Below are 57,671 nucleotides of genomic sequence, written 5' to 3'. Positions count from 1 at the left end.
TAAAACCTCAAACGGGGAATCACTTATGATATCACCAGATGCAAAGATCAAGATACAAAATTTTGGTCGTTTTTTATCAAACATGGTAATGCCTAACATTGGTGCGTTTATCGCATGGGGCTTTATCACTGCTTTATTTATCCCAACAGGTTGGATCCCTAACGAAGCGTTAGCGAAACTTGTTGGCCCTATGATTACGTATCTACTTCCACTGCTAATCGGTTATACCGGTGGTAAATTAGTGGGCGGCGAACGTGGGGCTATCGTTGGTGCAATTACAACAATGGGTGTTATTGCTGGTACTGATATACCAATGTTCATGGGCGCAATGATGGTTGGTCCTATGGGTGGCCTAGCGATTAAGCTGTTCGACCAAAAAGTCGATGGTAAAATCAAAAGTGGCTTTGAAATGCTAGTAAACAACTTCTCTGCCGGCATTATTGGTATGCTGTGTGCGATTGTTGCTTTCTACTTTATTGGTCCTTTTGTTAAAGTATTATCAGCCGGTCTTGCCGGTGGTGTTAATTTCTTAGTCGAGGCTGGTCTTCTTCCTTTAACGTCTATTTTTGTTGAACCCGCAAAAATTCTCTTCTTAAATAACGCGATTAACCACGGTATTTTCTCTCCTCTTGGTATCCAACAAGCAAACGATACTGGTCAATCTATTTTCTTCTTAATAGAGGCAAACCCAGGTCCAGGTCTAGGTATTCTTCTTGCTTACATGTTCTTTGGTAAAGGCTCTGCAAAACAAACGGCTGGTGGGGCATCAATAATCCATTTCTTTGGTGGTATCCACGAAATTTACTTCCCATACATTTTGATGAATCCACGTTTAATCCTTGCTGCTATTGCTGGTGGTATGACGGGTGTTTTCGTTCTCACTCTATTTAATGCTGGCATAGTTGCTCCTGCATCTCCTGGTTCTATCTTTGCCATTTTATTATTAACACCAAAGGCATCGGCTGTCGGCGTTATCTGTTCAATTTTATCAGCAACAGCGGTTTCATTTACTGTGGCGGCACTGCTAATGAAAATGCAAGCAACCTCTGATGAAGATGACGGAACTTCATTAGATGATGCAACATCAAAAATGCATGACATGAAGTCAGGTTCAAAAGGCAGCCCTTCAGGTATCACAGCAGAAAAAAGCAATTCACCTAAATTAACCAATATCCAAAAAATCATCGTAGCGTGTGACGCTGGCATGGGTTCAAGTGCCATGGGAGCCGGACTTCTTCGTAAAAAAGTCCAAGCTGCAGGCCTAAATATTAGCGTAACAAACTGTGCTATCAATAACTTACCTACGGATGTCGATATTGTGATTACTCATAAAGATTTAACGGACCGTGCACGTAAGCACGCAGAAAACGCAGAGCATATTTCATTAACCAACTTCTTAGATAGCCATATCTACAACGATTTAGTCGCACGCATTATGGCATCAACTTACCCAGAAGCCGCGAACGATGATGAAATGCCACAAATATCTCCAGTAGCAGCGAATGATGAGTTTTTTGAACCACAAAAAGCACAACCATTTCAAATTGAAGAAAAAAATATCCACCTTGGATTAACCTTCAAAACAAAAGAAGAAGCGATTCAATACGCCGGTGAGCAACTTGTCTCTCTTGGCTACGCAGAACCAGAATATGTAGCAGCGATGTTTGATCGTGAAAAACTAGTACCAACCTACCTTGGTGAATCTATTGCCGTACCACATGGAACAATAGAAGCCAAAGACCGAGTAATTAAAACAGGTATCGTAATCTGTCAGTACCCATCGGGAGTTCAATTCACTGAAGACGAAGATGACGTTGCTAAATTGGTTATCGGTATCGCAGCTAAAAATGATGAGCATATTCAAGTAATTACATCAATTACCAATGCGCTTGATGAGCCTGGTGCCATTGAAAAATTAACATCGACTAACAGCGTTAGTGAGATGTTAGCAATTCTTTCAGGCGAACAAGCAGCATAACAATCATATAGAAAATATAGAACAACTCTCCCCCTATAGGGTTGTTCTATCTCCTAATATCAAATTGAAGGTAATTATTATGAAAGCAGTACATTTTGGCGCAGGCAATATCGGTCGTGGTTTTATTGGTAAAGTTCTTTCTGATTCAAACGTCGCTGTTACATTTGCAGACGTTGATGCTCCATTAGTTGATCAACTTTGTCATGACCAGTCATACAAGGTGAAAGTCGTTGGTTCTGAATGCCAAATAGACACCGTTACACACGTAACTGCGGTAAACTCGACAAGTGACGATGTGATTGAGCGCATTGTACATACCGATTTGCTAACAACTGCGGTAGGTCCTAACGTATTAAATATTATTGCGAAAACCATCGCAAAAGGCTTAACCAAGCGTTTTGAAGCAAATAATAGTTCACCACTAAATATCATTGCTTGTGAAAATATGGTTCGAGGTACTACTCACCTTAAAAACGAAGTCTACTCTCATCTTGATGAATCTTTTCATGCTCGTTGTGATGAGTTAGTTGGTTTTGTTGATTCCGCGGTTGACCGTATTGTTCCACCGTCAGAAGCGGCGAATGACGACTTACTTGAAGTGACTGTGGAAAGCTTCAGTGAATGGATTGTTGATGAACAACAATTCAAAGGTGGCGTACCTAATATTGCTGGAATGGAAAAAACAGACAACTTAATGGCGTTTGTTGAACGCAAGCTTTTCACCCTAAATACCGGTCACTGCATCACCGCTTACCTTGGTGCGTTGAAAGGCCATGAAACAGTACGCGATGCCATTCAAGACCCTGAAATTAGAGCGGAAGTAAAAACAGCAATGGAGGAAAGTGGCGAAGTACTTATTCGTCGTTACGGTTTTGATAAAGAATTACACGCCGCTTATATCGAGAAAATTTTAGGCCGCTTTGCCAATCCATACTTACGAGATGAGATTGATCGCGTTGCACGTCAACCAATCCGTAAATTAGGTGAAAATGATCGCTTAATCAAGCCCTTATTAGGTACAATAGAGTATGGGACAGAGAATAAAACGCTATTAAAAGGTATCGCTGCCGCATTTAAATACGTGAATAATACCGACCCTCAAGCTGTTGAACTGCAAGCTCGCTTACATGAGTTTGGTTTAAAATCAACATTAGCTCATTATACTGGGTTAACAGAAGACAGTTCAGAAGCAGAAAAGATTGAAGAAATCTTTAATACATTAAATTAATAAGAAACAATTAGAGAGGCGTAATGCCTCTCTCTTTTATGGCTATTTTATGACAGAAGTAATAAACGAATCACACATCATTGAGCGACTAGACGATGCACCTTCTGTGCGTGGTTTTTTTATCATTGCTGTCGATATTCTTAATGAATCTATCGACGGTTTAATTCAACGTATTTTTCGTAAAGATGATTTCGCAGTTCAATCCGTGATCGGTCCATTGCTTCAAGACTCTGGTCCTCTAGGCGATTTAAGTGTTAGGTTAAAACTGCTTTTTGGCTTAGGTGTATTACCAAATAATACCTATCATGATATTGAAGGTTTAATACAATTACGTAATAAGTTGAATGCTGAAATGAACGAACTTCAGTTCACTGACCCACACGTTATTACACCTATAAATTCACTTCATTTAGTGAAAAGAATGGGGATGAATCAACTAGACATCACCCCACAAAATGATGATGATGATCTGATGTTCTATCAAATGCAAATAGACCGACAAAAACAAATGATCCGTTCAGGTTTATCATTAGCGATTGTCGATATTTGCTCTGAACTCCAAAAAGAAAGCCCATTTTAATGACTTTCTTTTTTCCATCTTACCCCGCAACTCTTTTAGGTAATTTAACCGAGATGAGTGTCGTTAGTAACAAGAATCCAAATGATACCCACAAGCACGCAGCAAATCCTGCCATTTGAAAAACAACCCCTGATAAAATAGTCCCAATTAAGCGTCCCATCGCATTTGCCATATAATAAAAACCAACATCCATCGACACCCCATCACCTTTGGCATAGCTGACAATTAAATACGAATGCAGCGATGAGTTAACCGCAAAGACCGCACCAAAAATCAATAAGCCAATCACTATAACGTATTGAACTTGCCATTCAATTTGTACTAAGTAAGCAATCACTCCAGTAACAACCGACAGTATCGCAACCCAATACAACGCGGCCCAGCCATCTGGCGTACGTCCTTGTGCTTTACCTGTTATTTTTGGTGCAAAGCCTTGCACAAACCCATAAGCAATAACCCACAATGCTAAAAAACCACCGACTAACGAATGGTCCCAACCAAACACGCTACCTAAATAAATAGGCAATGCCACCACAAACCATACATCTCTCGCGCCAAACAAAAATAAACGTGCCGCTGATAAAATATTAATTTGATCTGATTTTGAAAACAGTTGAGTAAACTTAGGTTTGGATTTTGCTTTTCCCATGTCACCATCAAGCAAAAATACACTGCCGATAAATACAACAAAAAGTACGCTCGCCATTGCTATCACGGCAAGTTGGAATCCAATCGAGGTTAATAACAACCCACCTAAAAAGAACCCCGCACCTTTTAGGGCATTTTTAGACCCCGTTAAAATAGCAACCCACTTATAAAGCGCCCCTTCTTGATCGCTCGGAACTAAGATTTTAATTGCACTTTTGGCACTCATTTTATTAAGATCTTTTGCGATGCCTGACAATGCTTGTGCCGCCATCACCCAAGGGATCGTTAACCAAACACTTGGTAATGCCAGCATCAATAATGCAATCACTTGCATTACCAACCCCACGTTCATGGTTTTATTAAGCCCTAACCGAGCCCCTAACCATCCACCAAGTAAGTTAGTCACAACACCAAAAAATTCATAAAACAAAAAGAGAGAAGCGATCGCTAACGAGCTGTAACCCAAATCATGAAAGTACAACACCACCAACATACGTAATGCACCATCAGTAATGGTGAAATTCCAATAATTGAAGGTCACAATCATGTACTGACGTACGCTATGGCTTAATTGAGAAAACATAAGAAACGTCCAATATAATAAAAAGGTCCCAGAACAAAGTTACATTCTGAGACCCTCTCTAAAGCAAATTATTTCTGTGCTATGGTATTGATGTAATCAATTTGCACTGGTTTAGTAAAAGCACCAGGACGTAAGGATTGAACCTGCAACTTAATCACATCCAGATCCCACCCCAAATCCAATAATAGATGCCCTGCTAATAATCCAGTACGACCAGAACCACCCATGCAATGCATTGCTACTTTGCCATTATTTTCTAATACTTGTTGCAGCTCTGGCGTTGCTGATTTCCATTGTGCTGAAAACTCATCACCAGGAGCGCAATCATCTTCAATTGGCAAATAAAACCATTTCATGCCTAGACGTTGCACTTCTTCACCAAGAGAGCCTACGCCTTTTTCTGTTAACTCATCTTGGTTTAATGCCGTTGCTACCGCTTCAACACCTTGTGCTTTTAATTGCTCTAATGAGGTCGTTAACTCAACCCCTTTTGTTCCCGGACACGGAGTCAAAATTAATGCGCCATTAGTGCCTGTAACCGGTAATTCCCAAATAGGATGTGTCATTTTAAATTCCTTAAACCAATGCCATTAATATTAAGCTAGACCAACGTTACGAACCAACTCAGCAGTACGAGTTGCATAACCCATTTCGTTGTCATACCACGCGTAAATCTTCACCATGCGCTTACCAACAAGCATAGTAGATAGTGCATCAACAATCGTTGAGCGTTGGTCGCCTTTATAATCAATCGATACGAGTGGACGCTCTTCGTAACCTAAAATACCTTTTAGATCACCATAAGCGGCATCCTTTAATAACTGATTTACTTCTTCAACCGTGGTGTCTCTTTTTACTTCAAAAATGATATCTGTCAGTGATGCATTCGCCAAAGGAACACGTACCGCATGGCCATCAATTTTATCTTTTAGCTCAGGGAAGATTTCTACAATCGCTTTAGCAGAGCCCGTTGTTGTTGGGATCAAGCTCATACCACACGCACGAGCACGGCGTAAATCTTTATGCGGTGCATCTAAAATAGTTTGCGTATTGGTTAAATCATGAATGGTTGTAAATGCTGCATTTTCGATACCTAACTCCTTATTGATAACTTTAACAATTGGAGCGAGACAGTTGGTAGTACAAGATGCAGCAGTCACGATTTGGTGAACCGCTGGGTCAAAAATATCGTCGTTAACACCAACCACAATGTTCGCTACCCCTTCTTCTTTCACCGGAGCAGACACAACCACACGCTTAACGCCTTGTGCTAAGTATTTATCTAAAAATACGCGCTTACGGTGCACGCCCGTCGCTTCAATCACAACATCACAACCAGACCAATCAACCGAGTCGATGTCTTTTTCTTGCGTGGTTTTAAGCTTTTGATCACCGATGATCATAATACTTCCATCGGTAGTCACTTCATGGTTCCAACGGCCTTGAATTGAATCAAACTCAAGTAAATGCGCCAATGTATGGGTATCACCCGCCACATCATTAATCTGTACAAATTCCAGTTCAGGCCAATCAAATGCAGCTCTTAATGCCAAGCGTCCAATACGGCCAAAACCGTTAATTCCTACTTTAATTGTCATCGTTTTCTTCTCCCTAAATGAAGTTAGCAACACGCTTTCATTGCGTTTAATTTATCAGTGTCTTTTTGATATTGGGCTTGCAAACAATTCGATTGCTTCAACCCATCAATAATTTTATTTAACCAACCCGGTAGATTTGTACTAACTTGATAATAGACCCACTGTCCTTCACGGGTATCGACCAATACACCAGATTGACGTAGCTGAGCTAAATGACGAGAGATCTTTGGTTGGCTTTCTTCTAACGCTTCAGTCAATTGATTTACACATAAACGACCTTCACGAGCGATAAGTAACAAACAACGAATTCGAGTTTCATCAGAAAGCAGTTTGAAAAATTGATGAGGTAACATAACGAACCTTAAATATGGATATATGCATTTCCATATATCCTATACACTGTAATGCAAAAATCAATAGAAAAAATACCGAGTAACAAAAAGTTCATATAAAAAATAGCGATTCAGCAATCACTTTTCTAAACTAAAAGATAAACAGTGTGCTTTTAAACTTAATACAATGAAATTAACATTTAATAATGATAGTTTTATAACTATACAAAATTTAGATAATAGCCGATTTACATGGATGTGCGTATGACAGCTTTTTTTGCTTCTCGTTTTAATTCACAAGACTGCATAATTGACCTATCAAAATGGCAAGAGCTTGCAGATTTAATTGTTGATATTTTTGGCGCAGATTGTGGCGCTATTATTGAGTTTACAGGTCATTCTTTTCATACTCTTGTAAGCAGTAATAATGAAACAAGCTTCCTTCACCAAGGCTCTCAATGGTCCAGTGACAGTAAAAGTTTTTGCCGTACGATTGTTGAAACAGGCAAAGAGCTATATGTTCCTAATGCATTAAAGAGTGAATATTGGATTAACGCACCTGCCGTTAAAAATGGCCCAGTGCGCTCATATTGCGGAGTTCCCGTCTTTTACCCTGATGGTTCTATTTATGGCACCATTTGTGCCATAGATACAAAGCATACTGATTATAAACATACATTAGTTAAGCTATTACTTCACCTTTCAAAACTAATCACTGCTGACTTAAAAATGGCAGAAGCAGCTGAGCTGCATAAAAAAATGGCTCTTACTGACTCAATGACAGAGTTACTTAATCGTCGTGGATTAGGCATTTTAGGTAAACAAAAACGAAAAGATGCTAAACGATACCAAGACAGTATCGGAATACTTTATCTTGATATTGATAATCTAAAGCAAGTAAATGATAAATTTGGTCACTCCACGGGAGATAAATGCATTCAAATTTTGGCTAGTATTCTAAAAAATGAAGTCAGAGAATCCGATCTTATCGCTCGTACTGGTGGTGATGAATTTATTGTCTTAACGCTAATAAATAAAGAACCAGAAACCGAGCTCAATGCCCTTTCATTACGTATTCGTCACCATTACCAAGAGAAAACACAATACCAATCAGGCTTAAATATCAGTAACATCAGTATTGGTCAGCACCTTGAACCCTATAACTCAACAACCACGCTTAAAGACATGTTCATGAATGCAGATACCGCTATGTATAAAGAAAAAGATAAAAAAAAAGCCATCAATAAATAATCAAATAAAAACGGCAGCCTTATGTGAGGCTGCCGTTTTTTATTTCGTTATCAATGAGTAAAACTTACTCAACCGTTACCGCTTTTGCTAAGTTACGTGGCTGATCGACATCCGTCCCTTTAATTAAGGCAACATGATACGAAAGCAACTGCATTGGAACCGTATAATAGATTGGTGCAGTTATATCGCTAACATGAGGCATGGTAATGATCTTCATGTTTTCATCGCCTTCAAAGCCCGCTTGCTCGTCCGCGAAAACATACAGTAACCCGCCACGAGCACGCACTTCTTCTACGTTTGATTTTAATTTTTCTAATAAATCATTGGTTGGTGCAACCACTACCACTGGCATATCCGCATCAATCAACGCTAATGGACCGTGCTTTAATTCACCGGCGGCATACGCTTCCGCATGAATGTACGAAATCTCTTTTAATTTCAGCGACGCTTCCATAGCGATTGGATAAAACTCTCCACGCCCTAAAAATAGCGTGTGTTGCTTGTCTGCAAAGTCAGGGGCTAACGCTTCGATTTCTTTATCAAATGACAGTGCTTTTTCTATTTGAGCGGGCAAAGCGTGCAAGGCTTCAACGATCTCTTTCTCTTTCTCTTTTGAGATACGATTTTGTTGTTTACCTAATGCCGTCACTAACATCAATAACGCCGCAAGCTGAGTGGTGAAAGCTTTAGTCGACGCCACACCAATCTCTGTTCCTGCTCGCGTCATAAAGGCAAAATCAGATTCACGAACAAGAGATGAACCAGCAACATTACACACCGTCATTGCACCCATGTAACCACGCTCTTTTGCTAGACGAAGGGCCGCTAACGTATCAGCCGTTTCACCCGATTGAGATAACGTAATTAATAAGCTATTTGGACGCGTTACAAATTTACGGTAACGGAACTCAGAGGCAATTTCGACATCACAACTAACACCAGCAAGTGACTCAAACCAATAACGAGCCGTCATTCCCGCGTTGTAAGAAGTACCACATGCGATGATTTGTACGTGTTCTACTTTATTTAGGATCTCAACAGCATTAACGCCAATGCTTTCTGTTACAACAGAGTCATGAGTAATACGACCTTCCATTGTATTGATTAATGCTTTTGGCTGCTCGAACACTTCTTTTTGCATGAAGTGACGATATTGACCTTTATCTCCCGCATCATGCTCGGCGTTCGATTCTGTCACTTCACGCTCAACTTGTTCGCCATGCGCATCAAATACTCGAACATCACGACGAGTAATTTCAGCAACATCCCCTTCTTCAAGGTACATAAAGCGACGAGTTACGTTCAATAACGCCAATTGATCTGACGCTAAAAAGTTTTCACCCACACCACGACCAATAACGATTGGGCTACCAGATCGAGCAACAACTAAACGCTCAGGATCACGACGATCCATTGCAACAGTACCGTACGCACCATCAAGTTGAATCGCTGTTTTTTGTACCGCTTCAATCAAAGAATCCGACGTTCGTAATTCCCACTCAACTAAGTGTGCAATAACCTCGGTATCTGTTTGAGATTCAAACACATAACCGCGCTCTTTTAATAGCGCACGTAATGATTCGTGATTTTCAATAATGCCATTGTGAACAATCGTAATATCACCAGAAACGTGTGGGTGAGCATTAATTTCAGAAGGTTCGCCATGCGTTGCCCAACGAGTATGAGCGATACCAGTACCACCGACCACGTGTGATTCATTGACTGCATCCGCTAATTCTTTAACCTTACCCAAACGACGTAGTCGAGTGTAATTACAGTCCGCATCAACAACCGCAACACCAGCTGAGTCATAACCGCGGTATTCTAAACGGCGTAATCCTTCAACTAATATTTCAGCTACATCTCTTTGTGCAACAGCACCTACGATCCCACACATGGCAATACTCCATTATTCTATTTTTAAATTTAGTGGTACCAATCTTCATAATGCGATTGGTCTAGATAATGAGCGGGCAACAAAAAGCTCATTATTGATATTCTTTATTGAAGAATTAAATCACTGAGCTCTAATGACTCGTACGTTATGTGACTCAATTTTTTGTTGGTGTTCTTGGCTTAAATCATTATTGGTAATCAACACGTCAATGCTGTCCCATGGCAATTCTACATTGGGAATTTTTCGACCAATTTTTTCTGATTCAACCATTAAAATAACTTCACGAGCGACTTCAGACATCACTCGACTTAATCCCACCAGTTCATTGAAGGTCGTGGTTCCACGCTCTAAGTCAATACCATCTGCACCAATGAACAACTGATCAAAATCATAGGATCTTAATACTGACTCGGCCACTTGACCTTGAAATGAGTCAGAATGACTGTCCCATGTTCCCCCTGTCATTAATAACGTGGGTTCGTTTTCAATTTCTTGCAACGCATTGGCGACGGGCAGTGAATTAGTCATGACGACCAATCCATTTTTCTTCGACAGTTGGTTGATCAATGCCGCAGTTGTACTGCCACTATCAATAATAATCCTGTTATGATCTTTAATGAATTCAACCGCTGAAATCGCCAGAGATAACTTTCGATTCGAAACTTCTTCGCAGTTGTCTTCTTGAATAATATTCGAAGGCATTAGCACTGCTCCGCCATACTTACGCATTAGTAAACCATTCTTCTCTAACTCTGTTAGATCTTTACGAATAGTTACTTCTGAGATATCAAAGAGCTCAGAAAGCTCTTCAACTGTAATTTCTCCTTTCTCTATTAATAAAGATAGGATCATATGACGGCGTTGTTTTGTGTTTCTCTTCGACATAAAAAACTCAATAAGTTTCGATTTGAAAGTAGTTTAGTTTCGTTTTAATTAATTGTCTAGAGTTAGAAATTAATTCGTTTTAAATATTAAGATCTCGAGATCTGATCTTATTTAATGAAAACAAGAAATGAGTTAGAGATACAGCGCAGACTTTAGCGTCTAAAAATTGCTCAAAAGGCGGTTAGATGTTAATTTTATTGAACAACTTATAAGGAACATTGTAGCCATGGACGATAACTACACCATTATTATTGCGGATGATCATCCCTTATTTCGCAATGCACTTTTTCAATCCATTCATATGGCGATCAGCGGTGCAAATCTACTTGAAGCTGATTCACTTGAAGCCTTACTTAAGGTATTAGAAAAAGAGCCCGATCCAGATTTACTTCTATTAGATTTAAAAATGCCAGGAAGTAATGGGATGTCAGGATTAATTCATCTTCGCTCTCAATACCCTGATTTACCTATTGTTGTAGTATCAGCAAGTGAAGAAGCCAGTATTGTCTCACAAGTAAAAAGCCATGGTGCCTTTGGTTTCATCCCTAAATCAAGTGATATGCGAACCTTGATCTCTGCACTCAATCAGATTTTAGCCGGAGATTCTTACTTCCCCGCAGGTTCGATTAAAAACTCACAAGCCTGCGACGATTTAGCCACCAAAATTACGAGCCTTACTCCGCAGCAATACAAAGTTCTCGGAATGCTTTCTGATGGGTTGCTTAATAAACAAATTGCTTATGACTTAGATGTATCTGAAGCCACAATAAAAGCGCACATGACAGCCATTTTTAGAAAGTTAGGGGTAAAAAATAGAACCCAAGCCGTTATTCTATTGCAACAAACTGAAAGTTAACTTTGATATAACATACTGGTCTATAAATTAAGGTATATTACCCGTTCATTTTATCCCTCTGTTTAACCTAACTCTGGGAGAGTTCATGATAAGCATCCTCGTTACTCAATTCGTTGTTCTTTGGGCTGTTATTGATCCTATTGGTTCTGTACCCGTCTATCTTTCACAAACTCAACATCTATCGGCTAAGCAACGTAAAGTTGTTGCTTTAAAAGCCGTTGCTATTGCCACCTCTGTCCTGTTATTTTTCCTCGTTATTGGTCAATTACTATTAGAAGCGATGCAGATTCCATTACCCGCGTTTCAAGTTGCAGGGGGATTGGTTCTTCTCATCTTTGCCTTAACAATGATTTTTGGTGAGAGTAAACCCGAACAAGAGCAAAAAATGAGTGAAGAAATTAGTCATTCAGATCTCGCAGATTTAGCGGTTTACCCTTTAGCGATTCCCTCCATTGCTTCTCCAGGCGCAATGATGGCAATTGTGATGCTAACGGATAATTCTCGATATTCCTTTTTAGACCAATCAGTGACTGCAGCGGTCATGATTGTTGTGCTCATCATTACTTTATGCCTTCTACTTGGGGCTACCTTTATTCATAAAATAATAGGAAATGTTGGCGCAGCTATCATTAGCCGTGTAATGGGGCTAATTTTAGCCGCCGTTGCCGTAAATAACCTGCTACTTGGAATTAAAGATTTCTATTTTTAATCACTTATCCAAGATAATACCTCTTAGACCTTGGTATTGATTAACATAAATTTAACACGAAAAATCACAACCCACCTCACATAAAACGCTCATATTTTGGGCGTTTTTCTTTATCTGCTCGACTAAAGTTGCACTGCTTTCTTTCTTTCTCACTGCTAATCTCTTTTTGGTTACATATTATTAACATTAAAAAGGAGCTGGCTATGGCGTTCGAAACAAAAGAACAAGCACAAGCCTATTGGAAGGAAAATCTAAGGATCATGGGTGGATTACTTTTCATCTGGTTCGCAGTCTCATTTGGTGCAGGCATCTTGTTTGTTGAACCACTAAATGCAATTCAAATCGGTGGCTTTAAATTAGGTTTCTGGTTTGCTCAACAAGGCGCTATCTATACCTTTGTTGCCCTAATATTTATTTATGTAGTTCGAATGAACTCATTAGATAAAAAATACAACGTACAAGAAGACTAGAGGAATTAGCATGGATATCCAAACTTGGACGTTTATATTAGTAGGTATTACTTTTACCCTTTATATCGGTATTGCGATATGGGCAAGAGCTGGCTCAACCAGTGAATTTTATGTGGCTGGCGGTGGGGTTCATCCTATTGCCAACGGCATGGCAACCGCAGCAGACTGGATGTCGGCAGCGTCGTTTATCTCTATGGCAGGTATCATTTCTTTTGTTGGTTATGATGGTGCCGTTTATCTTATGGGTTGGACAGGCGGGTATGTTCTTTTAGCCTTATGTCTTGCACCTTATTTACGTAAATTTGGTAAGTTTACTGTGCCAGATTTTATCGGTGAGCGTTATTACTCGCGTACCGCTCGTATGGTTGCTGTTTTCTGTGCCATCTTTGTTTCTTTCACTTATGTGGCAGGACAAATGCGTGGTGTGGGCGTTGTATTCTCTCGATTCTTAGAAGTTGATATTAACGTTGGCATCATCATTGGTATGGGTATCGTATTTTTCTATGCGGTACTCGGTGGCATGAAAGGCATCACTTATACGCAGGTTGCTCAATTCTGTGTCCTCATTTTCGCCTTTCTTGTTCCTGCGGTTTTCACCTCTATCATGATGACAGATAATGTTTTCCCTCAACTTGGCATGGGCTCCACTGTGACAGGATCAGAGGTATATCTACTGGATAAACTCGATGGATTAACAACTGAACTTGGCTTTACGCCATATACCGATGGCTCTAAGAGCATGGTTGATGTCTTCTTTATCTGTGCCGCTCTTATGGTTGGTACTGCGGGTCTACCTCATGTAATTATTCGCTTCTTCACGGTTCCTCGCGTTAAAGATGCACGTATTTCTGCGGGTTGGGCATTACTGTTTATCTCATTCCTATACACCACAGCACCTGCGGTTGCCGCGTTTGCTCGTGTAAATATGATTGAAACCATTAATGGAACCGACAACCAGGGGGTTGCAGCGGCTGATGCTCCGAGTTGGTATAAAAACTGGGAAGACACGGGTCTAGTCGGTTGGGAAGATAAAAATGGCGATGGAAAAATGTTCTATTCTGGTGATGAACGTAATGAAATGGACATCAACCGAGATATCATCGTTCTAGCATCACCTGAACTAGCAAATTTACCAAACTGGGTTGTTGCACTGTTGGCTGCCGGTGGCTTAGCCGCTGCATTATCAACCGCTGCTGGTCTACTACTGGTAATATCGACCTCTATCTCTCATGATTTATTGAAAAAAGGCTTTAAGCCAAATATGACAGATAAGCAGGAATTGCTCGCCGCCCGACTTGCTGCGATTGTTGCCATCGTTGGTGCTGGTTACTTAGGGATTAATCCTCCGGGCTTTGTAGCACAGGTGGTCGCGTTCTCCTTCGGTTTAGCCGCAGCGTCCTTCTTCCCTGCTATTATCTTAGGTATTTTCTATAAGAAGATGAATAAAGAAGGGGCGATTGCAGGTATGGTTTCAGGTGTCGTATTCACTACCGCTTATATTGTTTACTTTAAATTCATTAACCCCGCAGCAAGTACACCTGATAACTGGTGGTTTGGTATCAGCCCTGAAGGGATCGGTACGCTAGGTATGTGTCTGAACTTCATAGTCTCGATTGCAGTAAATAAAGTAACGGCTGAAGTACCACAAGATGTACAAGATTTAGTGGAATCTATTCGTTACCCTAAAGGTGCGGGTGAAGCTCACGACCATTAATCTGATAATGTTCAGTTTAATAGAACCAGAGTAACGTCAGAAAAATAATTTGGCTGATATGAAAAGGGAGTTAGTTATGCTAGCTCCCTTCTTTTATGATGAGTCCTAAACCACTGAGGTAGTGTGGCGATTTAACACAGACCTTAATTTTAACGGTTTGACTGGCTTTGCAATAAAACCAAAACCATTACTTTTAATACTTTCTAGTAAATCCTCAGTTTTATCTGCGCTGATCATCACCCCTTCAAAGTTATTACCTAAACGTAAGCGGCATTGTTGTAATACTTCTAAGCCCGTTCTGTCGTTATCCAATCGGTAATCTGAGAAGATGACATCGGGTACCCAATCGTCTTCTAAACAACGTAAACTTCCCATTAAGTCTGTCGCTGTTTTTACTTCACAACCCCAACGTTCAAGTAGTGATTCCATGCCAATTAAAATGTCTGGTTCATTGTCCACACACAACACGCGAACCGAACTTAATGGTAATTCCGGCTTTTGGGTTATGGTAGGCGTATCGCTTTCAAGCGCCACACCACGCTCCAATGTGACAGAAAACACCGAGCCTTTATTGACCCATGAACGTAAAGAAATGGTATGACCAAGTACATGAGAGATCCCTCTAGCTATCGCTAATCCCAAGCCTAACCCTTGATCAGCTCGTCCCTGATCGACACGAGTAAACTCTTCAAAAATAGCTTGTTGTTTCTCTTCTGCAATACCAATGCCGCTGTCCCATACATCAAGACGAATTTTACCTTCGACTCTTCTGGCACCAAGAACCACTTTTCCTTGAGGGTTATATCGAAAGGCGTTGGTTAAGAAATTCTGTAATACTCGACGTAATAATTTTGGATCGGATTCCACCACCACATCAGAATGAATCACCGAAAAATCAATCCCTTGTTGTTTCGCTAGAGCACCAAATTCAGCCTCTAAATTAGAGAGCATATGGTGGAGCGAAAAGCCGTGAACATTGGTTTCTAACTTACCCGCTTCTAAACGAGAAATATCCAATAAATCACCTATTAACTCTTCTGCCGCCCCTAATGCACTTTCAATATGCCCTGATATTTTCTTTGTCTCACCATCTTTAGCCACTTCACTTAATGAAGAGGCAAACAAACGGGCAGCATTCAAGGGTTGCATTAAATCGTGGCTCACTGCCGCTAATAATCGTGTTTTTGAATGCGAGGCTTTTTCAGCACTTTGGGTAGCACCCACCAATCGCTGATTCAATTTTTCTAATTCTTTGGTTCGTTCATGCACTCGAAACTCTAGACTTTCATTGGTTTCTTTTAATGCTTTTTCTGCCTGTCTAAAAACGGTAATATCGGTAAAACTCATCACAAAACCGCCATTCGGCATCGGATTTCCTTGTACCTCAATCACCTGCCCATCCGCTCTGATCCGTGAAGAAACATGACGCGTTCCTCTTTCTAAATGCTCTACTCGTCGTTGAACGTGTATTTCAGGATCCCCCGGGCCACACAATCCTTGCTCTGCATTATGACGAATTACATCCGCAATCGGTCGACCAACTTGAATAAGTCCTACCGGAAATGTAAATAATTCCAAATAACGTTGGTTCCATGCGACCAACTTCATCTGTTTATCAACCACTGCAATACCTTGGCTTATGTGCTCAATTGCTCCTTGTAATAAGCCTCGACTAAAATCATAAAGCTCCGACGCTTCATCTACGATGGTCGCAACTTCTTCCAATTGCATATTTCTCCCTCGCAATGCAGAGGTTAATACCAACCGAGAAGAGGAAGCACCAAAAACTCCAGCAAGAACACGTTCCGTGTGCCTAATTAATTGAGAGGTGGCTTGTTGCTGTGGCAGTAATTCTTCATCATGCTGTTCTGCAAACTGACGAAACGCTTTTCTTGCTCTTTTTCTACCAACAAAACGAGAAGCCAACATTTCAAGTTCGGCAACCGTCACGCGAGTTTGGTATACGCTTACGTCCTCACTTTCAGGCAATGGAGCACCAACAAAAGCCGCGGCTTGTAAGCGTTCACTTAGCGATGCTCGTGTAACCGAAGAAACAAGAATAAATAACACGGCATTTAAACCTAGACTCAACATCATCCCCCAATCAGACGTTTTTACATCCAATTGTTGTAACCACTCTGGAGGTGTAATTATCCACAATAAAAAGTTATCTTCTGCACTGCCTGCTAGCATTTGAGTTTGACTCATTAAGGTAATTAGCCACACTACAAAGCCAATCGCTAATCCTGCATAGACCCCTTTTTTATTTCCTTGTCTCCAATACAAACCACCAATAAGCGCCGGTGCAAATTGAGCTATCGCTGCAAACGCTAATAATCCAATAACAGAGAGGGAATCTATTGAATCTAACGCTTGATAAAATCCCCACGCACCCGCTAATAATAATACTATCAACAAGCGTCGAATCGTCACTAATAACTTAGAAAAATGCCCAAATGTACGAGCGTTTGTTTTTACCCGGCGTAATAACAAAGGCAATACGAGATCATTTGAAACCATGATAGCAAGCGCAATCGTCGAGACAATAACCATACCACTTGCCGCAGACGTTCCCCCGACAAAAGCCAGCAGCGCCATATGCTCGGCACCAATCGATAATGGCACACTAATAACAAATGCATCGCTCACACCACCAGCAAGTAATGCCTGACCCGCCCATGAAATAGGTAAAACAAATAAACCCATCAAGAATAAATAGAGAGGAAATACCCAACGAGCGGTTCGTAAATCTTGCGCTTGTTCGTTCTCCACCACCGTTGTGTGGAACTGACGAGGCAAACAAATAATTGCCGCCATTGTTAATAAAGTATGGAACAGTAACGTTATTAAATTAGGCGATTGGTAGGTTTCTTTTGCTACGGTAATCAAATCAACATTCGGATCTGAATACGCCAAATATAAAATGAAACCGCCAACCGAAAGAAAGGCAACAAGCTTAACGATGGATTCAAATGCAACAGCCATCATCAAACCTCGATGATGCTCCGTCGTATCTATATGTCGAGTCCCAAATAGGATGGTAAAAATAGCGAGCGCGCCACCAACAAACCAAGAGATATGACCATCTTGATACCCTAAATCTTGCGCTAAATTAGGGGCAACAAGATCAAGCCCCATGGTTATCCCTCGTAATTGCAACGCTATATAAGGAAGAATACCAATCACCGCAATGACCGTAATAACACCGGCCAAGCCTTGAGATTTACCGTAACGAGCCGCAATAAAATCGGCAATGGACGTAATGTGCTCTCGCTTTGCAATCAGAATAATTCGGGCTAAAAAACGCCATGCAAAAACAAAAACAAGAATGGGGGCAAGATAAATAGGAAGGAAAGCCCACGGGTTATTGGTGGCTTGGCCTACGGTGCCATAAAAGGTCCAAGAGGTGCAATAAACGGCAATAGAAAGGCTGTAAATCCATGGCCGATAACGTGCAAGCCACCCTTTTTGGCGATCACCATACCAAGCAATTAAAAATAGTAACCCTAAATAAGCCAGCGAAACTGGCACTACAATCCATCCTTGTGTCATCACTCATCCTTAGTGATACCAAACTAGATTTTTTATTTAAAAAAAACGCTAGAAAGGTACAAATACTCTGTAGCACCATTCTAGCGTTTTATTATTGCTTCGTTTTTAACCAAGCCAACAAATGTGATTAGGGCCTATTTATCTTTTACTTTATCCAGTTTAATCATCAGAGCAAAAATACCCATTGCCGCCATTATCCAGAAAATATTCGCGCCCCACGCTTCATAACCCCAACCACTTAATGTCGTCATTAAGGCAATAAACGCACCCAAAGGAATTGCGTTATACAGGGCTTGCAGTGGGATCATCTTGTTTTGAGGGAATTTTTGAATGTATTGAATCGCCGCTAAATGCGCCATTGCAAAAGTAACACCATGCAATGCTTGAACAAATACTAAGGCAACTAAATCAGTGGTAGCCGCGGTCAGACCCCAACGAACCATTACCCCTACTGCTGCCACTTTAAATAAGGTTGATATTTTCCAGCCCGCAAACAATTGTTTACTGAACGCGAATATCATCACTTCAGCGACCACACCCAAGCTCCATAAGTAGCCAATCGTACTTTCTTGATAGCCTGATTCTTTCCAATAAATAGAGCTGAAACTGTAATACGCAGCATGACTGCCTTGGATTAGTGACACTAAAATAATAAATTTTAAGACTGGCGTTTCACTTAACAGTGAAAGTAATTTTGGTCGAGTTTGATCTTCTTCAGCTACCGAAACCGGCATAGGATTTGGATTTCGCATCACTAAGAATAGTGCCGCTAATATCCCAGCTATCGCAGTATAAACTATCATATCCGTACCAAAGCCAGAGACTAGATAACCAACAACCGTCGATCCCACAATAAAACTCACAGACCCCCATAAACGCGTTCGACCATAATCCAATAAATTATTTTTTGCGTAGTAATTTGTCATCGCATCTGACAATGGAACGGCTGGCCCGCATGACAAATTAAATAATACGGTGACAAATGCCATCCACCAGAAATTACCGCCATTAATTAAAAACAAACCGAGCGCAACTAAGGAGGCGAGCGTCAATACTCGTAATGCAGGGATTAAATATTCCACTTTATGTAAACGAGGGGTAATCACTAAATTCGCAACACAACGCGTCGCAAAACCTAAACCAATTAAAACGCCGATATCTCCAGCAGATACCCCCTGATCTTCAAACCACAACGCCCAAAAAGGTAAATACACGCCGTAGGCAAAAAAGAATCCACCAAAATATTGAGAGATCCAAGCAAAGGGAGATACGCGAAACATGACAATGTCCAAAAGGAAATAAAAAGAGGCGGACATTATGGCATCGTATTGATTTATAAAAAGGGAAAACAGAACAGATGAAAACTGCACCTTTTAAAATGTGACTTCGGCTTCAATTTTTAATCAATAAATAAGAGACCTAGACTAAAGTCGTCTTCATTATTTAGTGATTTATAGTGAAAATAAGCACACTAACCAAGGTAAGGATGGAGCTATGCCAAGTGAACTCAATTTCTCAATTGCTCCATTCAATACTCTAACAACTCAAGAGCAAGAGCAATTAACCCGTCATGTCGATATTGCCTATTTCCGAACGGGAGATACATTACTGCATGAAGGGCAAGAGCCTGAAAATGTCTTCATCATCATAAAGGGAGTTGTTGAAGAGCGTTCAAATAGCAATGGAGAAATCTACGCGCATTATACCCATGATGATCTTTTTGATATTCGATCTCAATTTGAAGGTTCCGCCAAACACACCTATCACGCAATCGAAGATACATTATGTCATCTTCTTCCTAGCTCTGTTTTTCTCTCTTTATATAAAAATAATCATGCCTTTTCTGCCTATTTCAATAACAGTTTAGCCAAACGAAAAGCATTAATTACACAAGCTCACCAACAACAAAACCTCGCCGAATTTATACTCACCAAAGTGGATGATGATACGATTCAAGAGTGCCTCGTTGTCGATGGAAATACGTCATTAAAACACGTCACGCATTTACTCAAAGAAAATAATGCAGACGCTTTATTTGTAGAGTTGAATCAATACGACAAACGACATCAAGCAACCAGCAACCACTTACCTTTTGGCATTATTACTCGAACCGACTTATTGCACGCCTTAATGCTTGATGGGCTTAACCCTAATCAGCCCGCGGGACCAATAGCAACTTATCCTATTGTTCATGTTCATAAGGATGACTACCTCTTTAACGCCATGACGTTAATGACTCGACATCGAGTAAAACGCGTTGCTGTTCTCGAAAATAATCAACTCATTGGCATGTTAGATATGACACAAGTCTTGAGTCTTTTTTCAACACACTCCCATGTCCTTACGTTACGGATCGCTAGAGCACAAAGCATTGAAGAGCTCGCAATAGCAGCCAACAGTCAAACGCAACTCATTGAAACTTTAATTAATAATGGTATTCGAACTCGATTTATTATGGAGTTAATCTCAACCGTTAATGAACAAATCATTGAAAAAGCATTCAGTTTGATTGTGCCTAAAAGCTTACATAATCATTGCTGCTTCATTGTCATGGGCTCTGAAGGTCGAGGAGAACAAGTCCTAAAAACAGATCAAGACAATGCCTTAATCATTGAAGATAACGTTGAATGGCCCAATGTTCATACGTTGATGAAAAAGTTAACCCAAACACTACAACAATTAGGTTACCCATTATGCAAAGGAAACATAATGGTAAGTAATCCTCATTGGGTAAAAACAGAGGGAGAATGGCTACATTATATTGAAAAAATATGCACTGAACATAACGGCAATAACATGATGAATTTAGCTATTTTTTCTGATGCTCAAGCCATTGCAGGTAATCGCGAGTTACTTACCCCCTTAAAGCAATGCATAACGAATAAACTCAACGATAATGATCTCATCCTCAGTTTTTTTATTCGTCCCGCTCTTCAATTTACCGTTCCATTGACTTTGTTTGGCAATATAAAAAATAAAAAAGAAGGGATTGATATCAAGCAAGGCGCTATTTTTCCCATTGTTCACGGGATCCGAACATTGTCACTAGAGCAAGGGATTGATAAAACCAACACTTTCCAACGTATTGACGAATTATGCCAACGTAAAGTACTCGAACCATCGACAGCAGATAATTTAAGTGAAGCCTTAAAGCTATTTTTCAAATGGCGCTTACGTCATCAATTACAAGAGAAAACAGCTCAACTCACTAATCATATTCACATAGAACAACTTGATAGAACTGAACGGGATTTATTGCGCCACAGTTTACACATCGTTAAAAAATTCAAAGAATGGCTTGGTTATCATTATCAGATCAGGGATTAATAATAATGAATCGACTACAACGCTGCTGGTGGCACTATAAATTACGAACTCATCCACATCGTGAGTTATTTACTCCTTACTCTGGAGATGAGTTGGTTTCTATAGATTGTGAAACCACTAGCCTTGACCCGAATCATGCCGAATTGGTCTCAATTGCTGCTATCAAAATAAAAAATAATCGAGTACTCACAAGCCAGACCCTTCATCTAAAATTAAGACCTCCACAGAGCCTGACTTCTGATTCAGTTAAAATACATCAATTAAGACACCAAGATTTAACTCACGGGATATCAGAAAAAGAGGCCCTTGAGCTACTCATTAAATTTATTGGACGCTGCCCAATTGTTGGGTACCACATTCGCTATGATAAGAAGATTTTAGATCGCGTCTGCCTACGTCACTTCACTCACCCCCTACCAAACCGACTTATTGAAGTGAGTCATCTTTATCATCACAAATTAGAAAGACTATTACCTAATGCGTATTACGATTTAAGCATTGAAGCGATTTCTCGACATTTAGACCTACCACAGGCCGAACGCCATGATGCCCTTGAGGATGCCATTGCTGCTGCTCTTATTTATGTGCGCTTAACTTATGGAGATTTTCCCGATCTACCTAAAATAAGAAATGCTCACAGTTACTGATCTGCCTCTCAAAAACCAACTCTTATCTGGTCAAAAATTCAGTAAACCTTTCTTTCTCTGACTAAAGTCTAATTGTTGAAAACACATTTCTAGCAGAAAGTAATATCAACCCTACTAATAAAAGAGCAGAGCCAATGAAGGCACTGCCATAAATTCAGCGACATACTAATCTGGATATTTGCTGTATTCACAAGGAGAACCAACATGAGTGACATTCACGTATACCCAGTCAATCAAGACATCGCCAACAATGCACATGCCGATGAAGATAAATACCGTGAAATGTACCAGCAATCCGTTATTAACCCTGAAGGTTTCTGGCGTGAGCATGGACAAATAGTCGATTGGATGACTCCTTACACTAAAGTAAAAAATACCTCTTTTGATACTGGCCACGTAGACATTAAATGGTTTGAAGATGGCAAACTCAATGTCTCTGCAAACTGCATTGATCGCCATCTTGCCACTCGTGGCGATGAAGTCGCTATTATTTGGGAAGGCGATGATCCACAAGATGATGCGTCAATTACCTTCAACGAACTTCACGAACAAGTGTGTAAATTCTCAAACGCACTTAAGAGTCAAGGCGTTCGTAAAGGCGATGTCGTGTGCATTTATATGCCAATGGTTGCTGAAGCAGCCGTTGCAATGCTTGCTTGTACTCGTATTGGTGCAGTTCACACGGTTGTTTTTGGTGGGTTCTCACCAGAAGCATTGGCAGGTCGAATTGTTGATTCCGATGCGAAAGTCGTGATCACCGCCGATGAAGGCGTTCGTGGCGGTCGTACCGTACCTCTAAAGAAAAACGTCGACGATGCATTAAATAACCCTGAAGTCACAACCATTGAAAAAGTGGTTGTATTCCAACGTACTGGTAATGACATTGAGTGGACTGAAGATCGTGATGTATGGTGGCATCAAGCAACAGCGGTTGCGTCTGCCCATTGTGAACCAGAAGCAATGAATGCAGAAGATCCTCTTTTCATTCTTTACACCTCAGGCTCAACAGGTAAACCAAAAGGTGTATTACACACCACTGGCGGCTACCTTGTTTATGCAGCAATGACCTTCAAATACATCTTTGATTACCAAGAAGGTGAAGTCTTCTGGTGTACCGCTGATGTAGGTTGGATCACTGGCCATACTTATTTAATCTACGGACCTCTCGCTAATGGCGCAAAAACCATTCTGTTTGAAGGTGTGCCAAACTACCCAAGCACTAGCCGCATGAGTGAAGTGGTCGATAAGCACAACGTAAATATTCTTTATACTGCACCAACAGCCATTCGAGCACTCATGGCTCACGGTAATGACGCAGTAGAAGGAACCTCAAGATCCTCATTACGCGTGATGGGATCCGTCGGCGAACCAATCAACCCTGAAGCATGGGAATGGTATTACAACACCATTGGTGATGCTCGCTGCCCAATCGTTGATACATGGTGGCAAACCGAAACGGGTGGGATCTTAATCTCTCCTCTTCCTGGTGCAACCGCATTAAAACCGGGGTCAGCAACTCGTCCATTCTTTGGTGTTCAACCTGCTTTGGTTGATAACATGGGTAACCTTATTGAAGGTGCTGCCGATGGAAATCTCGTGATTACCGATTCATGGCCGGGGCAAATGCGCACCATCTACGGTGATCATGACCGCTTTGAACAAACGTACTTCTCAACCTTTAAAGGGATGTATTTTACCAGCGATGGCGCTCGACGTGATGAAGATGGGTATTATTGGATCACTGGCCGTGTTGATGACGTATTAAATGTTTCGGGTCATCGAATGGGCACCGCGGAAGTTGAATCCGCGCTCGTTTCTTTCAGTAAAATCGCAGAAGCAGCAATTGTTGGTGTTCCACATGATATTAAAGGCCAAGCGATTTACGCATACATCACCCTAAATTCGGGTGAATACCCAAGTGCGGAACTTCATAAAGAAGTCAAAGATTGGGTGAGAAAAGAAATTGGACCTATCGCTACACCTGATTTTTTACACTGGACAGATTCGCTGCCTAAAACTCGTTCAGGAAAAATCATGCGTCGTATTCTTCGTAAGATAGCAACGGGAGACACCTCTAATCTAGGAGATACTTCTACATTGGCGGACCCAAGTGTGGTTGATAAACTCATTGAAGAGCAAAGAAAAATTGCCTAAATAGAACAATGAAAATTCTCTCGTAGAGTAAAAACTCAGCTTAGTAAAAAAGCCACTATTAAACATAATAGTGGCTTTTTTCTTGTGACTTCTAGCTCAAATTGACATAACAATTTCTTCCAAAAGAATTTCTGATGAATAAACGAAATCAAAAACTGTATAATTGTTCCACAAGTTAGAAGTATTTGTTAATTAACAGATAAAACAACAGAACTTAACCATTCGATTAGATTCTAATTGTCAAATTCAAGCCAAAATGCGTTTTATTTTTTGAACAACAAATGAAACTTAGAGCTGATAAGACCAGTATTTTGCTGCGATTTGCTGTGATATTGTCTATAATTGCTTTTTATGAGCATTCGCAAGACAAAAATTGCAAAAGTTCATCGAATCTAATATAAAAGATGTGCTTTTTTTACTTTAACTGTAAAAACAAGGAATTTAGCATCACAATGTCTACTCAATCGCGAATTTTAGTTCTCAATGGCCCGAACCTTAATCTATTAGGTCTTCGAGAGCCTGCACATTATGGCAGTCAAAATTTAGAACAAATTGTCAATACTCTTACCGTTCAAGCGAATGCATTGAATGTTGAACTTGAGCATTTACAATCTAATCGTGAATATGAGCTGATCGAAGCTATTCATAATGCATATCAACGTATTGATTTCATTATTATCAATCCAGCAGCGTTTACTCATACGAGTGTCGCTTTACGTGACGCATTGCTTGGTGTTGATATTCCTTTTATCGAAGTACATTTATCTAATGTCCATGCTCGCGAACCTTTCCGCCACCACTCTTATCTTTCCGATAAAGCCGTAGGCGTGATTTGTGGGTTAGGCGCAGATGGCTACGAATTTGCTTTGAATGCAGCGATAAAACGCCTGCGTTCAAATTAATCACTGAATATAAAACAGAAGAGATGACACAATGGATATCCGCAAAATTAAAAAACTAATTGAACTAGTTGAAGAATCTGGCATTGCTGAACTTGAGATCTCTGAAGGTGAAGAATCAGTACGCATCAGCCGTGCTGTTGCCCCTATGGCTCAATTAGCACCAATGCAACCATACCCAGCGCCAGTCGCTCCTGTTGCTGCTCCAGCGGCACTACCTGTTGCCGCTCCAGTGGTAGAGACTCCTACAGAAGTCGCAGGTCACAAAGTGCGTTCTCCAATGGTTGGTACTTTCTACGGTGCTTCTAGCCCGGATGCAAAACCATTTGTTAAAGTTGGTCAACAAGTCACTGCTGGTGATACTCTTTGTATCGTTGAAGCAATGAAAATGATGAACCAAATCGAAGCAGATAAATCGGGTGTTGTTACCGCGATTCTAGCTGAAGACGGTAACCCGGTTGAGTTTGATCAACCTCTTGTTATCATCGAATAATAGAGGCTGCTATGTTAGATAAATTAGTTATTGCAAACCGTGGTGAAATTGCACTACGAATCTTGCGAGCATGTAAAGAACTTGGCATTAAAACTGTTGCTGTTCACTCTACTGCTGACCGTGATTTAAAACACGTATTGCTTGCAGATGAAACAATCTGTATTGGCCCAGCTCGCAGTGCTGACAGCTACTTAAACATCCCTCGAATCATCAGCGCGGCAGAAGTAACAGGGGCTGTTGCTGTTCACCCAGGTTACGGTTTCTTAGCTGAAAATGCTGATTTTGCAGAGCAAGTTGAACGTTCAGGCTTCATCTTTGTTGGTCCAAAAGCGGAAACTATCCGTATGATGGGTGACAAAGTGTCTGCGATCAGCTCAATGAAAAAAGCCGGTGTACCTTGTGTACCTGGTTCTGACGGCCCGTTAGATAACGATGAAGCAAAAAATAAATCATTTGCTAAACGTATCGGCTACCCAATTATCATCAAAGCCTCTAGCGGTGGCGGTGGTCGTGGTATGCGTGTTGTTCGTGCAGAAAAAGACCTTATTGAAGCGATTGCAATGACTCGTGCTGAAGCGACTGCGTGTTTTGGTGATGGTACGGTTTACATGGAGAAATTCCTTGAAAACCCTCGCCACATTGAAGTACAAATCATTGCTGACGGTCAAGGCAACGCAATACACCTTGGTGAACGTGATTGTTCTATGCAACGTCGTCACCAAAAAGTGGTTGAAGAAGCTCCGGCTCCAGGTATCACTGAAGAGATGCGTAAATACATCGGTGAGCGTTGTACGCGAGCTTGTGTTGATATCGCTTATCGTGGTGCTGGTACTTTTGAATTCCTATACGAAAATGGTGAATTCTACTTCATTGAGATGAATACACGTATTCAAGTTGAGCACACGATTACTGAAATGGTAACGGGTATCGACTTAATCAAAGAGCAACTGCGCATTGCTGCAGGTCAACCTCTTTCTTTCACTCAAGATGATATCAAGCTACGTGGCCACTCTATTGAGTGTCGTATAAATGCTGAAGATCCTGTTCGTTTCCTACCTTCACCAGGTAAGATTACACGTTTTCATGCACCTGGTGGCATGGGCGTTCGTTGGGAATCTCATATTTATACCGGCTACACAGTACCACCACATTACGACTCAATGATCGGTAAGCTAATTACTTACGGTGAGAACCGTGATGTTGCTATAGCTCGTATGAAGAACGCATTAAGCGAAATGATTGTTGAAGGCATTAATACTAATATCTCTTTACACTTAGATATTATGAATGATGAAAACTTCCAACACGGCGGTGCGAATATTCATTATCTTGAGAAAAAATTAGGTCTTCAATAAGGCATAATTTTCATTCTTTAAGCTAAGAAATAAATAAAGGCCGTGAGTGATTACACTCACGGCCTTTTTCTATGATAAAATTCGCCGATATTTTCAACTAAATAAAGTGATCCCCATGCCTTGGATTCAAGTAAAACTAAATGCAACATCGGAAAATGCTGAACTCATCAGCGATATGCTAGTAGAAGAAACTGGTGCACTTTCTGTTACATTTTTAGATGCTAAAGATAGCCCTATCTTTGAACCTCTTCCTGGAGAGACTCGTTTATGGGGTGAAACAGACATTGTTGCTCTTTATGATGCAGAAACCGACATGGATTTAGTCATTACACAATTGAAAGCAAGCACCATTCTTGATGACAATTTTGCTTACAAAGTAGAGCAACTTGAAGATAAAGATTGGGAACGCGAATGGATGGACAACTTCCACCCAATGAAATTTGGCGAACGCTTATGGATTTGCCCAAGCTGGCGTGAAATCCCAGAACCTGACGCTATCAACGTAATGCTTGATCCTGGCCTTGCATTCGGTACAGGTACGCACGCAACAACCGCACTTTGTCTTGAATGGCTAGAAAGCATCGATCTTACTGGTAAAACAGTTATCGACTTCGGTTGTGGTTCTGGCATCTTAGCGATCGCAGCGATCAAATTAGGTGCAGCGAAAGTTGTTGGGATCGACATTGATCCTCAAGCGATCACTGCATCAAAAGACAATGCCACTCGCAATGGTGTTGCTGATCAACTAGCGCTTTTCCTTCCTCAAGACCAACCTGAAAACCTAGTTGCTGATGTGGTTGTCGCTAATATTCTTGCAGCCCCTTTACGTGAGCTTTCAAGTATTATTACGGCTCATGTGAAACCAGGTGGCGTACTAGCTATGTCTGGCGTGCTCGATACTCAAGCAGATAGTGTTGCTTCATACTACTCAGATAACTTCACTCTTGATGCAATTGCAGAGCAACAAGAATGGTGCAGAATCTCTGGAATTAAGAAGTAACGGCCTCCAAGACCTACTCTTCCTAGAAAAAACTTCAATGCCTCAATACTAAATTTGAGGCATAAAACCATCTAATTGACTGAAATATAAACAAATTGCACAAACAATTTGTAAATGCTCAAAATTTGGTCTTTTCAGGCGAGGAAAAAATGCGTAAAATGCGCGCCCTTGCCGACACAAACGTGCGTGGATGTTTTGCAGATAGGTAAATATACATTAAAGAACAATCTTATCGTTGCTCCTATGGCTGGTGTGACTGATAAACCTTTTCGTGAATTGTGTATGCGTTACGGCGCAGGCATGGCTGTAAGCGAAATGATGTCTTCTAATCCAAAACTGTGGAAAACATCTAAGTCCCAAAATCGCATGGTGCATGAAGGTGAATCTGGTATTCGCTCGGTACAAATTGCAGGGGCAGATCCTAAGTTAATGGCGGAAGCAGCGCGATACTGTGTTGAGACTGGTGCGCAAATCATCGATATCAATATGGGATGCCCTGCTAAGAAAGTGAATAAGAAGCTTGCAGGCTCAGCGCTCCTACAACGCCCAGATTTGATTGAAGAGATCTTATTGGCAGTTGTGAATGCAGTTGATGTTCCTGTTACTCTGAAAACGCGTACAGGCTGGGATCCGGACAATAGAAACTGTGTTCAGGTTGCAAAAATGGCAGAACAATGCGGCATTCAAGCTTTAGCGCTCCATGGGCGTACCAGAGCTTGCATGTACAAAGGTGATGCTGAGTACGACAACATTAAAGCGGTAAAAGAAGCGATTTCGATTCCGGTTATAGCAAACGGTGATATTGACTCACCGGAAAAGGCTCGTTTTGTGCTGGATTACACCGGCGCAGACGCTTTAATGATCGGCCGTCCTGCACAAGGTAGGCCATGGATTTTTCAAGAAATCCAACATTATTTAGAAACGGGCGAATTCATGCCACCTCTTCCTATTGAAGAAGTGAAGGCCACTTTATTGGGTCATGTTCAAGCGCTTCACCTATTTTATGGTGAGTTTTTAGGCCCTCGCATTGCTCGTAAGCATGTGGGTTGGTATTTAAAAGAGCACGAACAAGCAAATGAATTCCGCCGCGGCTTTAATGCTATTGAAGATGCCCATCAGCAACTTCAACAGCTTGAAAGCTATTTCGACCACGTTGCATCATAATAACAGAAGAGCTAAACAGAATATGTTCGATCAATCTATGACTTCAGAAGCATTAACAGTTACAACAGTTACAGCACAAGACCAGATTACTCAGAAGCCACTACGTGACTCTGTTAAGGCTTCGCTGAAAAACTACTTAGGCCAATTAAACGGTCAAGAAGTTAACGACTTATATGAATTAGTATTAGCTGAAGTAGAGCAACCTCTACTAGACATGATCATGCAGCATACTCGCGGCAACCAAACAAAAGCAGCAAATATGATGGGTATCAACCGTGGTACACTTCGTAAGAAACTTAAAAAATACGGCATGAACTAATCAAGTCTTATTAAAAATTCAAAGCAGTGTTAAGCAATTAACGCTGCTTTTTTTATATCTAAGATAAAGCCTACTATGTCTTGTACTAATCAATAAGCATAAAAAAACCGATACTACATTTCTGTAATATCGGCTTTAAATCTCTTACCAATTATGGCGGCCAAGCTCGTTTCTTACCACCACCAGCGCCAACTCCTGAGCGAATAAGCTCAACGGCTTTTGCTGTTTTCTCTTCAATGCCTTTCAAGCGATCATCAAGTTCACTTAAATCAACTGAGGCTCCTGATATACTCGTACCTTGAGTACCACCGCTATCAATCATTTTAGCGATCTTAGCGTTTTGAGCTTCAATACGCTTAATGCGAGCATCAAGCTCCATGACTGCTTTCCCTTGTTCACTGATTTTTCTGTCGATAACTTTCAGGGCGGAAAGCAATTTCATTACGTATTGTTTTTCCATTAATTGGCTCTCACCTAATTTTTACTCATCTCTTTATACATTAATCTATCGACCATTTTATCAACATCTTTAATAAACCGTTACAATAAATTACGCTTTCTTTTCTTCTAAATCCGCCAGTGCTGAAAGTATTGAGCAATGCGAAGCATCCTCATCAATATGGCCACAGCACGCATCATTAATGCTTTTCAATGCGGTACGTATATCCGTGAGTTGTGCAATCTTCTCATCTATAATCGTTAACTTAGTCTGTGTGATCGATTTAACTTCAGCACAGCTGTGTTTAGTTGCCTCTAAGCGAATCGCAAGTAACTCTTTAATCTCATCAAGAGTCAAACCCAATTGCTTTGCTTTTAAAATAAAACGAATTTGCGCTAGATTTTCTTCATTATAAAGACGATAACCGCTACTGCTTCTTCCCGACGGAATGAGTAATCCATTTTTTTCATAAAAACGTAATGTATCACTGGTTACATTACAGTGTTTTGCCAACTCACCAATTAAATACATTTTCATTCGTGCTAATCCCTCTTCTTCTGCTCCCATTTTCATTCCTTTTTACCAAAAAGGGCATCTTTTTTTGAGAATGCAATCGATTGCGGAAGCTTTTTTGTTTAACTTTAGTTAGAATATGCGCCATTACGTTGATGTGATGTTTCGCGCTTAACTCTTTATTAGGGTATTTCCCAAAACTGGCCAATTGCTGTTTGCTTTCTTTACTACTAGGAATGACAAACAGAACAAGTTCATTTTTGGCAAAAATCCTAACTTAATTCTAAAGGAAGAAAGTAGCAATGAATAACCCACGTCCGATCCGTCGCGCGCTAATTAGCGTATCTGATAAAACTGGTATTGTAGAATTTGCTCAAGCACTGACTGAACGTGGTGTTGATATTTTATCTACTGGCGGCACAGCTCGTCTGCTGGCAGAAAAAAATATCCCTGTAACAGAAGTATCTGATTACACAGGCTTCCCTGAAATGATGGATGGCCGCGTTAAAACTCTTCATCCTAAGGTACATGGTGGTGTTCTTGGTCGTCGCGGTCAAGATGATGACATCATGGAACAGCATGGTATCAACCCAATCGATATTGTTGTTGTTAACCTTTATCCATTCGCTGAAACCGTAGCAAAAGAAGGCTGTACGCTAGCTGATGCTGTTGAGAACATCGATATCGGTGGTCCAACAATGGTTCGCTCTGCGGCTAAAAATCATAAAGACGTCGCTATTGTCGTTAATGCTCACGATTACGATCGCGTAATTTCTGAAATGGACGCTAACGACAAATCACTGACTCAAGCAACGCGTTTTGACCTTGCGATTGCAGCATTTGAGCACACGGCTTCTTACGATGGCATGATAGCTAATTACTTCGGTACTATGGTTCCTAGCTATGGTGAGAATAAAGAAGGCGATAACGAATCTAAATTCCCTCGTACCTTCAACCAACAGTTCGAGAAAAAGCAAGACATGCGCTATGGTGAGAACAGTCACCAAGCCGCTGCATTCTATGTTGAAGCTAATCCTGAAGAAGCGTCAGTATCAACGGCTCGTCAGATCCAAGGTAAAGCGCTTTCTTACAACAACATTGCAGATACAGATGCCGCTCTAGAGTGTGTGAAAGAATTCGACGAACCTGCCTGTGTTATCGTTAAGCACGCAAACCCTTGTGGTGTTGCATTAGGTAAAGATGTTCTTGAAGCTTATGAACGCGCTTTCAAAACAGATCCAACCTCTGCATTTGGCGGTATCATCGCATTCAACCGCGAACTAGATGCAGCCACAGCAACGGCAATTACTGAACGTCAATTCGTTGAAGTTATCATTGCTCCTTCTGTTTCTGCTGAAGCAATTGAAATCATCGCGGCTAAGAAAAACCTTCGCCTACTTGAATGTGGTGAGTGGACAAGTAAAACAACGGGCTTTGACATTAAGCGTGTTAACGGCGGCCTGCTAGTTCAAGACCGTGACCAAGGCATGGTGTCTGAAGATGATCTTAAAGTGGTTTCTAAGCGCCAACCAACCACTGAAGAATTAAAAGATGCGTTGTTCTGTTGGAAAGTAGCAAAATACGTTAAATCTAACGCCATTGTTTACTCTAAAGGTGACATGACTATCGGTGTCGGCGCTGGCCAAATGAGCCGCGTTTACTCTGCAAAAATTGCAGGCATTAAAGCCGCTGACGAAGGTCTTGTAGTTGAAGGCTGTGCAATGGCATCGGATGCGTTCTTCCCATTCCGTGATGGTATTGATGCTGCAGCTGAAGCAGGCATTAAATGCGTTATCCAACCGGGTGGCTCTATGCGTGATGACGAAGTTATTGCAGCCGCTGACGAACATGGTATGGCGATGATCTTTACCGGTATGCGTCACTTCCGCCACTAGGAAAGACAGTAACGAGAGCGCTTCGCTTCTAGAAACTAGAACGCTACGCTCCTATAAGAGCAAATGAGTGCACTCTGTGAGCTTAATATTGCTCTTATAGTTTTTCGCACACTGAACTTTGTATTCACCGATTTATATAATTTATCCCCATTACAAGATGGTATTAAGGATTAAAACATGAATGTATTAATTATCGGCGCAGGCGGTAGAGAGCATGCTTTAGGCTGGAAAGCGGCACAAAACCCAAACGTTGAAACGGTATTTATCGCTCCAGGTAATGCAGGTACAGCGCTTGAACCAAAATTAGAAAACGTAGCGATTGATGTTGAAGACATCGCTAACCTTGTTGCATTTGCTAAAGAAAAAGCCATTGAACTGACTATCGTTGGCCCTGAAGGTCCATTGGTAATAGGTGTGGTTGATGCGTTCCGTGAAGCAGGATTACCGATCTTTGGCCCAACCAAAGCGGCAGCGCAACTAGAAGGTTCTAAAGCGTTTACTAAAGACTTTTTAGCACGTCATGATATTCCGACAGGCTACTACTCTAATTTCACAGAGATAGAGCCTGCGTTAGCGTATGTACGTGAGCAAGGTGCACCTATCGTTGTTAAAGCCGATGGTCTTGCTGCGGGTAAAGGCGTTATCGTTGCGATGACTCTGGAAGAAGCTGAAGATGCTATCAAAGACATGCTTTCTGGCAATGTTTTTGGTGAAGCCGGTAGTCGTGTCGTTATTGAAGAATTTTTAGAAGGTGAAGAAGCAAGCTTCATCGTGATGGTTGATGGCGCTAGCGTTCTACCAATGGCGACTAGCCAAGATCATAAGCGTGTAGGCGATAAAGACACTGGTCCTAATACGGGCGGCATGGGGGCATATTCTCCAGCGCCTGTTGTTACTCCTGAAATCCATAATCGTATTCTAGAAGAAGTTATCTATCCTACGGTTCGTGGAATGGATGCTGAAGGCGCACCTTACACTGGCTTCCTATATGCAGGTTTGATGATTGATGCTGATGGTACGCCAAAAGTAATCGAATATAACTGCCGCTTTGGTGATCCAGAAACGCAACCTATTATGATGCGCATGGAATCTGATCTTGTTGAACTATGCCTAATGGCGATCGATGAGAAACTGGATGAAGCAGAATCTAAGTGGGATCCACGCGCTTCAATCGGTGTCGTTCTTGCTGCTGGTGGTTATCCTGCCGATTATGCAAAAGGAGATATCATCTCTCTTCCAACGACTGAAGTTGAAGGTCAGAAAATATTTCATGCTGGCACAAAAAACAACGACGTTGGTGATGTAGTTACAAACGGTGGACGTGTATTATGTGCAACTGCATTAGGTAATACCGTCTTAGAAGCTCAAGAACGTGCGTATGAGCTTACAAAGCAAGTTAGTTGGAATGGAATGTTCCACCGCAATGACATTGGTTACCGTGCCATTGCTCGCGAATTAGAAAGTAAATAAGCATTACTTTCTACAAATAGCAAAAAGGCGCTGATGATAGCGCCTTTTTTATTATCCCATCGCCTACAACGGCTATTAATCTTCAATAAGATTTGGACGCTCTACACACTTATAGCTGTCATCTGTTAGTAGTAATAACTCCGACATCTTCAATACTTTTTTATCTCGATCCTGCTCTTCACCTAAAAATGAAATAAAGCTGTCTAAACCAGATAATCTAGCCACCACAAAATTAGGTAAAATTTGATTAAACTTTAATTGGTCGTATTGCTTACCATCACAAGAGTTAAATATTTCACCATCCCACTCACCTTGATACAAAGAGATGTTCTCTTTATCCAAACTTTCTACTTTTGCAATCAGATATTTAGATTGGTCTTGAAATTGTGTCAGTTGATCTGGCATCAATGGGAAGATACGACCATCCTTGCGATAACGCTGATACACAGCTTCACCATTACCGTTATAACGTACGTGCATCATGTAAGGAATGTGCTCATTAGAGCTATTTAACATTTCCCCTTCACGAATCGCTTCAACTAATATATTTTTTTCCCAACGGTAGGTGGTTTTATACCAACCATAATCACTCATCGTAACGTAATCAGAGGCATTGAGAGATTGTTGTAGTCTACGGGTGTACCAATAATAGCTGGTTGCATCACCTTGGATTTGACCACCGGTTAATGTGACAGATTTAATGCGGTCTTCACCTGATGGATTTGATGAACAGCCAAAAAGAAAAACGGAAAGAAGTAAGGTAGATAGGATGCGCTTCATAAAAATGCCGAGTTAAGGGTTAACTCGGCAAAGTATAGCTTAGTTCACTGATTCTTTCAGTGCTTTACCTGCAACAAATGCTGGAACATTAGCCGCTTTGATTTGAATCTCTTCGCCAGTCTTAGGATTGCGACCAGTGCGAGCTGCACGGTGGTTAACTTTAAATGTACCGAAGCCAATAAGTTGAACCTGTTCGCCATCTTTAAGTGCGCCAGTTACGCCTTCTAGAGTCGCTTCAAGGGCTGCTTTTGCTTGTGCTTTTGATAAGTCTGCTTTTTCAGCAATAGCGTCAATTAACTGGGTTTTATTCATTAGGATTTCCCTTCTATATTTTTAAAATCACGTTAACTCTAATGCATAAAGCCCCTACCTGGCAAAGGTTTGTCACGCTTCTTGCTACAGAATGCGTATTCTTTAGGCACAAACTGAGTAACGTCTCACAATTTGTTACTAATTTTCATTTCTGAGTCATTGCATTTCACTCATTGAGCACCCATTTTATAAGGGCTTGCTTACTTTTTTGAGATTAATAATGTTTATTTTATCCATCTATATCGCTATTTCTATCAGCGTATCATTTATATGTTCTGTTCTTGAGGCAATTTTACTCAGTATCAGTCCTAGCTATCTAGCTAAAATGCGACAGGAAAACCATCCTTCCGCAGAAAGATTAACGCAGTTAAAAAATAATGTCGATCGTCCTTTAGCGTCAATTTTAACGCTAAACACTATTGCCCACACGGCAGGTGCCGCGGCATCCGGAGCTCAAGCTTCTATCGTATTCGGTAGTGAGTGGTTAGGTGTATTCTCTGCGTTCTTAACGTTCGCAATTTTATTATTCTCAGAGATTGTTCCAAAAACAATTGGAGCAACCTACTGGCGTCAACTTGCACCACTAGCCGGAAAAATGCTTTATTGGATGGTTTTATTATTAACCCCTGTAGTGTGGGCATCTGAACAATTAACGAAACGCTTAGCTCGTGGCCACCAAGCTCCAAAGCTTCGGGATGAAATAGCTGCAATGGCGACGCTTGCAAAAGAAAATGGGGAATTTGCTGAAGGTGAATCTAAAATACTAACTAACATTCTAAATATTAAAGATGTTCCTGTTACTCAAGTGATGACACCAAGAACGGTTTTATTTCGTGTAAATGCTGAAATGACGGTTGAAGGCTTCCTAAAAGAACACATGAATACGCCATTCTCACGTCCTTTAATCTATAGCGAAGACAGTGATAACATTATTGGCTTTACACACCGACTAGAATTATTCTCTGCTATGCATGAAGGTCAAGGTAAATCCCCTCTAGGTTCTATCATGCGCCCTATTCAGATAGTAATTAGTACATCTACCTTACCAAAAGCATTTGAACACTTAATGAAGCACAGAGCACAGCTTGCTTTAGTTATCGATGAGTACGGTACCGTTCAAGGTTTGTTGACTCTAGAAGACATATTTGAGTACATGGTTGGTGAAGAAATCATTGATGAAGCAGACAAAACGACAGATATGCAACAATTAGCTCAACAACGCTGGACAAATTGGAAAACAAAACACGGTGTCATTGATAATACAGATAAAGAAGACAGCTAAAAAATTGAATCATAAAATATAAAGGTGTTAGCAAGCCCCTTTAGATAAACATAAAAAAACCGATGATAAGTCATCGGTTTTTTTATACGCGAAACAAAAATCAGTATTTTAGCTCTAAGCCAATATTACTTACATTTTCATCTCTTAATTCTTGGCGAAGATCTTTTATTAAATCAATGTCACGTTCTTCAGCTTCGCGTAGAGGTCGGAAAATAGCCCACTGGACATCCCACTCTTCACAAATCACTTCAATTTCTTTTTGATTTTCGTCTGTTACTTCTTCACCCGTTTCAGCTTCAACTAATTGAGCGACGGTCATCACTGATAATTGGCTGATCTTAAACATTGCGTCTTCTAATACATCACGATCTAGGATCCCGTGTAAGAAAGTCGATAGTGCAACACAAGCATCAATGGCAGGATAAGTTAGGTAAATTGAGTCATCATCTAACTCAGGGATCATTTCTTCTAGCTTTTCTAATTGACGTTCAAAATTAATTTTGGCATTTTTAACGGTCAATAATTCCCAAATGCTATCTAGTATAACGCGATAGGTTTGAGGTTCAGCAAAGCCTGTTGCTTCACAATAATGGGCATAGTTTGGGTACATACGCTCACATAAAGAAGCCATAAAAGTAATTTGTTGCCATGGTTCAAACTTTTCTAAACGAACTTGGATAGGATTGCGTAACATATACGATTCTACACTATAAAAAAATGACGCTTTAAGTGTACTTGATAACCATGAATGACAAAAGGAAGGTTATGAATAAATTACTTATCATTTCAAAAGAAAAAGAGAAATATCTCTCACTTTTTGAGCAATCGGATCTTCCTGATCTTGAAATTTGTCATGATCTGAGAAAAGCAGACATTATCCTTGCCGATCCACCACTCATTACTGACCTTCTTAATCAATGTGAACGCGTTAAATGGCTTCAATCTACTTTCGCAGGTATCGACGCTCTGATACAACCGAATTTAAGGCGGGATTATCATCTTACTAATGTAAAAGGGATCTTTGGCCAACAAATTTCAGAATATGTTTTAGGTTATTGCATCCAGTATTTTCGTCATTTCACACAATATGCAAAGCAACAAAATGAGAAGCAATGGCTATCTCATCGCTATACTTCATTATCAAACAAAACAATGGTTATTCTAGGTACAGGATCTGTCGGTTGTAATCTTGCGATGACAGCCAAAGCGCTTGGCTTTACTGTTTACGGCATAAACCGTTCTGGAATTCCCCCAAAGAACTCTCCTTTTATGCGTATCTATCATGTGGCAGAAATTAATACGGCCTTAAAGCAGTCAGATGTCATTGTGAGTACCCTTCCAAAAACAGAGCAAACCCTAGGTTTATTAAATACAGAGACATTAAGTCATGGGAATGGGGCTTTATTATTTAATGTGGGTCGTGGTGAGGTATTAGATAACTATGGTTTATTAGATGCCTTAGAGAATAAAACTATCTCTCACGCTTTTTTGGATGTGTTCATTAATGAACCATTATCACAAGAGTGTCCTTATTGGCGCCATCCTAACATTACCGTGACTCCACACATTGCTGCTATAAGTTTCCCTGAACAAGTTTTCGAGCAGTTTTCTATTAATTATCTACGCCGACGTGATGGATTCACCCTACTAAATTTAGTCGATTTTAATAAAGGGTATTAGTCAATGATAAAGCCTGTAGATTTACAGGCTTTAATCGAATTATTTTTTTGGGGCAGCAGATAATTTTGCACGAATAAATTCTAAGTGATCGAGATAAATTAAGTCGGCAACTTGACGAATAACAACCTCTTCCATCGGTTCTATCACTCCATCAGCATACGCAACCGACCACATTGCTTCTATCAACGCATAACGTTCTTGTGGCATTAACGCTCGCAGTTTAGTGGTAAATTCATAAAGAGAAACAGACGCTTTACTCTTACTTATCGCTTGGATTAATAGTTGCTGAGCTTGCTCTTCGTTGATATCAAGTAGCTTGATAAGTAACTGAAGTTTCGCATCATCTTCTCTTTGATCGCTCTGATGATCAGCTCTAGATACTTCACATAACAAAGACGCCATAGCTAAATTCATAGAGGCGATATCTGTCGCCCCACTTTCTTCGCCATCATGCATCAGTTTTCGCAATAAGATTTGTAGTTTCTTAAACATAATCGTCTCTTTTTATTTTCTAATAATTTTTTATGACCATTCTAATATTAGTCTGTTCCATTAAAAAAGGAGACCTCAATGGGTCCCCTTTTAATATCAAATCTTTAAACTAAGATTTTATTTATGGTATGGCTTAGATAAGTCATGCACCGCTTCAACAAATACACCTGCATTTTCAGGCGGAACATCTAAATGAATACCATGGCCTAAGTTAAATACGTGGCCTGTACCTTCATTACCAAAACCTTCCAGAATAGTGCCTACTTCTTGGCGAATTCGTTCTGGTTGTGCATAAAGGATAGATGGATCCATATTTCCTTGTAGAGCAACTTTATCACCAATACGAGCTTTCGCATCTGCAATGTTAATAGTCCAATCAAGGCCAACTGCATCACAACCTGTTGCGGCGATTGATTCTAGCCACATACCGCCATTCTTAGTAAATAGCGTAACTGGTACTCGACGACCTTCATTTTCACGAATTAGACCATCTACAATTTTATGCATATATTGAAGCGAGAAGTCGTTATAGTCACGAGGCGTTAGTACACCACCCCATGTATCAAATACCATTACAGATTGCGCACCCGCTTTAATTTGTGCATTCAAGTATTCAATAACCGTATCCGCTAACTTGTCTAGCAATAAGTGCAGTGTTGCTGGCTCTGCATACATCATTTTTTTGATTTTAGTGAATGCTTTTGAGCTTCCACCTTCAACCATATAAGTTGCTAGTGTCCAAGGGCTACCTGAGAAACCAATCAATGGAACTTCACCTTTAAGATCTTTTCGGATCTGACGTACTGCATTCATTACGTATTGCAGCTCACCTTCAGGATCAGGAAGACCAATTTTAGTTACGTCAGCTTTACAGGTAATTGGGCGTTCAAACTTAGGACCTTCACCAGTTTCAAAATACAGACCTAAACCCATCGCATCAGGAATAGTTAAGATATCAGAAAATAAAATCGCTGCATCTAGAGGAAAACGACGTAGGGGTTGAAGGGTTACTTCTGAAGCAAGCTCTGCATTTTTACACAGAGACATAAAATCACCGGCTTGTGCGCGTGTTGCTTTGTATTCAGGAAGGTAGCGACCTGCTTGGCGCATCATCCAAACTGGTGTGTAATCTACTGGTTGTTTTAATAACGCACGTAAATAGCGGTCATTTTTTAATTCTGTCATGATCTTTCCTCATATTAGATCCTGCTATTGTAGCATTCAATTTGATGAACAAAAGCCCACCTTTGCTATCGGGATCATATTTAACTGATCTTCTGTATTTCACACAGGCTTAATACCTATTAGAGATCTACTAATTAGTAATCCCTTGCCTTATTAATTTCATCCAGCGTTGATTCAATTAACATTCTTGCGATGGTCCCTTTTGGAGCAAGCTCTGGTAGGTTATTTTGATAATACCAATCTGCTTTTATCAACTCATTAGGATCTACCTTTATTTCACCGGTATCGTAATCCGCCATATAGCCCATCATAAGACTTGATGGGAAGGCCCACGGCTGACTTCCTATATAGCGAATGTTTTTTATTTTAATACCCGTTTCTTCAAATACTTCACGTTCAACCGCCATTTCTAAGGTCTCTCCCACCTCGACAAATCCTGCAAGCACTGTAAATAAACCACCTTTATGTCTTTGGTGTTGTGCTAATAAAATGGTGTCATCGCGGCGTATTGCAACAATAATAGAAGGGAAAATACGAGGGTAATGTAGCTTACGACATTCATTACATTGCATTGCTATCTGGTTAAGATTGAGTTGATTTCGACCACCACACTGAGGACAAAAACGAAACTCCCTAGCCATAAATCCATATTGAATCGCTTTGCTTATCATTAAAAAAAGAGAATCTTTAACAAGTAATAATTCTCTTAAATTGGTGAACTCTACTGTTTTTTCTATCTGCTCATCATTCAACCACATCACAGGGTAGTTTTCATGATTACCAATGCATACTGCATTTTCAAAAGGTAAATTCAAATCAACCGCATTACCACAAGGAAGAGCGTTATCCTCTAACCAAACTGCTGAATCATTTACGACACACCAATACGCTTTTGTATGTTGGTTTAACATCTTTATCACAACCCTCTTGCAGCAATCAATATTTACTGGCAATCTTAATAAACATGATTATGAGTGTATACCCAAGTAATTCTTACTGAAACTGCATTTTGATATTACTTAGGTATTGATATGAACGTGAGTTTATTATTTGCAACTACAAGGATATCGTTATGCTTACTAAACTAAATCAATTCCAAGAACAATGGGGTGGTAATAACGATGTTATTGACCATTGGCTGTCGACTCGCCAAGATCTATTGGTTGAATATTGTAAATTAGCAGGCCTTCCTCCTTTTGATTCATCTACGTCTTCTCTTCCTTCATTCTCAGCAATTCAATCCTTCAATCAACATCTCATTGATTATATCTCTGAGGGTCATTTTAAAATTTATAACATGGTAATGGCTAAATGGGATGCTACGGGGTTTTCACCAACAGAAGAGATGAGCTTACTTTACGCGAATATAACTAAAACTACCGATCCTATTCTTAACTTTACCGATAAGTATGCGAAAGAAGATGAGGATTTGTTACTTGCTGATTTTGATAAGGATTTCTCTAAATTAGGTGAGGTAATCGAGGCAAGGTTCGGATTAGAGGATGGTTTGATTGAGCAGATTTCAAATAGTTTGAGCCACCCACCAGGGGCTTAAAAAAGTAAATAGAGTGTTTAAATGATATTTGAACACTCTATTTAATCTTATAATATTTGATTGGTTTCTGATGCATATTTGCGGAATATAGGATTTTCAGTTCCTGCGGGGTTGGCTGGACGCCATAAGCCATCTTCAATCCCTTTAACAATAAGGTGGATAACAGCAGAATCAATTGCTGACATTAACGCTATGTTTACTGGTTCATTATTTGTATAACCTAACTCTACTTCTAATAATTCTTTATAATCAACAAATCTAAATGCTCCTGCAGATACTTCATAAGATAAAATCGTTTTGCTTGTAGTTACACTTGTTAAAATTTTCCCGCTTCTAACATCTACAGCTCTGATATTTACCGTTACTTGATCGGCTCTATATTGACCAGAGCCACCAATACCTAAGTATCGAGCTCCTACTCCACCAGTTTTAATATTAGAGTCATAAGCAACAATGCCACCTTCTATCATTACATTTGCAGATAACAACGAGGGTAATGTGGAACCATGATTACTAATAGAATCCTGTTTTTTCTGTGCAGCCCGAATAATTTTTCTTTCTGTTAATAAATTCTGTAAACCCTGTCTTTCCAATGGGAAAAACCATTCAGAATCGAGTAATGCCATCGTTAGAAGAGCTGTTCCGCCTTGTGGTACAGCCGTTGAAAAATTACTGTTTGGTTGAGGCTTATATTGTCCTGTTTGATCCCTAAAATCATAAACAGAGACATAAATTTTCCCTTGCGGTTTAGGTAGTGAAATCAGGTCGACATAACTTGCACCACGCTGCATCAATGTTGGCAGTTCAGAGGTATCTGGTACATCAATTGAGTTAGAACAACCTGAAATAATAAGTAGTAAAAGTAACATTGAATATTTCATTGCTGATTCCTTAGCTTAGAAATTAATCTGGAGTGAGCCCACTAACCTGTATCTCAGAAGTTTCACCCGTTTCTTTATCAACAATTTGAATAAGCAATGCCCCTGAATCATCTACAATATTTAAGATGAAGTCATCGGTAACTAGTTGCCCAGTATTACCGTTACCTACATCGGCAAGTAACTGACTAATTAGGCGAGATTCTAAACTTGAAGTCAGACGATCGAGTGCTGATTCTTGTTCGAATAATGAATCATCTTGTGGTCCTTTATAGTCATTAATCGCATTTGCACCAGAAAATAGATGGCTTGTATTTAGAGGGTTCCCTCCAAAATTAGGATTTACTGGCGTATATACAAGCTCACTAGCTTGGCTTAAGCTTATAATTACATTGAATAAAATAAAGAAAATCATCCTTATTTTCATGTTGCATCCTTAGATCTCCGAGAAATCGAGATCATACGTATCTTTAAATAACTTCTCCGTTTGCCATCTAACAATATATCTGTCCACCGCCTCTATAGCTTGCTCTGCTTTCTCTTCTGCTTGTCTTTGACCAGGAGAAAGCGCTCCTCGATAGATAACTTTGTCAAAATGATAAACCCCTATTATGCTTCCTGATAATGCTGTTGGTCTTTCTTTTACCGTTAGATTGACGTCTAAATCATTGTGCTTACTGTTCATTTTTATCGAAAACGAAAAATAAAAATCTTTGCCCAGGCGAGTTAATGTTCTGTCTATTATTAATCCATCAATTTCAACAAGATCATCGACTTCATCAACTCTGCTCTCTTCTAAAGCTTTTGGTGACTCTAAAATTATTTTATTTTCAGCACCATTAACAATAAGAGGAAATAAAAATAAAAATAAAATATGAAGTTTCATTATTTTAATCCTTAAAAATCATAACCTTTAGCCCAGATCATTGCTTGTAATCTATTTCTCACGTTTAATTTTTTAAATACATTATGCAAATGTGTCTTAACTGTATTTTCACTAACAAAAAGAGCACTCGCTATATCTACATTTGATGAGCCAAATGAAAGAAGTTGTAATATTTCTTTTTCTCTTGTTGTTAGGGAAACAGATGTCGTTAATATTCCATTTTGTTTTGAACGATATATTGAAATTAAATCATTCGTTACTTTACGGCTAAGCCATAATTCACCATCAATTATCTTCTTAACCCCTTCAGATATAATCTGAACATTATCTTTTTCATAAAAAACGCCTACAACACTGGGATATCTCATTATATTTTTTGTTATATTCTCGTCAGTTACATTAAATAATATTTCTTTCGCCTTTATCTTATACTCCGTTATTACAGATAAATATTGCTTATATTTTTTATCTGTTTGATTTTTAAAATCCAAAATAACTAACATTTCATCATCTTGATTTCCTTTAGTACTTAATACCTCGCAGTCAACAACCATTATCTTTTCATTAGACGTTTTCTCTAATAAATCAATAAGTAAAGAAGAGTATAACGTTGGGTTTGAAGATAAATAATATATGTTCATCTCTGCCCTCCATAAATATTGTTACTTAAAACTAGTCCAAAAAGACTATATATCCACCGAATTATTAAATATTAATTAAGTAGTTCATCGTTTGTTTCATTTTTGAGAAAAAATGACCGTAATAAAAACAGAACACCTAGTCCTTTAGTTTATCTATCTTATTAATAAATATCATAATAAAGTTTATGGTGCTTCTCTGAGTAAATTCCATACTTTCTAGGTAGCAAATGAGCTATCAAGAAAAGAGGGATACTGATATGAAAAAATTATCAGTAAATTATCTTTATTTATTAATGGCTGTCAGTAGTTATACATATGCAGATTTAGATTTAGGTATTAATGAATTTAATGCACCTAGCGAGCTAACTGAATTATCAGAGCTCAATACAGGTCATAGCAATAATGCCATCGTAGAACTGAATAATTCGACCAATTCTCGAATAACTATTGTCCAACATAATGTAAATGGAGTGGGAAGTAATAAAGCAAAAGTAAAACAAGCTGGTTATAACAATACAGCGGCAGTATTGCAGCTTGGTAGCAACAATACAGGGCTAGTCATCCAAAATGGTAATAATAATTCCGCCTCCCTAGAACAATGGGGAACGAACCTTGAAGGCGCTATTTTACAAAATGGTAATGACAATATCGCTCATTTAGTACAAGTAGGTAATGACCAACAAAATGCAGTAAACCAAACAGGTGATTCAAATATTGCAGCGGCAGTGAATAAAAATAATGGTGCAGGTTTTTCCATTAATCAGACTGGCAATCAAGGAATTATCTTAGTAAATGGAATGGATAGATTCATATCCATCATAAATTAAAATCATTTCAAGGAAGTTTATTATGAAAAAGCTAGCAATCGCAATCTCAACTATCTTACTTTCTGGTGCAGTCTATGCCGGAAATACAGCAGATGTAGAGTTATTTAATGCAGATGACAATAACGTGAATATTTTCCAACTTTCTCCAGCTCTTGGAAATGACGCCGATGTATTAATAAGAAATTCAGATGAAAATACAGTTGATGTCGACCAAATGGGTAAATATAACGATGCTGTAATTCGAGCTCGTAATAATAGTGATGAAAATAAACTTACTGTCTATCAAGAAGGTAAACATAACGAAGCGGTAATCAAAGCCCGTCGACACAGTGATAAAAATAAACTTACGATCAACCAAGATGGTAAACACAACATGGGTGAAATCACTGCCTATGATAGCGACAGAAACAAAGGTCTAATTGATCAAACTGGCCGATTTAATGAAGCCTCAATCAGCTTCGATGCCGCAACAAATAATAAGAAAAACAAAATCATTCAAACAGGAAATAGAAATACTGCTGATATCAGTGTTATGGGAGGTACCGATAATACACGTTTAAAAATCAAACAAGATGGTCGCCGTAACGATTCGACTATTCATGTATATGGCGGTTCAAATAATGATGCTGTAACTAATATCCAAGGTAATGACAATACAACTTATACTGCATTCTATGCGGGTGCATCTGATAATGATACGAAAATAAAAATGAAAAATGACGCCCTAAATAACACTGTTTATGCAGTTGTTGTTGGTGGTAGCTTTAATGAAGCAGATGTAACAATTGATGCAAGTAATGATAACTACCTTACTGTCTCTCAATGGGGTAGTGATTCTGATGCCACTCTTACTTTAGAAAACGGCTCAAATAATAACTGGATGATGGTTAATCAAACTAATAATGATTCAGCTACAGTTATGGCAGACAATAGTAGTAATAACCTTGTTGTAATCACACAATTATAATTACGCACTATTTTAAATATAAAAAAGCCCTGCATTTCTGCAGGGCTTTTTATTTAGCAAATATTAAAACTAATTACTCTTCAGAAGAGAAACCCGCATTCAATAGTGCCGCTAAGTTGTCAGTAGCTTCTTCAGCAGAAGGGGCAACGTTAGCTGCCATTTTCGCTGCTGCTTTTTGCTTTTGACGAGCTTGGTGGTATGCGAAACCTGTACCCGCTGGAATCAGACGACCAACGATTACGTTTTCTTTCAGACCACGTAGTTCATCACGCTTACCAGAAACCGCAGCTTCAGTAAGTACGCGCGTCGTTTCTTGGAACGATGCAGCAGAGATGAACGACTCAGTAGCAAGAGATGCTTTAGTAATACCAAGTAAATCACGGCCAAAACGAGCTGGTTGCTTACCTTCAGCTTCAAGCTGACGGTTTGCAATCGTTACGTTTGCAAATTCTAATTGCTCACCTTCAAGGAAAGTAGAGTCACCAGAATGTGTGATAGTACACTTACGTAGCATTTGACGAACGATAGTCTCAATGTGCTTATCGTTAATCTTAACGCCTTGTAAGCGGTAAACTTCTTGAACTTCGTTAGTGATGTATTCAGTAACTGCATGAATACCACGTAAACGTAGGATATCGTGCGGAGTTTCTGGACCATCAGAGATAACATCACCACGTTCAACTTTATCACCATCAAAGATGTTAAGTTGACGGTGTTTATGAATCATTTCTTCATAAACTTCGTTGTTATCATCACGAGTGATCAATAAGCGTACTTTACCTTTAGTTTCTTTACCAAACGCAACAATACCTGCGTGCTCAGCAAGAATTGCTGGCTCTTTAGGTTTACGAGCTTCAAATAAGTCCGCAACGCGTGGAAGACCACCGGTAATATCTTTAGTACCACTTGAAGCTTGAGGAATACGAGCCAGTGTTTCACCGATACCTACGTTACCACCATCTGCAAGGTTAACAATCGCCTTACCAGGTAGGAAGTATTGTGCTGGCATTTCAGTGCCAGGGATCATGATGTCACGACCATTCGCATCAACAAGTTTCACTGTTGGACGCATTTCTTTACCAGCAGAAGCTCGCTCAGCCGCATCAAGGATAACAATTGAAGATAGACCTGTTAACTCATCAGTTTGAGTTGTGATCGTAACACCATCAATCATGTCCACGAATTGAACTTGACCTTGTACTTCTGTGATGATTGGCATTGTATGCGGGTCCCAAGCAGCGATCTTATCGCCTTGAACCACTGCATCACCATCTTTCTTAGAAAGAATAGTACCGTAAGAAAGCTTATAGCTCTCTTTTGTACGGCCATGCTCATCAATAACTGTCAATTCAGAAGCACGAGAAGTAATAACTAAGTTACCTTCGCCATTTGTTACGTGCTTAGCATTATGAAGTTTAATCGAACCTGTCGTTTTAACTTGAATGCTGTTGTCTGCTGCTGCCGTAGATGCCGCACCACCGATGTGGAACGTACGCATCGTTAGCTGTGTACCAGGTTCACCGATTGATTGAGCAGCGATAACGCCTACTGACTCACCTTGGTTTACCATATGGCCACGAGCCAAGTCACGACCGTAACAGTTAGCACAACAACCGAAGTCAGCTTCACAGCTTACTACTGAACGTACTTTAATTTGGTCAACCGAGTTTTCTTCAACGATTTGACACTGCTTCTCATCAAGAAGCGTGTTACGTGGAAGAAGAATCTCATCTGTACCTGGTTTTAATACATCTTCAGCAACTACACGACCTAGAACACGTTCGTGTAGAGGTTCTTTAACATCACCACCTTCAATTAGAGGGATCATGGTTACACCTTCCAGTGTTCCACAGTCATCTAAATGAACAACAACATCTTGAGCAACATCAACTAAACGACGAGTCAGGTAACCTGAGTTCGCTGTTTTAAGTGCTGTATCGGCAAGACCTTTACGCGCACCGTGCGTTGAGATGAAGTATTGGTTTACGTTTAGACCTTCACGGAAGTTCGCCGTGATCGGTGTTTCGATGATTGAACCATCAGGTTTAGCCATCAGACCACGCATACCAGCAAGTTGACGAATCTGAGCTGCAGAACCACGAGCACCTGAATCGGCCATCATGTAAACGCTGTTAAACGATTCTTGTTGCTCTTCTTCACCATCGCGGTTAAGCACAGTTTCTGAAGACAAGTTATCCATCATCTCTTTAGCAACTTGTTCGTTCGTTGCTGCCCAGATATCGATAACTTTGTTGTAACGTTCGCCCGCAGTTACAAGACCAGACTGGTACTGTTCTTGAATTTGCTTAACTTCTTCTTCTGCATCAGCCACTTTCGTGTACTTAGCATCAGGAATAACCATGTCGTCGATACCAACAGACGCACCAGACAATGCTGCGTATGCGAAACCGGTGTACATGATTTGGTCAGCAAAGATTACGGTCTCTTTTGAACCAAGAGTACGGTACGCTTCGTTTAATAGGTTAGAGATTTGCTTCTTACCTAACTTCTGGTTAATGATGCTGTAAGGTAGACCTTCAGGAACGATCTGCCATAGCATTGCACGACCAACTGTCGTATCAACCAGTTTAGTTTCACGAGTTTCAATACCGTTTTCATCACGAAGAACTTCTGTGATTCGAACTTTAACGCGAGCATGTAGCTCTGCACAACCTGTACGGTATGCTTTCTCAGCTTCAGCAAAACCTTCAAGGTACATGCCTTCGCCTTTCGCGTTAATTCTGTCACGCGTCATGTAGTACAGACCTAATACAACATCCTGAGAAGGAACGATGATTGGGTCGCCTGATGCTGGCGACAGAATGTTATTCGTCGACATCATTAGGGTACGTGCTTCTAATTGAGCTTCCAGAGTTAGAGGTACGTGTACCGCCATCTGGTCACCATCGAAGTCGGCGTTATATGCCGCACACACTAGTGGGTGAAGCTGAATCGCTTTACCTTCGATTAGTACTGGTTCAAACGCTTGAATACCAAGACGGTGAAGTGTTGGTGCACGGTTAAGCAGTACTGGGTGTTCACGAATTACGTCATCTAGGATATCCCAAACGATCGCTTCTTCACGCTCTACCATTTTCTTAGCAGCTTTGATTGTCGTAGCAAGACCACGACCTTCTAATTTGCTGTAGATAAACGGTTTAAATAGTTCAAGTGCCATCTTCTTAGGAAGACCACACTGATGTAGACGAAGGTATGGACCTACTGTAATTACAGAACGACCAGAGTAATCTACACGTTTACCAAGCAAGTTCTGACGGAAACGACCTTGTTTACCCTTGATCATATCAGCAAGAGATTTCAGAGGACGCTTGTTAGAACCTGTAATCGCACGACCACGACGACCGTTATCAAGCAGCGCATCCACAGACTCTTGCAGCATACGTTTTTCGTTACGTACAATGATGTCTGGTGCAGCTAGGTCTAAAAGACGCTTCAAACGGTTGTTACGGTTAATCACACGACGGTATAAGTCATTTAGATCAGACGTAGCAAAACGACCGCCATCTAGTGGTACTAGAGGACGAAGATCTGGCGGAAGTACTGGTAGAACAGTTAAGATCATCCACTCTGGATTATTACCAGATTGAACGAATGCTTCTACAAGTTTCAAACGCTTAGTCAGTTTCTTACGTTTTGTTTCAGAGTTAGTTGTTTCTAGCTCTTCACGCATGTTCTCGATTTCAGCTTGCATGTCCATAGAACCAAGCAAGTCTTTAATCGCTTCCGCACCCATTTTAGCTGTGAATTCGTCACCGAATTCTTCAAGCTTATCAAGATACTCTTCTTCTGAAAGAAGTTGGCTGCGCTCTAAGTCAGTCATACCTGGCTCTGTAACCACATATGATTCAAAGTAAAGTACACGTTCGATATCACGTAGAGGGATGTCCATTAACAAACCAATACGAGATGGAAGTGACTTAAGGAACCAGATGTGTGCAACAGGAGACGCAAGTTCAATGTGGCCCATACGGTCACGACGAACTTTAGTTTGCGTTACTTCTACGCCACATTTTTCACAGATAACACCACGATGCTTCAGGCGTTTATATTTACCACATAAACACTCGTAGTCTTTAACTGGGCCAAAGATACGTGCACAGAAAAGTCCGTCACGTTCTGGCTTAAAGGTACGGTAGTTGATTGTTTCTGGCTTTTTAACTTCACCAAAAGACCATGAACGAATTTGGTCAGGTGAAGCAAGACCGATTTTGATTGCATCAAATTCTTCAGTCTTATGTTGTGCTTTCAGAAACTTTAATAAGTCTTTCACATTCGGCTCCTGTAAGGAGAAAAAAGGCGCTCGGCGAGCGCCTTATATTCTACCGAACAATCTCAATGAGATTATTCTTCGTCTTCTAACTCGATGTTGATACCAAGTGAGCGGATCTCTTTCAACAATACGTTGAATGATTCTGGCATACCTGGTTCCATACGATGATCGCCATCTACGATGTTTTTATACATCTTAGTACGACCGTTCACGTCATCCGACTTGACGGTTAGCATTTCTTGTAGGGTATATGCAGCACCATATGCTTCAAGTGCCCATACTTCCATCTCACCGAAACGCTGTCCACCGAACTGAGCTTTACCACCAAGTGGTTGCTGAGTTACAAGGCTGTAAGAGCCGGTAGAACGTGCGTGCATCTTGTCATCAACTAAGTGGTTTAGTTTTAGCATGTACATGTAACCAACAGTTACAGGACGCTCAAACGCATCACCAGTACGACCATCAAACAGTTTCAACTGACCAGATGCTGGCAGATCAACAAGTTGTAATAGTTCTTTAATTGATGATTCTGGAGCACCATCAAAAATTGGTGTTGCGATTGGTAAACCACCGCGTAAGTTCTTAACTAATGTACGAACTTCGTCATCAGACAGTGCAGCGATGTCTACTTCTTGGCGAGTATCACCAAGATCGTATACTTTTTGTAAGAAGTTACGGAACTTATGCAGTTCTTGTTGCTCTTTAAGCATTTGGTTCAGTTTATCACCAACGCCTTTCGCAGCAAGACCCATATGAACTTCAAGAATTTGACCGATGTTCATACGAGAAGGTACACCCAGTGGGTTCAGTACGATATCTACTGGCTGACCTTTTTCATCATAAGGCATGTCTTCAACAGGGTTGATCTTAGAGATTACACCCTTGTTACCATGACGACCCGCCATCTTATCACCAGGCTGAATTCGACGTTTTACTGCTAGGTAAACTTTAACGATTTTCAGTACGCCTGGAGCAAGATCATCACCTTGAGTGATCTTACGACGTTTAGTTTCGAATTTCTTATCGAACTCTGCTTTAAGCTCATCATATTGCTCAGCAAGCTGCTCAAGTTGATTTTGTTGTGATTCATCATCAAGCGTGATTTCTAACCACTGCTTACGATCCATCGCATCAAGCTTAACTTCAGAAGTACCTGCCGCAAGTAGAAGTGTGCGAACACGTGCTAATAAGCCACCTTCAAGAATCTGGAATTCTTCAGTGATGTCTTTCTTAGCTTCTTTAAGCTGCATTTGTTCGATTTCTAGAGCACGTTTATCTTTTTCAACACCATCACGAGTAAATACTTGTACATCAATGATAGTACCTGAAACAGAGTTTGGTACACGTAGAGAAGAATCTTTAACATCAGATGCTTTTTCACCGAAGATAGCTCGTAGTAGCTTCTCTTCAGGAGTCAGTTGAGTTTCACCTTTAGGCGTAACTTTACCAACTAGGATGTCACCACCCTTAACTTCAGCACCAATGTAAACAATACCTGATTCATCCAGTTTAGACAGTGCAGCTTCACCTACGTTAGGAATATCTGCAGTGATTTCTTCTGAACCAAGTTTGGTATCACGAGCCACACAAGATAATTCTTGAATATGGATTGTCGTGAAACGGTCTTCCTGAACTACACGCTCAGATACAAGGATGGAATCCTCGAAGTTATAACCATTCCAAGGCATAAACGCGATACGCATGTTCTGACCAAGTGCAAGCTCACCAAGATCCGTTGAAGGACCATCAGCAAGTACATCACCACGAGTTACAGGTTCACCAGGAAGTACTGTAGGACGTTGGTTGATACACGTATTTTGGTTAGAACGAGTATATTTAGTTAAGTTGTAGATATCGATACCAGCTTCGCCAGGTACCAATTCTTCTTCGTTCACTTTAATCACGATACGAGAAGCATCTACTGACTGAACCATACCGCCACGTTTAGCAACAGCAGTTACACCTGAGTCAATTGCTACACAACGCTCAATACCAGTACCAACTAAAGGCTTATCAGCTCTTAATGTCGGAACAGCTTGACGTTGCATGTTCGCACCCATTAGGGCACGGTTCGCATCATCGTGTTCTAGGAACGGGATAAGCGATGCAGCTACAGATACAACTTGGTTTGTCGCGACATCCATATATTGAATGTGTTCACGTGGATGTAGGCCAGATTCGCCTTTCTGACGAGCGATGATTAGTTCATCAGCAAAAGTACCTTCTTCTGTCAACACGGCATTCGCCTGTGCAATAACAAAAGTACCTTCTTCAATCGCAGATAGGTAATCTACATCTTCAGTAACTATATTATCAACAACACGACGATATGGAGTTTCTAGGAAACCATATTCATTACATCGAGCAAATGCTGACAATGAGTTAATTAGACCGATGTTTGGGCCTTCCGGTGTTTCGATTGGACATAGGCGACCGTAGTGAGTTGCGTGTACATCACGAACTTCGAAACCAGCACGCTCACGAGTTAGACCGCCAGGCCCTAAAGCAGAGATACGACGTTTGTGCGTAACTTCTGACAATGGGTTGTTCTGATCCATAAACTGAGATAGCTGTGAAGAGCCAAAGAATTCTTTAACTGCAGCTGAAATCGGCTTAGCATTGATAAGATCTTGAGGCATAATTGCATCAAGATCACCAAGGCTCAAACGCTCACGAACAGCACGTTCAACACGAACTAAACCAACACGGAATTGGTTTTCTGCCATTTCGCCAACAGAACGAATACGACGGTTACCAAGGTGATCGATATCATCAACCTCGCCTTTACCGTTACGGATGTCGATCAGTTTACGCATAACCTCGATGATATCAGTTTCATCAAGAATGCCAGCGCCTTCATCATTATCACGGCCAATTGAACTATTGAACTTCATACGACCAACAGTCGATAAGTCATAGCGATCTTCAGAGAAGAATAGGCTTTCAAATAATGATTCAGCAGCTTCTTTTGTTGGTGGCTCGCCTGGGCGCATCATACGATAAACTTCAACTAGTGCCGATAAACGGTCAACCGTTGAATCTGCACGTAAAGTGTCAGAAATGTATGCACCATGATCAAGGTCATTCGTAAATAACACTTCGATCTTTTTATGGCCAGCCTGAGATAAATTAGCAAGATCTTCTAAGCTAAACTCTTGGTTAGCTGAAACAATGATCTCACCAGTGTCTTCATTCACATAGTCGTGAGAAGCCACTTTACCTACGATATAATCTACTGGTACTTCGATATAGTTTACTTCGTCTTTCGTCAGTTGACGAATGTGACGCGCAGTAATACGACGACCGGCTTCAACATAAACTTTGCCGTTCGATTCGATATCAAATGTTGCAGTCTCACCACGTAAACGCTCAGGAAGTAATTCCATCATTAGCGTTTGATCTTTCACTTCAAAGACAACTTTATCGAAGAATAAATCTAGGATTTCTTCTGTTGTTTTACGAAGTGCACGTAAGATGATCGTTGCTGGTAATTTACGACGACGGTCGATACGTACGAATAAGTTATCCTTAGGATCAAATTCGAAATCTAACCATGAACCACGGTAAGGAATTACACGTGCGTTATAAAGAACTTTACCAGATGAATGGGTTTTACCCTTATCGCTGTCGAAGAAGACACCTGGGCTGCGGTGCAGCTGGGATACGATAACCCTTTCAGTACCATTGATTACAAAAGTACCATTGTCTGTCATAAGCGGAATTTCGCCCATGTAGACTTCTTGTTCTTTAATGTCTTTTACCGTGCCTGCAGGTGCGTCTTTATCGTACACAACTAAACGCAATTTTACGCGTAGAGGTGCAGAGTATGTAACACCGCGGATTTGACATTCTTTAACATCAAATTCTGGTTCACGGAGATTGTAGCTAACGTATTCTAGCTTAGAGTTGCCATTGTAGCTCTGAATTGGAAAAACAGAACGGAAAGCAGCCTCAAGACCGTATTGCCCTTCAGGATCTTGCTCGATAAACTTAGTAAAAGAATCAAGCTGGATCGATAGCAAGTATGGTATGTCCAACACTTGTGGACGCTTACCAAAATCCTTACGGATGCGCTTTTTCTCTGTATAAGAGTAAACCATGGGGTTCCTCAGCTCGCTGATAAGTGACCCGAACCGTCCGCCTTCAAAAGGTGGGACAGTAACTAATAACACTGTTTTCTGTAGGACATAATCTCTGATTGAGACTATGCTTTTTGCTCGAATATAGGGGCTTAAACAGTGTGAAATTACCCTATACCCTACAGCGCAAAAAGGCCAGTGGTTAATAAACCACCAGCCATTAGCCGCTAGGCTATGAAACTAAGTAATAATTACTTGATTTCAACAGTTGCACCAGCTTCTTCAAGCTGTGCTTTAAGGCCTTCAGCTTCAGCTTTGTCAACGCCTTCTTTAAGTGCAGCAGGAGCAGAATCAACTAGACCCTTAGCTTCTTTCAGGCCAAGACCTGTAGCGCCACGTACTGCTTTGATTACAGAAACTTTGTTTCCGCCAACTGCAGTTAGGATAACGTCAAATTCAGTTTGCTCTTCAGCAGTTTCAGCAGCAGCGCCACCAGCAACTACTGCAGCAGCAGCAGTAACACCGAATTTTTCTTCCATAGCTTCGATAAGCTCAACAACTTGCATTACAGACATTTCTGCAACTGCGTCTAGGATTTGCTCGTTAGTAATAGACATAACAATTCTCTTTTAAGTCAACAATAATTTATTTTGTAATCAAATAAAGCAGGGCTTATGCCTCAGCTTCTTCTTTTTGATCACGAACAGCAGCGATAGTACGTACCAGTTTACCAGCAGAAGCTTCTTTCATGCACATCATTAGGCGTGCAATTGCTTCGTCGTAAGTTGGTAGTGTCGCTAGTACATCAGCATCAGTAACTGCGCCTTCAAATGCAGCAGCTTTAATCTCGAAGTTTTTATTCTCTTTAGCAAAGTCTTTAAAAAGACGTGCTGCAGCACCTGGGTGCTCGTTAGAGAATGCAAGTAGAGATGGACCAGTAAATGTGTCTTGTAGACACTCATACTGAGTACCTTCTACTGCACGACGTGCTAGTGTGTTACGAACAACTCTCATGTAAACACCCGCTTCACGCGCTTGTTTACGTAGAGAAGTCATCGCGCTAACAGTAACGCCACGAGAGTCAGCTACAACTGCAGAAAGTGCACCACTGGCTGCTTCGTTGACTTCAGCAACAATTGCTTTTTTGTCTTGAAGATTTAAAGCCATTTGGATTAACCTCTGGTTGTGATTACACCACTCACTACAAAAACTGTAGGAGAGTAATTACGATGCATTCACAGAAAACTAATTCCGAAAAATTAGTCTTTAGTTCGGCACCGTCTACGCAGGTTTATTAAGCTCTTTCGAGCACCTACGGTCTTGGACGGAGACTGTTTTAATTAAAAATTAAACAGCCCCAACCATAAATTTGATAGGCGCAAAATTATACATAAATTTTGCGCGTTTGCAAATTATTTTAATGTTGTCTCTAAAGTCGCTTGATCTAGAGAAACACCAGCACCCATTGTAGTAGAGATGCTTACCTTCTTCAGGAAAACACCTTTAGCTGAAGTAGGTTTTGCTTTTTTCAGTGCAACTAGAAGAGATTCTAAGTTCTCTTTAAGTTGAGCAGCATCAAAATCCACTTTACCGATAGTAGTGTGGATGATGCCGTTTTTGTCGTTACGGTAACGAACCTGACCAGCTTTAGCATTTTTAACTGCTTGAGCAACGTTAGGCGTTACAGTACCAACTTTAGGGTTTGGCATAAGACCGCGAGGACCTAGGATTGTACCTAGTTGACCAACAACGCGCATTGCATCTGGAGAAGCAACAACAACGTCAAAGTTCATTTCGCCTTTCTTAACTAGCTCAGCAAGGTCTTCCATGCCTACTAGATCAGCGCCTGCTTCTTTAGCAGCTTCTGCGTTTGCACCTTGAGTGAACACAGCAACACGAACATTACGACCAGTACCGTGTGGTAGTACAGTTGCACCACGTACGTTTTGGTCTGATTTACGTGCATCAATGCCAAGATTAACAGCAACATCAACACTTTCGTTGAAGTTAGCAGTAGCTAATTCTTTAAGAAGAGCAACAGCTTCGTTGATTTCGTAGTCTTTAGTAACTTCCACTTTTTCGCGGATATTACGCATACGCTTAGTAAGTTTAGCCATAATCTTAACCCTCTACCACTAGGCCCATAGAACGAGCAGTACCAGCAATTGAACGCTTCATAGCTTCAATGTCAGCACCAGTCATGTCCGCAGCTTTAGTTTCTGCGATCTCTTGTATTTGAGCGTCTGTAACAGTACCAACTTTCTCACTGTTTGGACGACCAGAACCAGACTTAACGCCTGCAGCTTTCTTAAGAAGAACGGCTGCTGGTGGAGTCTTAGTAATGAACGTAAAAGAACGGTCGCTGTATACAGAGATAACTACTGGAGTAGGTAGACCTTTCTCAACAGATTCTGTTCTTGCGTTAAACGCTTTACAGAATTCCATGATATTCACACCGTGTTGACCTAGAGCAGGACCAACTGGTGGACTTGGGTTCGCCATACCTGCTGCAACTTGCAGTTTGATATAAGCTTCAACTTTCTTAGCCATGATATTTCCTAAATTTTGGGTTCTAACGCTATCCTACTGGATCAGCTCCCCGTTAACAAAAACGCGCGAAATTATAATAATAATTCGCGCTTTTTACAATAGCTTTGCTGATTTTTCGATCAGTTTTTTTCTACTTGGCTAAACTCTAGTTCAACTGGAGTTGCACGGCCAAAGATAGAAACTGATACTTTGATACGACTTTTTTCGTAATCAACATTTTCAACAGTTCCGTTAAAGTCAGCAAATGGTCCTTCAGTAACACGAACCACTTCACCTGCTTCAAATAACGTTTTAGGGCGAGGTGCTTCACTCGCTTGTTGAAGACGATTTAAAATTGCATCAGCTTCTTTATCAGTAATTGGAGCTGGGCGATCTGAAGTACCACCAATGAACCCCATAACACGTGGAATACTACGTACTAAGTGCCATGATTCATCATTCATGATCATTTGCACTAACACGTAACCAGGGAAAAATTTACGTTCGCTTTTACGACGTTGACCGGCACGCATTTCTACCACTTCTTCAGTTGGTACAAGTACTTCACCAAATGACTCTTCCATGTTATGAATTTTAATATGTTCGCGTAGCGATTGTGATACACGACCTTCAAAGCCTGAAAAGGCTTGAACTACATACCAACGTTTCTTTGGAGCTTCACTCATGATCACTTATCCTCAAACACCTGTGATTAAGCCAATTAGTCTAACCATAATACCATCAATACCCCATAAAATCAGAGCCATTACGATACATACAGCAAGAACAATGAAAGTTGTTTGTGTTGTTTCTTGGCGTGTAGGCCAAACAACTTTACGTACTTCCATTCTTGATTCGCGAGCAAATGCAATTGCAGTTTGACCTTTTGCTGTGAAAGCAGCAATACCACCAGCAGCAGCAATCAATGCAACTACACCGGCAGCTCGAATAACAACAGATAAATCAGCTAGTAAATAATTACCAATAACCGCAGCAGAAAGTAGTACTAAAACTAGTAACCACTTCATTGTATCAACTGCGCCTGAAGTTTCTGTCGTCTCAGTATTTGTTTTCATAAACCAACCTGTGACATAACTAAAATCATTTTCCATCATTAGACAGAAATTCAAAAACAAGAGTAAATATACCCTACTCTCTTCATCCTATAAACCAGCAATTTGCTAATTTATCTGCGCTGTGCTCTGCATTTTCTTAACATTGTAGAATAAAAATAAAACAATGCACAATACAACGCAGAAAAAGGGCATCGAATGATGCCCTTTTTATTAGTACTTAGTCAAATCTTAAGCAAAGATTTTAGCAACAACACC

Annotated in this window: 52 protein-coding genes; 24 read left to right on the top strand and 28 right to left on the bottom strand. The window is 40.4% G+C overall.

The features are described from left to right. Positions 1-25 precede the first annotated feature (25 nt). From A6E03_RS18785 to A6E03_RS18775, 3 genes are all read left to right on the top strand, one after another. Complete coding sequence (locus A6E03_RS18785; RefSeq protein ID WP_065601508.1) at positions 26-1,978, top strand: PTS mannitol transporter subunit IICBA; 1,953 nt, start codon at positions 26-28, stop codon at positions 1,976-1,978. Positions 1,979-2,057: 79 nt separating this feature from the next. Beyond that, positions 2,058-3,206, top strand: coding sequence for a mannitol-1-phosphate 5-dehydrogenase (locus A6E03_RS18780; RefSeq protein WP_065592907.1), 1,149 nt, complete (start codon positions 2,058-2,060; stop codon positions 3,204-3,206). A gap of 49 nt (positions 3,207-3,255) precedes the next feature. Next, complete coding sequence (locus A6E03_RS18775; protein ID WP_065592906.1) at positions 3,256-3,786, top strand: MltR family transcriptional regulator; 531 nt, start codon at positions 3,256-3,258, stop codon at positions 3,784-3,786. A 19-nt stretch (positions 3,787-3,805) separates the two neighbouring features. Here the strand turns inward: A6E03_RS18775 and arsJ are convergent, their stop codons facing one another. From arsJ to A6E03_RS18755, 4 genes are all read right to left on the bottom strand, one after another. Continuing rightward, entirely contained in the window at positions 3,806-5,017 is a 1,212-nt protein-coding gene (gene arsJ, locus A6E03_RS18770) for an organoarsenical effux MFS transporter ArsJ (protein WP_065601507.1), read from the bottom strand. 68 nt (positions 5,018-5,085) lie between these two features. Further along, on the bottom strand, positions 5,086-5,583 hold the full coding sequence (locus A6E03_RS18765) for a dual specificity protein phosphatase family protein (RefSeq protein WP_065592904.1): 498 nt from the start codon (positions 5,581-5,583) through the stop codon (positions 5,086-5,088). 30 nt (positions 5,584-5,613) lie between these two features. Continuing rightward, positions 5,614-6,615, bottom strand: coding sequence for an ArsJ-associated glyceraldehyde-3-phosphate dehydrogenase (locus A6E03_RS18760; RefSeq protein WP_065592903.1), 1,002 nt, complete (start codon positions 6,613-6,615; stop codon positions 5,614-5,616). Between the two features lie 23 nt (positions 6,616-6,638). Next, on the bottom strand, positions 6,639-6,968 hold the full coding sequence (locus A6E03_RS18755; RefSeq protein ID WP_065592902.1) for a metalloregulator ArsR/SmtB family transcription factor: 330 nt from the start codon (positions 6,966-6,968) through the stop codon (positions 6,639-6,641). A 243-nt stretch (positions 6,969-7,211) separates the two neighbouring features. On the opposite strand from A6E03_RS18755, the gene A6E03_RS18750 reads away from it, so the two are divergent. After that, entirely contained in the window at positions 7,212-8,198 is a 987-nt protein-coding gene (locus A6E03_RS18750) for a sensor domain-containing diguanylate cyclase (protein WP_065592901.1), read from the top strand. 64 nt (positions 8,199-8,262) lie between these two features. Here the strand turns inward: A6E03_RS18750 and glmS are convergent, their stop codons facing one another. Together glmS and A6E03_RS18740 are read right to left on the bottom strand one after the other, a co-directional pair. Further along, positions 8,263-10,095 (bottom strand): glutamine--fructose-6-phosphate transaminase (isomerizing), encoded by a 1,833-nt coding sequence (gene glmS, locus A6E03_RS18745; protein ID WP_065601506.1) that lies wholly within the window; start codon positions 10,093-10,095, stop codon positions 8,263-8,265. Positions 10,096-10,215: 120 nt separating this feature from the next. After that, the gene (locus A6E03_RS18740) at positions 10,216-10,980 is read right to left on the bottom strand and encodes a DeoR/GlpR family DNA-binding transcription regulator (RefSeq protein ID WP_065592899.1); all 765 of its coding nucleotides are present in this window, start codon (positions 10,978-10,980) and stop codon (positions 10,216-10,218) included. 226 nt (positions 10,981-11,206) lie between these two features. On the opposite strand from A6E03_RS18740, the gene A6E03_RS18735 reads away from it, so the two are divergent. The 4 genes from A6E03_RS18735 (at position 11,207) to A6E03_RS18720 (ending at position 14,729) form a co-directional block, all read left to right on the top strand. Then, positions 11,207-11,836 (top strand): response regulator transcription factor, encoded by a 630-nt coding sequence (locus A6E03_RS18735; protein WP_065592898.1) that lies wholly within the window; start codon positions 11,207-11,209, stop codon positions 11,834-11,836. Between the two features lie 85 nt (positions 11,837-11,921). Continuing rightward, positions 11,922-12,545, top strand: coding sequence for a MarC family protein (locus tag A6E03_RS18730; protein ID WP_065592897.1), 624 nt, complete (start codon positions 11,922-11,924; stop codon positions 12,543-12,545). 203 nt (positions 12,546-12,748) lie between these two features. Further along, on the top strand, positions 12,749-13,015 hold the full coding sequence (locus A6E03_RS18725) for a DUF4212 domain-containing protein (protein ID WP_065592896.1): 267 nt from the start codon (positions 12,749-12,751) through the stop codon (positions 13,013-13,015). A 10-nt stretch (positions 13,016-13,025) separates the two neighbouring features. Next, complete coding sequence (locus A6E03_RS18720) at positions 13,026-14,729, top strand: sodium:solute symporter family protein (RefSeq protein WP_065592895.1); 1,704 nt, start codon at positions 13,026-13,028, stop codon at positions 14,727-14,729. A 105-nt stretch (positions 14,730-14,834) separates the two neighbouring features. On the opposite strand, the gene A6E03_RS18715 is transcribed toward A6E03_RS18720, so the two are convergent. Both A6E03_RS18715 and A6E03_RS18710 read right to left on the bottom strand, forming a co-directional pair. Then, entirely contained in the window at positions 14,835-18,281 is a 3,447-nt protein-coding gene (locus A6E03_RS18715) for a PAS domain-containing hybrid sensor histidine kinase/response regulator (protein WP_065601505.1), read from the bottom strand. Positions 18,282-18,415: 134 nt separating this feature from the next. Next, positions 18,416-19,561 (bottom strand): 3-phenylpropionate MFS transporter, encoded by a 1,146-nt coding sequence (locus A6E03_RS18710; protein ID WP_065601504.1) that lies wholly within the window; start codon positions 19,559-19,561, stop codon positions 18,416-18,418. A gap of 214 nt (positions 19,562-19,775) precedes the next feature. On the opposite strand from A6E03_RS18710, the gene A6E03_RS18705 reads away from it, so the two are divergent. From A6E03_RS18705 to fis, 9 genes are all read left to right on the top strand, one after another. Beyond that, positions 19,776-21,608 (top strand): DUF294 nucleotidyltransferase-like domain-containing protein, encoded by a 1,833-nt coding sequence (locus A6E03_RS18705; protein ID WP_065601503.1) that lies wholly within the window; start codon positions 19,776-19,778, stop codon positions 21,606-21,608. 5 nt (positions 21,609-21,613) lie between these two features. Then, positions 21,614-22,255 (top strand): 3'-5' exonuclease, encoded by a 642-nt coding sequence (locus tag A6E03_RS18700; RefSeq protein WP_065601502.1) that lies wholly within the window; start codon positions 21,614-21,616, stop codon positions 22,253-22,255. Positions 22,256-22,459: 204 nt separating this feature from the next. Further along, on the top strand, positions 22,460-24,409 hold the full coding sequence (gene acs / locus A6E03_RS18695) for an acetate--CoA ligase (RefSeq protein WP_065601501.1): 1,950 nt from the start codon (positions 22,460-22,462) through the stop codon (positions 24,407-24,409). Positions 24,410-24,861: 452 nt separating this feature from the next. Further along, on the top strand, positions 24,862-25,311 hold the full coding sequence (gene aroQ / locus A6E03_RS18690; RefSeq protein ID WP_065592889.1) for a type II 3-dehydroquinate dehydratase: 450 nt from the start codon (positions 24,862-24,864) through the stop codon (positions 25,309-25,311). Positions 25,312-25,342: 31 nt separating this feature from the next. Next, entirely contained in the window at positions 25,343-25,801 is a 459-nt protein-coding gene (gene accB, locus A6E03_RS18685; RefSeq protein ID WP_065592888.1) for an acetyl-CoA carboxylase biotin carboxyl carrier protein, read from the top strand. Positions 25,802-25,812: 11 nt separating this feature from the next. Next, positions 25,813-27,156: an acetyl-CoA carboxylase biotin carboxylase subunit gene (accC, locus tag A6E03_RS18680; RefSeq protein WP_065592887.1), complete on the top strand. Its 1,344-nt coding sequence runs from the start codon at positions 25,813-25,815 to the stop codon at positions 27,154-27,156. A 115-nt stretch (positions 27,157-27,271) separates the two neighbouring features. After that, positions 27,272-28,156 carry a 50S ribosomal protein L11 methyltransferase gene (gene prmA / locus A6E03_RS18675; protein WP_065601500.1) on the top strand — a complete coding sequence of 295 codons (885 nt, stop codon included), beginning with the start codon at positions 27,272-27,274 and terminating at the stop codon, positions 28,154-28,156. A 195-nt stretch (positions 28,157-28,351) separates the two neighbouring features. Continuing rightward, positions 28,352-29,320 (top strand): tRNA dihydrouridine synthase DusB, encoded by a 969-nt coding sequence (gene dusB / locus A6E03_RS18670; RefSeq protein ID WP_065592935.1) that lies wholly within the window; start codon positions 28,352-28,354, stop codon positions 29,318-29,320. A 22-nt stretch (positions 29,321-29,342) separates the two neighbouring features. Next, the gene (fis, locus tag A6E03_RS18665) at positions 29,343-29,639 is read left to right on the top strand and encodes a DNA-binding transcriptional regulator Fis (RefSeq protein WP_005421285.1); all 297 of its coding nucleotides are present in this window, start codon (positions 29,343-29,345) and stop codon (positions 29,637-29,639) included. Positions 29,640-29,790: 151 nt separating this feature from the next. On the opposite strand, the gene A6E03_RS18660 is transcribed toward fis, so the two are convergent. Then, positions 29,791-30,099: a hypothetical protein gene (locus A6E03_RS18660; RefSeq protein WP_065601499.1), complete on the bottom strand. Its 309-nt coding sequence runs from the start codon at positions 30,097-30,099 to the stop codon at positions 29,791-29,793. A 90-nt stretch (positions 30,100-30,189) separates the two neighbouring features. Beyond that, a complete protein-coding gene (gene zntR, locus A6E03_RS18655; protein WP_065592934.1) occupies positions 30,190-30,609 on the bottom strand; it encodes a Zn(2+)-responsive transcriptional regulator in 420 nt (139 codons plus the stop codon). Positions 30,610-30,893: 284 nt separating this feature from the next. Between zntR and purH the strand changes: the two genes are divergently transcribed. Beyond that, on the top strand, positions 30,894-32,486 hold the full coding sequence (purH, locus tag A6E03_RS18650) for a bifunctional phosphoribosylaminoimidazolecarboxamide formyltransferase/IMP cyclohydrolase (protein WP_065601498.1): 1,593 nt from the start codon (positions 30,894-30,896) through the stop codon (positions 32,484-32,486). 177 nt (positions 32,487-32,663) lie between these two features. Next, positions 32,664-33,956, top strand: a complete 1,293-nt coding sequence (gene purD / locus A6E03_RS18645; protein ID WP_065592883.1) for a phosphoribosylamine--glycine ligase — start codon at positions 32,664-32,666, stop codon at positions 33,954-33,956. A gap of 75 nt (positions 33,957-34,031) precedes the next feature. Here the strand turns inward: purD and A6E03_RS18640 are convergent, their stop codons facing one another. Together A6E03_RS18640 and A6E03_RS18635 are read right to left on the bottom strand one after the other, a co-directional pair. Continuing rightward, entirely contained in the window at positions 34,032-34,736 is a 705-nt protein-coding gene (locus A6E03_RS18640) for a DUF1481 domain-containing protein (protein ID WP_065592882.1), read from the bottom strand. 39 nt (positions 34,737-34,775) lie between these two features. After that, the gene (locus tag A6E03_RS18635) at positions 34,776-35,048 is read right to left on the bottom strand and encodes an HU family DNA-binding protein (protein WP_060992719.1); all 273 of its coding nucleotides are present in this window, start codon (positions 35,046-35,048) and stop codon (positions 34,776-34,778) included. A 220-nt stretch (positions 35,049-35,268) separates the two neighbouring features. On the opposite strand from A6E03_RS18635, the gene A6E03_RS18630 reads away from it, so the two are divergent. Further along, on the top strand, positions 35,269-36,330 hold the full coding sequence (locus A6E03_RS18630; protein ID WP_065592881.1) for a CNNM domain-containing protein: 1,062 nt from the start codon (positions 35,269-35,271) through the stop codon (positions 36,328-36,330). Between the two features lie 100 nt (positions 36,331-36,430). On the opposite strand, the gene A6E03_RS18625 is transcribed toward A6E03_RS18630, so the two are convergent. After that, positions 36,431-37,024 (bottom strand): YjaG family protein, encoded by a 594-nt coding sequence (locus A6E03_RS18625; RefSeq protein WP_065592880.1) that lies wholly within the window; start codon positions 37,022-37,024, stop codon positions 36,431-36,433. A gap of 71 nt (positions 37,025-37,095) precedes the next feature. Here A6E03_RS18625 and A6E03_RS18620 point away from each other — a divergent pair, with 71 nt between their 5' ends. Beyond that, a complete protein-coding gene (locus A6E03_RS18620) occupies positions 37,096-38,010 on the top strand; it encodes a D-2-hydroxyacid dehydrogenase (protein ID WP_065601497.1) in 915 nt (304 codons plus the stop codon). 39 nt (positions 38,011-38,049) lie between these two features. Here A6E03_RS18620 and A6E03_RS18615 read toward each other — a convergent pair whose 3' ends face one another. The 3 genes from A6E03_RS18615 to nudC all read right to left on the bottom strand — a co-directional run bounded on the left by A6E03_RS18615 (position 38,050) and on the right by nudC (position 40,598). Further along, a complete protein-coding gene (locus tag A6E03_RS18615) occupies positions 38,050-38,502 on the bottom strand; it encodes a TerB family tellurite resistance protein (RefSeq protein WP_065592878.1) in 453 nt (150 codons plus the stop codon). 117 nt (positions 38,503-38,619) lie between these two features. After that, positions 38,620-39,687: a uroporphyrinogen decarboxylase gene (hemE, locus tag A6E03_RS18610; RefSeq protein WP_065592877.1), complete on the bottom strand. Its 1,068-nt coding sequence runs from the start codon at positions 39,685-39,687 to the stop codon at positions 38,620-38,622. A gap of 134 nt (positions 39,688-39,821) precedes the next feature. Then, entirely contained in the window at positions 39,822-40,598 is a 777-nt protein-coding gene (gene nudC, locus A6E03_RS18605) for an NAD(+) diphosphatase (protein WP_065592876.1), read from the bottom strand. Positions 40,599-40,759: 161 nt separating this feature from the next. Here nudC and A6E03_RS18600 point away from each other — a divergent pair, with 161 nt between their 5' ends. Further along, entirely contained in the window at positions 40,760-41,242 is a 483-nt protein-coding gene (locus tag A6E03_RS18600; RefSeq protein ID WP_065592875.1) for an Rsd/AlgQ family anti-sigma factor, read from the top strand. 47 nt (positions 41,243-41,289) lie between these two features. Here the strand turns inward: A6E03_RS18600 and A6E03_RS18595 are convergent, their stop codons facing one another. Genes A6E03_RS18595 through A6E03_RS18580 form a run of 4 tightly spaced genes read right to left on the bottom strand, consistent with a single transcriptional unit; the run spans position 41,290 to position 43,647 of the window. Then, positions 41,290-42,123 (bottom strand): CsgG/HfaB family protein, encoded by an 834-nt coding sequence (locus A6E03_RS18595; RefSeq protein ID WP_065592874.1) that lies wholly within the window; start codon positions 42,121-42,123, stop codon positions 41,290-41,292. 22 nt (positions 42,124-42,145) lie between these two features. After that, the gene (locus A6E03_RS18590) at positions 42,146-42,547 is read right to left on the bottom strand and encodes a curli assembly protein CsgF (protein ID WP_065592873.1); all 402 of its coding nucleotides are present in this window, start codon (positions 42,545-42,547) and stop codon (positions 42,146-42,148) included. A 9-nt stretch (positions 42,548-42,556) separates the two neighbouring features. Then, complete coding sequence (locus A6E03_RS18585) at positions 42,557-43,006, bottom strand: curli production assembly/transport protein CsgE (protein WP_065592872.1); 450 nt, start codon at positions 43,004-43,006, stop codon at positions 42,557-42,559. Between the two features lie 11 nt (positions 43,007-43,017). Further along, positions 43,018-43,647, bottom strand: coding sequence for a LuxR C-terminal-related transcriptional regulator (locus A6E03_RS18580; RefSeq protein WP_065592871.1), 630 nt, complete (start codon positions 43,645-43,647; stop codon positions 43,018-43,020). A 227-nt stretch (positions 43,648-43,874) separates the two neighbouring features. On the opposite strand from A6E03_RS18580, the gene A6E03_RS18575 reads away from it, so the two are divergent. Both A6E03_RS18575 and A6E03_RS18570 read left to right on the top strand, forming a co-directional pair. Beyond that, on the top strand, positions 43,875-44,474 hold the full coding sequence (locus A6E03_RS18575; protein WP_255310673.1) for a curlin subunit CsgB: 600 nt from the start codon (positions 43,875-43,877) through the stop codon (positions 44,472-44,474). 22 nt (positions 44,475-44,496) lie between these two features. After that, positions 44,497-45,441 (top strand): curlin associated precursor, CsgA like protein, encoded by a 945-nt coding sequence (locus tag A6E03_RS18570; RefSeq protein WP_065601496.1) that lies wholly within the window; start codon positions 44,497-44,499, stop codon positions 45,439-45,441. Between the two features lie 73 nt (positions 45,442-45,514). Here the strand turns inward: A6E03_RS18570 and rpoC are convergent, their stop codons facing one another. The 8 genes from rpoC to secE form a co-directional block, all read right to left on the bottom strand. Then, a complete protein-coding gene (gene rpoC / locus A6E03_RS18565; RefSeq protein WP_065592868.1) occupies positions 45,515-49,732 on the bottom strand; it encodes a DNA-directed RNA polymerase subunit beta' in 4,218 nt (1,405 codons plus the stop codon). A gap of 71 nt (positions 49,733-49,803) precedes the next feature. Continuing rightward, positions 49,804-53,832, bottom strand: a complete 4,029-nt coding sequence (rpoB, locus tag A6E03_RS18560) for a DNA-directed RNA polymerase subunit beta (protein WP_065592867.1) — start codon at positions 53,830-53,832, stop codon at positions 49,804-49,806. Between the two features lie 230 nt (positions 53,833-54,062). After that, on the bottom strand, positions 54,063-54,428 hold the full coding sequence (gene rplL, locus A6E03_RS18555) for a 50S ribosomal protein L7/L12 (RefSeq protein WP_065592866.1): 366 nt from the start codon (positions 54,426-54,428) through the stop codon (positions 54,063-54,065). A 55-nt stretch (positions 54,429-54,483) separates the two neighbouring features. Then, complete coding sequence (rplJ, locus tag A6E03_RS18550; RefSeq protein ID WP_065592865.1) at positions 54,484-54,978, bottom strand: 50S ribosomal protein L10; 495 nt, start codon at positions 54,976-54,978, stop codon at positions 54,484-54,486. A 245-nt stretch (positions 54,979-55,223) separates the two neighbouring features. Next, complete coding sequence (rplA, locus tag A6E03_RS18545; RefSeq protein ID WP_065592864.1) at positions 55,224-55,928, bottom strand: 50S ribosomal protein L1; 705 nt, start codon at positions 55,926-55,928, stop codon at positions 55,224-55,226. Between the two features lie 4 nt (positions 55,929-55,932). Next, on the bottom strand, positions 55,933-56,361 hold the full coding sequence (gene rplK / locus A6E03_RS18540) for a 50S ribosomal protein L11 (RefSeq protein WP_065592863.1): 429 nt from the start codon (positions 56,359-56,361) through the stop codon (positions 55,933-55,935). A 119-nt stretch (positions 56,362-56,480) separates the two neighbouring features. Further along, entirely contained in the window at positions 56,481-57,026 is a 546-nt protein-coding gene (gene nusG / locus A6E03_RS18535) for a transcription termination/antitermination protein NusG (protein WP_065592862.1), read from the bottom strand. Between the two features lie 12 nt (positions 57,027-57,038). Then, on the bottom strand, positions 57,039-57,416 hold the full coding sequence (gene secE / locus A6E03_RS18530; protein WP_065592933.1) for a preprotein translocase subunit SecE: 378 nt from the start codon (positions 57,414-57,416) through the stop codon (positions 57,039-57,041). Positions 57,417-57,671 lie beyond the last annotated feature (255 nt).

This window comes from Aliivibrio sp. 1S128 (assembly GCF_001691065.1).
Taxonomy (GTDB): Bacteria; Pseudomonadota; Gammaproteobacteria; order Enterobacterales; family Vibrionaceae; genus Aliivibrio.
Note: the sequence above shows the minus strand (reverse complement) of the source record. Positions and strands in the feature narration are given on the sequence as shown.

Excerpts from the sequence above, each read along its gene's own strand:
- A6E03_RS18785 (WP_065601508.1), top strand. The coding sequence starts at position 26 with ATGATATCACCAGATGCAAAGATCAAGATACAAAATTTTGGTCGTTTT.
- A6E03_RS18780 (WP_065592907.1), top strand. The coding sequence starts at position 2,058 with ATGAAAGCAGTACATTTTGGCGCAGGCAATATCGGTCGTGGTTTTATT.
- A6E03_RS18775 (WP_065592906.1), top strand. The coding sequence starts at position 3,256 with ATGACAGAAGTAATAAACGAATCACACATCATTGAGCGACTAGACGAT.
- arsJ (WP_065601507.1), bottom strand. The coding sequence starts at position 5,017 with ATGTTTTCTCAATTAAGCCATAGCGTACGTCAGTACATGATTGTGACC.
- A6E03_RS18765 (WP_065592904.1), bottom strand. The coding sequence starts at position 5,583 with ATGACACATCCTATTTGGGAATTACCGGTTACAGGCACTAATGGCGCA.
- A6E03_RS18760 (WP_065592903.1), bottom strand. The coding sequence starts at position 6,615 with ATGACAATTAAAGTAGGAATTAACGGTTTTGGCCGTATTGGACGCTTG.
- A6E03_RS18755 (WP_065592902.1), bottom strand. The coding sequence starts at position 6,968 with ATGTTACCTCATCAATTTTTCAAACTGCTTTCTGATGAAACTCGAATT.
- A6E03_RS18750 (WP_065592901.1), top strand. The coding sequence starts at position 7,212 with ATGACAGCTTTTTTTGCTTCTCGTTTTAATTCACAAGACTGCATAATT.
- glmS (WP_065601506.1), bottom strand. The coding sequence starts at position 10,095 with ATGTGTGGGATCGTAGGTGCTGTTGCACAAAGAGATGTAGCTGAAATA.
- A6E03_RS18740 (WP_065592899.1), bottom strand. The coding sequence starts at position 10,980 with ATGTCGAAGAGAAACACAAAACAACGCCGTCATATGATCCTATCTTTA.
- A6E03_RS18735 (WP_065592898.1), top strand. The coding sequence starts at position 11,207 with ATGGACGATAACTACACCATTATTATTGCGGATGATCATCCCTTATTT.
- A6E03_RS18730 (WP_065592897.1), top strand. The coding sequence starts at position 11,922 with ATGATAAGCATCCTCGTTACTCAATTCGTTGTTCTTTGGGCTGTTATT.
- A6E03_RS18725 (WP_065592896.1), top strand. The coding sequence starts at position 12,749 with ATGGCGTTCGAAACAAAAGAACAAGCACAAGCCTATTGGAAGGAAAAT.
- A6E03_RS18720 (WP_065592895.1), top strand. The coding sequence starts at position 13,026 with ATGGATATCCAAACTTGGACGTTTATATTAGTAGGTATTACTTTTACC.
- A6E03_RS18715 (WP_065601505.1), bottom strand. The coding sequence starts at position 18,281 with ATGACACAAGGATGGATTGTAGTGCCAGTTTCGCTGGCTTATTTAGGG.
- A6E03_RS18710 (WP_065601504.1), bottom strand. The coding sequence starts at position 19,561 with ATGTTTCGCGTATCTCCCTTTGCTTGGATCTCTCAATATTTTGGTGGA.
- A6E03_RS18705 (WP_065601503.1), top strand. The coding sequence starts at position 19,776 with ATGCCAAGTGAACTCAATTTCTCAATTGCTCCATTCAATACTCTAACA.
- A6E03_RS18700 (WP_065601502.1), top strand. The coding sequence starts at position 21,614 with ATGAATCGACTACAACGCTGCTGGTGGCACTATAAATTACGAACTCAT.
- acs (WP_065601501.1), top strand. The coding sequence starts at position 22,460 with ATGAGTGACATTCACGTATACCCAGTCAATCAAGACATCGCCAACAAT.
- aroQ (WP_065592889.1), top strand. The coding sequence starts at position 24,862 with ATGTCTACTCAATCGCGAATTTTAGTTCTCAATGGCCCGAACCTTAAT.
- accB (WP_065592888.1), top strand. The coding sequence starts at position 25,343 with ATGGATATCCGCAAAATTAAAAAACTAATTGAACTAGTTGAAGAATCT.
- accC (WP_065592887.1), top strand. The coding sequence starts at position 25,813 with ATGTTAGATAAATTAGTTATTGCAAACCGTGGTGAAATTGCACTACGA.
- prmA (WP_065601500.1), top strand. The coding sequence starts at position 27,272 with ATGCCTTGGATTCAAGTAAAACTAAATGCAACATCGGAAAATGCTGAA.
- fis (WP_005421285.1), top strand. The coding sequence starts at position 29,343 with ATGTTCGATCAATCTATGACTTCAGAAGCATTAACAGTTACAACAGTT.
- A6E03_RS18660 (WP_065601499.1), bottom strand. The coding sequence starts at position 30,099 with ATGGAAAAACAATACGTAATGAAATTGCTTTCCGCCCTGAAAGTTATC.
- zntR (WP_065592934.1), bottom strand. The coding sequence starts at position 30,609 with ATGTATTTAATTGGTGAGTTGGCAAAACACTGTAATGTAACCAGTGAT.
- purH (WP_065601498.1), top strand. The coding sequence starts at position 30,894 with ATGAATAACCCACGTCCGATCCGTCGCGCGCTAATTAGCGTATCTGAT.
- purD (WP_065592883.1), top strand. The coding sequence starts at position 32,664 with ATGAATGTATTAATTATCGGCGCAGGCGGTAGAGAGCATGCTTTAGGC.
- A6E03_RS18640 (WP_065592882.1), bottom strand. The coding sequence starts at position 34,736 with ATGAAGCGCATCCTATCTACCTTACTTCTTTCCGTTTTTCTTTTTGGC.
- A6E03_RS18635 (WP_060992719.1), bottom strand. The coding sequence starts at position 35,048 with ATGAATAAAACCCAGTTAATTGACGCTATTGCTGAAAAAGCAGACTTA.
- A6E03_RS18630 (WP_065592881.1), top strand. The coding sequence starts at position 35,269 with ATGTTTATTTTATCCATCTATATCGCTATTTCTATCAGCGTATCATTT.
- A6E03_RS18625 (WP_065592880.1), bottom strand. The coding sequence starts at position 37,024 with ATGTTACGCAATCCTATCCAAGTTCGTTTAGAAAAGTTTGAACCATGG.
- A6E03_RS18620 (WP_065601497.1), top strand. The coding sequence starts at position 37,096 with ATGAATAAATTACTTATCATTTCAAAAGAAAAAGAGAAATATCTCTCA.
- A6E03_RS18615 (WP_065592878.1), bottom strand. The coding sequence starts at position 38,502 with ATGTTTAAGAAACTACAAATCTTATTGCGAAAACTGATGCATGATGGC.
- hemE (WP_065592877.1), bottom strand. The coding sequence starts at position 39,687 with ATGACAGAATTAAAAAATGACCGCTATTTACGTGCGTTATTAAAACAA.
- nudC (WP_065592876.1), bottom strand. The coding sequence starts at position 40,598 with ATGTTAAACCAACATACAAAAGCGTATTGGTGTGTCGTAAATGATTCA.
- A6E03_RS18600 (WP_065592875.1), top strand. The coding sequence starts at position 40,760 with ATGCTTACTAAACTAAATCAATTCCAAGAACAATGGGGTGGTAATAAC.
- A6E03_RS18595 (WP_065592874.1), bottom strand. The coding sequence starts at position 42,123 with ATGAAATATTCAATGTTACTTTTACTACTTATTATTTCAGGTTGTTCT.
- A6E03_RS18590 (WP_065592873.1), bottom strand. The coding sequence starts at position 42,547 with ATGAAAATAAGGATGATTTTCTTTATTTTATTCAATGTAATTATAAGC.
- A6E03_RS18585 (WP_065592872.1), bottom strand. The coding sequence starts at position 43,006 with ATGAAACTTCATATTTTATTTTTATTTTTATTTCCTCTTATTGTTAAT.
- A6E03_RS18580 (WP_065592871.1), bottom strand. The coding sequence starts at position 43,647 with ATGAACATATATTATTTATCTTCAAACCCAACGTTATACTCTTCTTTA.
- A6E03_RS18575 (WP_255310673.1), top strand. The coding sequence starts at position 43,875 with ATGAGCTATCAAGAAAAGAGGGATACTGATATGAAAAAATTATCAGTA.
- A6E03_RS18570 (WP_065601496.1), top strand. The coding sequence starts at position 44,497 with ATGAAAAAGCTAGCAATCGCAATCTCAACTATCTTACTTTCTGGTGCA.
- rpoB (WP_065592867.1), bottom strand. The coding sequence starts at position 53,832 with ATGGTTTACTCTTATACAGAGAAAAAGCGCATCCGTAAGGATTTTGGT.
- rplL (WP_065592866.1), bottom strand. The coding sequence starts at position 54,428 with ATGTCTATTACTAACGAGCAAATCCTAGACGCAGTTGCAGAAATGTCT.
- rplJ (WP_065592865.1), bottom strand. The coding sequence starts at position 54,978 with ATGGCTTTAAATCTTCAAGACAAAAAAGCAATTGTTGCTGAAGTCAAC.
- rplA (WP_065592864.1), bottom strand. The coding sequence starts at position 55,928 with ATGGCTAAACTTACTAAGCGTATGCGTAATATCCGCGAAAAAGTGGAA.
- rplK (WP_065592863.1), bottom strand. The coding sequence starts at position 56,361 with ATGGCTAAGAAAGTTGAAGCTTATATCAAACTGCAAGTTGCAGCAGGT.
- nusG (WP_065592862.1), bottom strand. The coding sequence starts at position 57,026 with ATGAGTGAAGCTCCAAAGAAACGTTGGTATGTAGTTCAAGCCTTTTCA.
- secE (WP_065592933.1), bottom strand. The coding sequence starts at position 57,416 with ATGAAAACAAATACTGAGACGACAGAAACTTCAGGCGCAGTTGATACA.